At 42.2% G+C, this 43,089-nt stretch carries 34 protein-coding genes and 1 other RNA gene (1 of these 35 cut by a window edge); 23 read left to right on the top strand and 12 right to left on the bottom strand.

The window, feature by feature from the left end:
- Positions 1-235 precede the first annotated feature (235 nt).
- From rplM to CWC28_RS10375, 7 genes are all read left to right on the top strand, one after another.
- Complete coding sequence (gene rplM, locus CWC28_RS10405) at positions 236-664, top strand: 50S ribosomal protein L13 (protein WP_062568574.1); 429 nt, start codon at positions 236-238, stop codon at positions 662-664.
- 8 nt (positions 665-672) lie between these two features.
- Positions 673-1,065, top strand: coding sequence for a 30S ribosomal protein S9 (gene rpsI / locus CWC28_RS10400; protein ID WP_095209788.1), 393 nt, complete (start codon positions 673-675; stop codon positions 1,063-1,065).
- A 646-nt stretch (positions 1,066-1,711) separates the two neighbouring features.
- On the top strand, positions 1,712-2,302 hold the full coding sequence (gene petA / locus CWC28_RS10395; RefSeq protein WP_063702692.1) for a ubiquinol-cytochrome c reductase iron-sulfur subunit: 591 nt from the start codon (positions 1,712-1,714) through the stop codon (positions 2,300-2,302).
- A complete protein-coding gene (locus tag CWC28_RS10390) occupies positions 2,302-3,567 on the top strand; it encodes a cytochrome b (protein WP_063702690.1) in 1,266 nt (421 codons plus the stop codon). Before petA ends, CWC28_RS10390 begins: the two co-directional genes overlap by 1 nt.
- Positions 3,564-4,301 carry a cytochrome c1 gene (locus CWC28_RS10385; RefSeq protein WP_063702688.1) on the top strand — a complete coding sequence of 246 codons (738 nt, stop codon included), beginning with the start codon at positions 3,564-3,566 and terminating at the stop codon, positions 4,299-4,301. Before CWC28_RS10390 ends, CWC28_RS10385 begins: the two co-directional genes overlap by 4 nt.
- Positions 4,302-4,380: 79 nt before the next feature.
- Positions 4,381-5,007, top strand: coding sequence for a stringent starvation protein SspA (gene sspA, locus CWC28_RS10380; RefSeq protein WP_063702686.1), 627 nt, complete (start codon positions 4,381-4,383; stop codon positions 5,005-5,007).
- On the top strand, positions 5,007-5,447 hold the full coding sequence (locus CWC28_RS10375) for a ClpXP protease specificity-enhancing factor (protein WP_063702684.1): 441 nt from the start codon (positions 5,007-5,009) through the stop codon (positions 5,445-5,447). Before sspA ends, CWC28_RS10375 begins: the two co-directional genes overlap by 1 nt.
- Positions 5,448-5,512: 65 nt before the next feature.
- Here the strand turns inward: CWC28_RS10375 and dolP are convergent, their stop codons facing one another.
- Genes dolP through CWC28_RS10355 form a run of 4 tightly spaced genes read right to left on the bottom strand, consistent with a single transcriptional unit; the run spans position 5,513 to position 8,985 of the window.
- A complete protein-coding gene (gene dolP, locus CWC28_RS10370) occupies positions 5,513-6,079 on the bottom strand; it encodes a division/outer membrane stress-associated lipid-binding lipoprotein (protein ID WP_063702681.1) in 567 nt (188 codons plus the stop codon).
- Entirely contained in the window at positions 6,079-6,666 is a 588-nt protein-coding gene (locus CWC28_RS10365; protein WP_063702679.1) for an SIS domain-containing protein, read from the bottom strand. The genes dolP and CWC28_RS10365 overlap by 1 nt, the downstream gene beginning before the upstream one ends.
- Positions 6,667-6,698: 32 nt before the next feature.
- Positions 6,699-7,070: a YraN family protein gene (locus CWC28_RS10360; protein ID WP_063702677.1), complete on the bottom strand. Its 372-nt coding sequence runs from the start codon at positions 7,068-7,070 to the stop codon at positions 6,699-6,701.
- Between the two features lie 37 nt (positions 7,071-7,107).
- Positions 7,108-8,985 (bottom strand): penicillin-binding protein activator, encoded by a 1,878-nt coding sequence (locus tag CWC28_RS10355; protein WP_138625117.1) that lies wholly within the window; start codon positions 8,983-8,985, stop codon positions 7,108-7,110.
- A gap of 61 nt (positions 8,986-9,046) precedes the next feature.
- Between CWC28_RS10355 and rsmI the strand changes: the two genes are divergently transcribed.
- Both rsmI and rnpB read left to right on the top strand, forming a co-directional pair.
- Positions 9,047-9,904 carry a 16S rRNA (cytidine(1402)-2'-O)-methyltransferase gene (gene rsmI / locus CWC28_RS10350; RefSeq protein ID WP_138625116.1) on the top strand — a complete coding sequence of 286 codons (858 nt, stop codon included), beginning with the start codon at positions 9,047-9,049 and terminating at the stop codon, positions 9,902-9,904.
- A gap of 42 nt (positions 9,905-9,946) precedes the next feature.
- Positions 9,947-10,298: RNase P RNA component class A (gene rnpB, locus CWC28_RS10345), an RNA gene on the top strand.
- A 514-nt stretch (positions 10,299-10,812) separates the two neighbouring features.
- Here the strand turns inward: rnpB and CWC28_RS10340 are convergent.
- Positions 10,813-11,976 carry a helix-turn-helix domain-containing protein gene (locus tag CWC28_RS10340; protein ID WP_240494362.1) on the bottom strand — a complete coding sequence of 388 codons (1,164 nt, stop codon included), beginning with the start codon at positions 11,974-11,976 and terminating at the stop codon, positions 10,813-10,815.
- A gap of 267 nt (positions 11,977-12,243) precedes the next feature.
- Between CWC28_RS10340 and CWC28_RS10335 the strand changes: the two genes are divergently transcribed.
- Entirely contained in the window at positions 12,244-14,583 is a 2,340-nt protein-coding gene (locus CWC28_RS10335) for a M20/M25/M40 family metallo-hydrolase (protein ID WP_138625115.1), read from the top strand.
- Between the two features lie 34 nt (positions 14,584-14,617).
- On the top strand, positions 14,618-15,418 hold the full coding sequence (locus CWC28_RS10330) for a hypothetical protein (RefSeq protein WP_249324964.1): 801 nt from the start codon (positions 14,618-14,620) through the stop codon (positions 15,416-15,418).
- Positions 15,419-15,428: 10 nt separating this feature from the next.
- Here the strand turns inward: CWC28_RS10330 and CWC28_RS10325 are convergent, their stop codons facing one another.
- Positions 15,429-16,994, bottom strand: a complete 1,566-nt coding sequence (locus CWC28_RS10325; protein WP_063702668.1) for an MASE1 domain-containing protein — start codon at positions 16,992-16,994, stop codon at positions 15,429-15,431.
- Positions 16,981-17,610: a response regulator transcription factor gene (locus tag CWC28_RS10320; protein WP_063702666.1), complete on the bottom strand. Its 630-nt coding sequence runs from the start codon at positions 17,608-17,610 to the stop codon at positions 16,981-16,983. Before CWC28_RS10320 ends, CWC28_RS10325 begins: the two co-directional genes overlap by 14 nt.
- A 250-nt stretch (positions 17,611-17,860) precedes the next feature.
- On the opposite strand from CWC28_RS10320, the gene CWC28_RS10315 reads away from it, so the two are divergent.
- Positions 17,861-18,103: an HP1242/YdcH family protein gene (locus CWC28_RS10315; protein WP_063702664.1), complete on the top strand. Its 243-nt coding sequence runs from the start codon at positions 17,861-17,863 to the stop codon at positions 18,101-18,103.
- A 96-nt stretch (positions 18,104-18,199) separates the two neighbouring features.
- Here the strand turns inward: CWC28_RS10315 and CWC28_RS10310 are convergent, their stop codons facing one another.
- The 3 genes from CWC28_RS10310 to CWC28_RS10300 form a co-directional block, all read right to left on the bottom strand.
- Positions 18,200-19,591 (bottom strand): YfcC family protein, encoded by a 1,392-nt coding sequence (locus tag CWC28_RS10310; protein ID WP_138625114.1) that lies wholly within the window; start codon positions 19,589-19,591, stop codon positions 18,200-18,202.
- A gap of 2 nt (positions 19,592-19,593) precedes the next feature.
- Complete coding sequence (locus tag CWC28_RS10305; protein ID WP_105180128.1) at positions 19,594-20,442, bottom strand: N-formylglutamate amidohydrolase; 849 nt, start codon at positions 20,440-20,442, stop codon at positions 19,594-19,596.
- Between the two features lie 62 nt (positions 20,443-20,504).
- Entirely contained in the window at positions 20,505-23,216 is a 2,712-nt protein-coding gene (locus CWC28_RS10300) for a TonB-dependent receptor (RefSeq protein WP_138625113.1), read from the bottom strand.
- 114 nt (positions 23,217-23,330) lie between these two features.
- On the opposite strand from CWC28_RS10300, the gene CWC28_RS10295 reads away from it, so the two are divergent.
- The 3 genes from CWC28_RS10295 (at position 23,331) to CWC28_RS10285 (ending at position 29,432) form a co-directional block, all read left to right on the top strand.
- A complete protein-coding gene (locus CWC28_RS10295; RefSeq protein ID WP_138625112.1) occupies positions 23,331-24,257 on the top strand; it encodes a LysR family transcriptional regulator in 927 nt (308 codons plus the stop codon).
- Positions 24,258-24,367: 110 nt separating this feature from the next.
- Positions 24,368-26,614, top strand: coding sequence for a S46 family peptidase (locus tag CWC28_RS10290; protein WP_233999173.1), 2,247 nt, complete (start codon positions 24,368-24,370; stop codon positions 26,612-26,614).
- Positions 26,615-26,753: 139 nt separating this feature from the next.
- Complete coding sequence (locus CWC28_RS10285) at positions 26,754-29,432, top strand: M14 family metallopeptidase (RefSeq protein ID WP_063702652.1); 2,679 nt, start codon at positions 26,754-26,756, stop codon at positions 29,430-29,432.
- 145 nt (positions 29,433-29,577) lie between these two features.
- Here CWC28_RS10285 and CWC28_RS10280 read toward each other — a convergent pair whose 3' ends face one another.
- Positions 29,578-31,038: a Gfo/Idh/MocA family protein gene (locus tag CWC28_RS10280; protein WP_063702650.1), complete on the bottom strand. Its 1,461-nt coding sequence runs from the start codon at positions 31,036-31,038 to the stop codon at positions 29,578-29,580.
- A 274-nt stretch (positions 31,039-31,312) separates the two neighbouring features.
- Here CWC28_RS10280 and CWC28_RS10275 point away from each other — a divergent pair, with 274 nt between their 5' ends.
- The 6 genes from CWC28_RS10275 to CWC28_RS10250 are packed head-to-tail and all read left to right on the top strand — an operon-like array spanning position 31,313 to position 38,015.
- Positions 31,313-32,578 (top strand): D-tagatose-bisphosphate aldolase, class II, non-catalytic subunit, encoded by a 1,266-nt coding sequence (locus CWC28_RS10275; RefSeq protein WP_063702648.1) that lies wholly within the window; start codon positions 31,313-31,315, stop codon positions 32,576-32,578.
- A 23-nt stretch (positions 32,579-32,601) separates the two neighbouring features.
- The gene (locus CWC28_RS10270) at positions 32,602-33,720 is read left to right on the top strand and encodes an SIS domain-containing protein (protein WP_063702646.1); all 1,119 of its coding nucleotides are present in this window, start codon (positions 32,602-32,604) and stop codon (positions 33,718-33,720) included.
- Between the two features lie 17 nt (positions 33,721-33,737).
- Positions 33,738-34,661, top strand: coding sequence for an ROK family protein (locus CWC28_RS10265; RefSeq protein WP_105174498.1), 924 nt, complete (start codon positions 33,738-33,740; stop codon positions 34,659-34,661).
- Positions 34,639-35,802 (top strand): N-acetylglucosamine-6-phosphate deacetylase, encoded by a 1,164-nt coding sequence (nagA, locus tag CWC28_RS10260; RefSeq protein ID WP_105174499.1) that lies wholly within the window; start codon positions 34,639-34,641, stop codon positions 35,800-35,802. The genes CWC28_RS10265 and nagA overlap by 23 nt, the downstream gene beginning before the upstream one ends.
- A 13-nt stretch (positions 35,803-35,815) precedes the next feature.
- Positions 35,816-37,510 carry a GMC oxidoreductase gene (locus CWC28_RS10255; RefSeq protein ID WP_138625111.1) on the top strand — a complete coding sequence of 565 codons (1,695 nt, stop codon included), beginning with the start codon at positions 35,816-35,818 and terminating at the stop codon, positions 37,508-37,510.
- Positions 37,503-38,015, top strand: a complete 513-nt coding sequence (locus CWC28_RS10250) for a hypothetical protein (protein ID WP_138625110.1) — start codon at positions 37,503-37,505, stop codon at positions 38,013-38,015. The genes CWC28_RS10255 and CWC28_RS10250 overlap by 8 nt, the downstream gene beginning before the upstream one ends.
- A 30-nt stretch (positions 38,016-38,045) precedes the next feature.
- On the opposite strand, the gene CWC28_RS10245 is transcribed toward CWC28_RS10250, so the two are convergent.
- On the bottom strand, positions 38,046-39,377 hold the full coding sequence (locus CWC28_RS10245) for a sugar MFS transporter (RefSeq protein ID WP_199775132.1): 1,332 nt from the start codon (positions 39,375-39,377) through the stop codon (positions 38,046-38,048).
- A 160-nt stretch (positions 39,378-39,537) separates the two neighbouring features.
- On the opposite strand from CWC28_RS10245, the gene agaR reads away from it, so the two are divergent.
- The gene (gene agaR, locus CWC28_RS10240; RefSeq protein WP_054561067.1) at positions 39,538-40,302 is read left to right on the top strand and encodes a transcriptional repressor AgaR; all 765 of its coding nucleotides are present in this window, start codon (positions 39,538-39,540) and stop codon (positions 40,300-40,302) included.
- Between the two features lie 315 nt (positions 40,303-40,617).
- A protein-coding gene (locus CWC28_RS10235; protein ID WP_105180134.1) for a TonB-dependent receptor crosses the window boundary here: on the top strand, positions 40,618-43,089 show its 5' portion. The gene runs 345 nt beyond the window's last position; 2,472 of the gene's 2,817 nt are visible here — the first part of the coding sequence; its start codon is at positions 40,618-40,620; its stop codon lies off the right edge, out of view.

The raw sequence follows: 43,089 nt of genomic DNA, 5'->3' as shown, positions 1-43,089 counted from the left end.
GCTGATAGCTGATAGCTGATTTTCTCGAATAAAAAACAACCATCATATAGCAATGTGGTTTAAGTGCTGGTATACTCCCGCGTCTGCCACGTTGCGTTCTATTGCCAGATATTAGTTTAGCCTCTAATTGACGGCTCAAAGTCTTAAACTCGAAGGGGTTAAAGCATTCAACTTAGAGCGGTAATTAATAATAATTACCTGTGGTTTTAAATTAAAAAACATTGGATTTTAATAAATGAAAACGTTTGTTGCTAAGCCAGAAACAGTAAAACGTGACTGGTACGTAGTTGACGCTGAAGGTAAAACTTTAGGTCGCATCGCTACTGAAATCGCTCGTCGCCTACGCGGTAAGCATAAAGCTGAGTACACTCCTCACGTAGATACTGGTGATTACATCATCGTTATCAACGCAGAGAAAGTTACTGTTACTGGTAATAAAGCAAAAGACAAAATGTACCACGCACACACTGGTTTCCCAGGTGGTCTTAAGTCTACTACTTTCGACAAGCTTCAAGCTGCAAAGCCTGAAATGATCATCGAAAAAGCTGTTAAAGGCATGTTGCCACGTGGTCCTTTAGGCCGCGCTATGTACCGTAAACTTAAAGTTTACGCAGGTACTGAGCACAACCATGCTGCACAACAGCCTCAGGTTCTAGACATTTAAGGAGCACTATCATGGCAAATCAATACTACGGTACAGGTCGTCGTAAAAGTTCAAGTGCTCGCGTATTCTTACGCCCAGGCACTGGTAACATCGTAATCAACAAGCGCTCTCTAGAAGAGTACTTCGGTCGTGAAACTGCTCGCATGGTTGTTCGTCAAGCATTAGAGCACGTAGAAATGACTGAAAAGTTTGACCTACACATCACTGTTTCTGGTGGTGGTACTACTGGTCAAGCTGGTGCTATCCGTCACGGTATCACTCGTGCACTTATGGAGTTTGACGAGTCTCTACGTCCTACACTTCGTAAAGCAGGTTTCGTTACACGTGATGCACGTAAAGTTGAGCGTAAGAAAGTGGGTCTTAAGAAAGCACGTAAGCGTCCACAATTCTCAAAACGTTAATATTTACGTTTATCAGAATACCAAAAACCCAGCTCCGGCTGGGTTTTTTGTTTTTGGAGCTGTCAGCTTTCAGACGTCAGTTTCTAGCTGAATGAGAGGTGAGCTTACAGCTTGAATAAACAAGTTCTTGCCAAGGTTTAATATTCCCATATGCTTTCTCGCATCTCGCATCTCGCATCTCGCATCTCGCATCTCGCTGATGTACAAAAATCTACCTTTTTTCGTTCGATATTTAACCACTGATAATAATTAGTACGTATAACAGTAAAAAAACTTCAAGATTTAGCAAAATTAGCTTAAATCCATCAGTTAATTGATGAAATTTTTTGCTACAATTGGGGGGCAAGTAATGTGAGTGAGTTCAACAACAGCTAATGCAGAATTCTGTTTCCTCTTAGTGAGGTTGATCTTGGTCAGTATATTGTTTTTTTATATGCGTTATCATAACCAGCGGCTTCATACTCGAGCTAACCTAAATTAATAATTCATTAAATCGGGTTTATTCGAGCATGAGACTGTGAATAACCTTGTTTTAATCAAGGGTTTTAATTATGATCGCGTCTATTTTGAAATTTCTAAAAATTAACCTGCTGTAACTGATGTTCTCAATATGGCAAGTGTTGGGAATCATAGTGGAGATAAGTGGATGAGCAATGCGCCTGTAGACAATGGCCGACGTCGCTTTTTAACCATAGCTACCTCTGTTGTTGGTGGTGTTGGTGCGGCTGGGGCTGCTGTTCCTTTTATTGCGTCTTGGAATCCAAGTGAGCGAGCTAAATCTGCGGGTGCGCCTGTAGAAGTAGATATCAGCAAGCTTGAGCCAGGGCAATTAATACGTGTTGAGTGGCGAGGAAAACCTGTTTGGGTTATTAATCGTACACCAAAAATGCTTGAACAGATGAAAGAACATGAAGGTCAACTTCGTGATCCTGCATCTGAAGAGCCTCAACAACCTGAATCATCAACAAACGAATACCGTTCTCAACGTCCTGAGATCTTCGTTGCTGTTGGTATTTGTACGCACTTAGGTTGTTCACCTAGCTTCCTACAAGGTGGCTTTGGTGAAAAAGTAGAGGGCACAGACGACGGTTTCTTCTGTCCGTGTCACGGTTCTAAATTTGATATGGCTGGTCGTGTATTCCAATCTGTACCTGCACCATTAAATCTAGAAATCCCTCCGTATACCTTCCTTGATGACACGACTATTCTAGTCGGTGAAGAAAAAGGAGTGGCGTAATGTTTGGTAAAATTATTGGTTGGATCGACGATCGTATTCCAATGACACGTGTTTGGAACATGCACATTGCACAGTATCCAGCACCAAAAAACTTTAACTTCTGGTACTTCTTTGGCTCACTAGCCATGTTAGTACTTGTTAACCAAATCGTAACTGGTATCTGGTTAACAATGAACTTCGTACCGTCTGCTGAAGGTGCTTTCGCATCGGTAGAATACATCATGCGTGATGTTGAATACGGTTGGTTACTTCGTTACCTTCACTCAACAGGTGCATCAGCGTTCTTTATCGTTGTATATCTGCACATGTTCCGTGGCATGATCTACGGTTCTTACCAAAAACCACGTGAACTACTGTGGTTATTCGGTATGTTCATCTTCTTAGCGCTTATGGCTGAAGCTTTCATGGGTTACTTACTTCCTTGGGGACAAATGTCTTTCTGGGGTGCACAGGTAATCATTTCACTATTCGGTGCGATTCCGGTAATTGGTGATGACTTAACGCTTTGGATCCGTGGTGACTACGTAATTTCTGGTGCTACGCTTAACCGCTTCTTTGCACTACACGTAATTGCATTACCTTTAGTAATCGTTATCTTAGTATTCTTACACATTGTTGCACTACACGAAGTGGGTTCAAACAACCCAGATGGTGTTGAAATCAAGCGTAAGAAAGGCACTGTTGCTGAAGAAGATAAGCCTAAATTTAAATTCCACGAGTATTACACCAACAAGAAAGACATTGTTGATGCAATCCCGTTCCACCCTTACTACACAGTGAAAGATATTGTGGGTGTGGTTGGTTTCTTAATCTTATTCTGTTGGGTTGTGTTCTTTATGCCTGCGATGAATGGTTTCTTCTTAGAAGCGCCAAACTTCGAAGCTGCTAACCCACTGAAAACACCAGAGCACATTTTCCCTGTTTGGTACTTTACGCCATTCTATGCGATTCTGCGCGCTATCCCAGATAAACTAATCGGTGTTATCGCGATGGGTGCATCTATCGTAGTGCTTGCGTTACTACCTTGGATTGACCGTGGTTCGGTTCGCTCTATTCGTTATCGTTGTGGTTTCCATAAACTTAACATCGCACAATTCGTGGTAACGTTCGTTATCTTGGGTTGGGTTGGTGCTACACCACAAACTGATTTCAAAACGCTGTTATCACAAATCACGACTGTGACATACTTCATGTTCTTCGTATTGTTATTTGTTTACAGCAAGAATGAGAAAACTAAGCCATTACCAACGAGGTTGACGAAATGATGAAAAAGCTAATTATCGGTTTATTCGCATTGTTGCCATCGTTGACAATGGCAGCAGGTCCTTCGGTTCCTTTAATGGATGCGAACATTGACCTGAAAGACAACGCGTCTTTACAACGTGGTGCTAAATTGTTCATGAACTACTGTCTTGGTTGTCACCAAATGCAGTATCAACGTTATGAGCGTACGTTCCGCGATATCGGTATTCCTACTGAAATTGGTCAAGAGCAACTAATTTTTGATGGCTCTAAAGTAGGTAGCCACATCAAGAATGCGATTGATAAAGATGACGCAGCTAAATGGTTTGGCGCAGCGCCACCGGATCTTACGCTTGTAGCGCGAGTTCGTGGTACTGACTGGATCTACACTTACCTGAAGTCATTCTATAAAGATGAATCTCGTCCGTTTGGCGTAAACAACGTTGTTTTCCCATCGGTAGGTATGCCACACGTTCTTCAAGAACTACAAGGTTTACCAACACCAATCACTGAAGAAGTGGAAGAACACGGTCACACAGTGACTAAAGTTGTTGGCACTGAAACAGATGGTTCAGGTGAAATGAGTGACGACGAGTACGATCGCGCTGCTCGCGACCTAACTAACTTCTTAGCTTACGTTGGCGAGCCGTCACGTTTAGAGTCAGAAGCGATAGGTATTAAGGTAATTGGTTTCCTAGTGATTCTATTTATCTTGGCATTCATGCTGAAGAAAGAATACTGGAGAGATGTTCACTAATCCTGGGCATTTTGAAAGGTAATTTTGTAATAGGGGCTTAAGCCCCTATTGCTGTTTTTGTAATATAATGGAGGTAGGCATGGCCGTAGCTGCCAATAAGCGCCCTGTAATGACCCTGTTTTCTGGTGCTAACTGTATGTATAGCCACCAAGTACGTATCGTACTTGCTGAAAAAGGTGTAAGTGTTGACATTCACCTGGCTGAAAAGGATAACCTGCCAGAAGCACTTCATGAGATTAACCCTTACGGTACAGTACCAACACTGATCGATCGTGAGCTTGGTTTATATCAGGCAAACATCATCATGGAATACCTTGATGAACGTTTCCCTCATCCTCCACTAATGCCAGTTTATCCGGTTATGCGTGGCCGTAGTCGTCTGATGATGCATCGTATCGATACGGATTGGTATAGCCTAGCTAACAAAATCACTAGCGGTAGCAGCGAAGCTGCGCAAGCACGTAAAGAGCTTACAGAAGCGTTACTTGCAATCGCACCAATCTTCTCTGAAGCACCTTACTTCATGAGCGAAGAGTTCAGCTTAGTTGATTGTTATTTAGCACCGCTACTTTGGCGTTTACCTGAGCTTGGCATTGAGCTTACAGGCGCAGGCGCAAAAGAGCTTAAAGAATACATGTTGCGTTTATTTGAGCGTGAATCATTCCAAGCTTCACTAACTGAAGCTGAGCGTGAGATCCGTTTATAATGACGCCTAATCGTCCTTATTTACTACGCGCCTTCTTTGATTGGATTGTTGATAATCAGTGCACACCTCACTTAGTGGTGAACGCTGATTTTCCTGCTGTACAAGTACCAACACAGTTTGTGCAAGACGGTCAGATCGTTTTGAACATTAGCCCATCAGCGGTAACACAATTTGCAATGGACAACCAACAGCTTAGCTTCAATGCGCGCTTTGGTGGTCAACCAATGCAAGTGTATGTACCTATGGGAGCTGTGCTCGCAATTTATGCACGTGAGAATGGTGAAGGGACTGTATTTACTGCAGAAGAATTCATCGAGGACGAAGACGATTTTGCTCCGGTATTAGAAAGTGTTGAAACAGCTGACGATATTACGCCAGATGATGAACCACCAACTAAGCCAGAGAAGAAAAAAGGTGCCCACTTACGAGTGATTAAGTAACCTTATTCAAATAAAAGAAAACCCGCTATTAAGCGGGTTTTTTATTATTAATTAATGGGTTGGCGTTACAGATATTCAAACACTTTAATAACACGTTCAACGCCTGATACGTTACGTGCTACATCAACCGCTAAATTCGCTTCAGAATCGCTCACTAAGCCCATTAAAAAGACTTCGCCATTCTCTGTTACGACTTTGATGTTATTGCTGCTGATGCTCTCTGTGGTGAGTAATTGCGTTTTCACCTTAGAGGTTAACCAAGAGTCGTGCGTTTGCGTGCTCATGCCAATATTCGAACCAATGCGAATTTGGTTGTGAATTTTACGAATACCATCAACGCCTTCAATAGCACGTTGTGCTTCATCTTTCATTTCTTGGTTAGCTACTTGGCCGATCATTAGCACGATACCATTAACGCTGATAACGTTAACGTTGGCGTACTTATGAAGGCGCTCGTTTTCACTAATAGCGATAGAGCTTTTTATTTCGATGTTGTTATCGTCAATTTGCGAGCCAATTGTGCGGCGATCATTCGCGGCAGTTACAGCACCCGCTGTACCGGCGACAACAGCAGCTGCACAGCCTTGCAGCAATAAAACGGTACCAAATACTAGTAAAGACTGTTTAAACATTAATTTTCTTCCTGTGGGAATAAGGTTAAATCGATAAGCTCACTTAGGCAGTGTAAATTCACTAAATGCGACTCAACAATGCGGCTTGGGCGTTTTGATGGCACACGAATTTCAACGTCATTTGGGCCAAGTAAGCCAACTAATTCACCACCATCATCGCCAACAAGCACAATCACTTTCATATCACGGGTTAGCGCCGCTTCGACCGCTGAGATAATTTGCTTTTCATTACCATTCACGGCAATTGCTAGTAAAAGATCGCCTTGCTGTGCAAATGCACGAATTTGTCTTGCAAAAGTTTCGTGCTCATCATTGTTTGCGATTGCACCTAAGTTAACTTGCTCTTGTGCGAGCGCAACAGCGGGTAGGCAAGGGCGCTCGGTTTCATAAAAGTTAATTAATAGCCCTGCCATGTGCTGTGCCAACATATGACAGCTTGGGGTGCCACAACAGAGCAATTTATTGCCGTTAATAAGGCTTTGTGCAATGGTGAACGCTGCTGACTCAAGTGCACTTGGCAACACTTCACCCGCTGCTATTTGAACCTGAATATTTTCGGTAAAGATTTTTTTAATCGTTTCTTGCATAACCTACCAAATTAAGCCGACGCCAAACGGCGTTAGTAAACATTTTTAAACCAGTTTAGGGTGCTGTTAAGCTCTCCTGTAATAGCAACATAATCTATCCGCATTGCCTGGTTTGAGATCTTTTTCTCGGCAAGATAATGGCTAATAGTACGCCTTAATCGTTGCTGCTTTTGTTTGCTGAGCGCATAGTTTGCACCACCACGCAGGGCGTTTTTTCTAAATTTTACTTCTACAAAAACCAATGTTTGCCCGTCACGCATTATTAGGTCGAGCTCGCCGTACTTGCATAAGTAATTGCGCTCAATGGCTTTTAAGCCATGTTGTATTAAATACTGTTCTGCCTGATGTTCGTAATACAGGCCTTTTTCGCGGCTATTTTGCCACAATTGCTTAAACCACGACATAGCTTCATCCTTGAGCTAATACCACATTCTAAACGGTTTACTCGGCGGCATTGATGCCAATAGCAGATTGCATAAATAATGGGATTGGCTGCTCCGTTGCCAAATCAACCGCAATGATTTGCTTGTCTTTATACTGCGCCCAATCCAAAGAACGAGTAACGTAACCATTGCTGGCAATGCTTAACTGCCCACTAATACCGCTAAAGCGTTTGCCTTGTACCATGCTCAGTTGTTTTACATCACCGAGCATGCTGGCTGCATCGAATGCCATAGCGAATAAACGTTGACTTATATCGGCATTCTCAGGCCATAAACTTTCGTACTGCTGGCGTAAATTATGTTGTGAGATTTGACCGTCTAGCATCCAAGGTAGTTCCGTAAAATAAAGGCCATCTAAATCGCCTTTATCGGTTCTATCGATTTGTTTACTGTGGCTTTTTGAGCTGGCATAAAGCGGAATACGCTCAGCAAAAGTACTCACGTTAATGTCTAAATAAGGTTTGATTAAGCGCGTTTCGGTGGCATCACCTAAAATATAAATCACATCAATGTCGCTGCGAGAGCGAGTTTCGCTTTCAACTTCTTGCTTAAATAAAGACTTAACTACATTGATGCGCTCTTTACTTTGGTCTACTTCTAATAAGCCCGTAATGGTTTTTGGCATATCTTCTTTGCCAGCGTAAAAGCCAATTTGCGGTTTTACTTCGCTGTAACGTTGCCATTGTGTATTGAAGTATTCAACTAAGCGTTGCCCATTACTGTTATTTGGGGCCAATAGCATCGGCTTTTGATAGCCTGCCGTTAAAAATCGCTCTAATGCTTGCTGAACTTCATGTTCAGGACTTAAAGCGAAGAAAAAGTGCTGCTGTGAAATACGCTCACCATCAAAGGTGTTTAAATGCATTACCGGGTAATCAACCAGTGTTTGTGCGCTAGTCAGCTTTTCGATATTGCTTTTTAGTAGTGGGCCAATAACAAAATCAGCATTAAATTCACTGAGCTTAAGTGAAATTTCAGCGGCTGATAGCGACTCATCAATAAATAATGTTTGCTCTAATGACTGTCCATCTAGGGCCGCAAGCACACCGGCTTTTAAGGCATCACCTAAACGTTCATTAGCGCCAGATTGAGGAATAAGCACAGCTAAACGGTTTACATTTAATGGCTCAATCTGAACTAGCTCAGTTACTTTTTTTGGCAGTACTTCAGCAGCTGGGTGGCCTGGATAACGACGCAGCCAGTTATTCATTGCTTGATGAAGCTCAACAGGCGCACCTAAATACACTTGATGATAAAGCGCTAGGTTAACCCAACCTTGCTGCACAACAGAGCCACGATTAAAGCGCTCAAGTGCATACGAAGAAAGTTGAGTTAGGCTTTGCCATAAATCTTTGTTTAAATTCGCAACGGTAAAGTTATTTTCGCTGCTAAGTGTTGATGCTTTAAAGAAAAAAGGCATCGCTTGTTTTGGCATTCCTTGCGAGGCATAAACGCGCGCGGTTAAGTATTGGTGCCAAGCTTGATGCTCAGGTTGGCTCAATTGTGGCTCTAGTTGTTGTAACTGAGCTAAAGCTAAGTCGCTTTTGCCTTGATGCTCTTGCGCAAGGGCAATGTAAAGTTTGTTTTGAATTTGGTCGACACTTGGAGTCGCTTCGAGCTCAAGGCAAATTTTTTCGAGTAGCGGCCAACGTTCTTCACTAATTGCTGCATCACGTGCAGTGTATAAAAGCTGGATTTTATCGGCGCCTTGTCGATTTAGCGCCGCTTGGTACATAGATTGTGCGTCGGTTAGCTGTGATAGCGCAATACTCGATTGGCTCGATTGATTTTCTGCACTATTTCGAGGTTTTTCGGTTGTGCTACAAGCCGATAACCCTGACAATACAATTAATAGACTAACAAGTTTAAGTCGCACAATGATTTCCCGATACGTTAACGCGATTTGCTTATATTACTGACTGACGCAGGAGACCTCAATGTTAAATGAGGACAATTCAGATAAAATCGGCACTCTTTACATTGTTGCCACGCCTATTGGTAACTTTGATGACATCAGCCAGCGTGCCATCCAAACCCTATCTGAGGTTGACTTAATAGCCGCTGAAGATACTCGTCACACAGGAAAGTTGTTAAGCCATTTTAATATCAAAGCAAAAACCTTTGCTTTACATGACCATAACGAGAAACAAAAAGCGCAACAGATTGTTGATTGGTTAGAGCAAGGAATGAATATTGCGCTGGTCTCTGACGCCGGCACGCCACTGATTAGCGACCCAGGTTATGCGGTGGTTAATTTATGCCGTGAACAAGGCGCGCATGTTACTCCGGTGCCGGGAGCGTGTGCTGCGATTACCGCTGTGTGCTGTTCTGGTTTACCGACAGATCGTTTTCAGTTTATTGGTTTTACACCTGCAAAGAGTAAAGCAAGACAGAGCTTTTTTATCGAAGCGGTAAACTCAGGTATTACTAGCATCATGTATGAAAGTACCCACCGTATCATGGCGAGCCTTGATGATTTAGAAGAAGCACTCGGTGCAGAACAGCCAGTAGTGTTTGCCAAAGAACTGACTAAAACTTTCGAAACTTTTTTCAATGGCACGGTTGCCGAGTTAAAACAGTTTTTAACGGATGATCCAACGAAGCAACGCGGTGAAATCGTATTGATGCTACCGGGTAAAGCGAAGCAAAGTGACGATATTCCAGAAGATGCGCGCCGCATGCTCGGTTTACTCGAGGCCGAAATGCCACTGAAAAAAGCTTGTGGTGTTGTGGCTGAGTATTTTGGTTTGAAGAAAAACGCACTTTATAAAGCAATTATTGACGAAAAAGGCTAATTCTTTACTGCATAGACGTGCGCGCTCAGGTATACTACGCGCCGAGTCAGCCGAGATAATCGCTGCCTGCAACGAAAATGCGCAGGGGGAGGAAAGTCCGGGCTCCACAGGGCAGGGTGCCAGCTAACGGCTGGGGGGCGCGAGCCTACGACAAGTGCAGCAGAGAGGAGACCGCCAACTTCGGTTGGTAAGGGTGAAAGGGTGCGGTAAGAGCGCACCGGGCCACTGGTAACAGTTGGTTGCAAGGTAAACTCCACCCGGAGCAAGACCAAATAGGGTTCCTTATGGCGTGGCCCACGTTGGAACCGGGTAGGTTGCTTGAGCCATAGAGCGATTTATGGCCTAGACGAATGATTATCCACGACAGAACCCGGCTTATTGGCTGACTCACCAAATTACTCAAGAGCCTCGGTAAATACCGAGGCTTTTTGCTTTTTAGGCGGAGAAAATCCACTCCGCGCATATAAAACAGCGGCTTACTGGCTGACTCACCAAATTAGATTAAAGCCCGTAGTGAATGCTACGGGCTTTTTGCTTTTTGGGGCAAAGAAAATTCACTCCGCGCATATAAAACAGCGGCTTATTGGCTGACTCACCAAATTACATAAAAAGCCTCGCAGCAATGCGGGGCTTTTTGCTTATTGCATAGACACAAAATTAAGAAAATCCACTCCGCTCATACAAAACAGCGGCTTACTGGCTGACTCACCAAATTATATAAAAGCCTCGCAGCGATGCGGGGCTTTTTGCTATCTGCATGCTTTGCTATTTGAGACTGAGCTCGATTCTCCAGACATATTCAAAATGAGGAGTTATGAGAAGTCGTTGTTAATAAACTTACGGCTGATATCTATGAAATCATAGAAATTATTTCAAACCATTTACTACTCACAATATAGAAGGCTGATCTAGTTTTTGAGCTCAATAGTTTGATTAGCACTTTTTTTAATGGAGCCTTCGCCTGCTTTTTGGGAGCGAACTAATTTTTTATATTGCCCAGGTGTTTGGTCAGAATGTTTCTTAAATTCGGTATAAAATGAAGATTTACTATTAAAGCCTACCTCATATGCAATATCGATTATTGCCATGTCAGTTTCACTTAAAAGGCGCTTGGCTTCCGTTATTCTAAACATGTTTACTAACTCATAATAGTTCCCTTGAGTTTGCTGATTAATTATTTGTGATAAGTGGTGCGTAGTTAGGTTAAGCTTTGACGCAAGTAGCTTTAATGAAATGGTTGCATCTTTATAAATTCCGGTTTCCAGCAGGGCTGTTAAATCACAAATAACCTCAGATGCCTTTTTATTTGTTACTGAAGAACGGTATGGTTTATTTAGTTTCGAGCCTTGTTCCGTTGATTGAAAGTCATTGATGTTGTGATGTTCTTTATATGACTTGTTTGTAGAAGCTTGTGACCATGGGTGTCCCCAAATTGGTAGGTATTCATAGATAATAATTGCCAGAATAAGCATGGCAATGGTGACTATAGATAAAGCCCAAGTGAATTCACCTGGCAGCCTGATAAGGAAAAAAACAAATACGAGGGAAATGCACACACACATACTAATAAGTGCAGTTTTTAACTTGGTAATTTCCCTAAGCACATCCGTTTTCTTTTGATTTAGTTTGGTGTTTAGCTCCCGCCAGATTAATTGGAAATAGAAGACTCCAATAGTCGCGATAATCCCAAAACGAGTAAAGCGCATTGGCGTCATTGAAAGTAGCCAGGATCTGTTCGTATTATCTAAAAATTCTATTTTTTCTTGATAATCAAGTACGTTATAAGGCAGCATAAGTGCAAGGTAAATCAATGGTAACAATAAATGCTTTAAGTCATTCTTATTGAATTCACTGTTAAGCCTAACGGATGATTTAAAAAATAAATAAAAAAATATCGGAATAGAGGCTGACAAAGGCCCAGAGAAAGAGAGAACGTATACTTTCCACTCCCTTATATTTTCTTCGAATAAAGCAAGCTCCAGCAGCAGGCTAATAAAGCCTAGCATCATCATCGTAAACATGGCTTTGGCTTTACTATTTTGGTGCGTACTTACTATTGCTCTTGCAATCATAAAGCAGCCAACGGCAATAGCTAGACATAAAATTATGGTTATTAGCTTCATCGTAGTTCAGCACGCTTATGCATTCTAATGCCTGTTTGATTAATGCTCATTTTGTGTCGTTTATAAATAGTTACTAAGGTCTGAATTTATCGGGGTGGTTCAACACTTTGTTTTTAAAGTGAATTTACTTGGTGTTTGCCGATTGAAACGGTCGAGTATTTTACTTCACCTTTATAAGATAACTGAGCTGTATTTAAAATAAAAGTGTGATAATTAATGAATAGTAATCTGAATTCGTCTAAAAATTTTACTTGGTTGTTTTCTGTGCTAATGATAGTGCTGGCTATTTTTGTGGCGTTCTCTGCACAATTGCCTTCGGCGGACAATTACCAAAGTGGCAATGAAAAAGAGTTCTCCCAGCAAAATGCATTGAAGCATCTTAAAGTTATCAGTGCCGAGGCACATTATGTCGGGGCACCTGCTCATACTAAAGTGCGTAAATACTTAGTGGATGAATTAGAAGCACTTGGCTTAGAGGTTGAAACTTTCAAGCACCTATCGACCCACGGTCGCAGAACTGTTGCTGCATATACTAATAATATTATTACTAAAATTAAGGGTACTACTGAGGGGAAAGCTCTCGCACTTGTATCACATTATGACTCTGGTACTCACTCATCTTTAGGTGCCAGTGACGCAGGGAGTGGTGTGGTAACTATACTCGAAGCTGTTCGTACCTTTCTTGCCAATGGAAAACAACCAACTAACGATATAATCATCGTTTTGACAGATGCAGAAGAGCAAGGCTTATTGGGTGCTGGTGCCTTTGTTAATTTTCATCCTTGGGCGAAAGATATCGGCTTAGTGCTTAATTTTGAAGCCAGAGGGTCAGGTGGACCAAGCTATATGCTGATCGAAACCAATGGTGGTAATAAAAGGCTTATCCAAGCGTTTAGAGAAGCTGATATTAACATACCCGTCGCTAATTCTTTGATGTATGCCCTATATAAGTTGTTACCCAACTCGACTGATTTAACGGTATTTAGAAAACAAGCGGATATTGATGGTTTAAACTTTGCCTTTATCGATGATCACTTCGATTATCATACTGTCCAAGACTCCTGGGAAAGAATCGATAGGGAGAGCCTTAATCATCAAGCTGATTACTTGATGTCATCACTTAACTACTTTGCGTATGCAGATCTTAGCCAGTTGAAATCTGAACAAGACATGGTTTATTTCAACTTCCCTGGCTTAAACATGGTGATATACCCTAATTCATGGGTTACACCTATGTTGTTATTTGCAACACTGTTATTTGTATTACTCTGCTATTACGGATTTAAACAAAATTCGCTAACGATTAAGCAAGTGGCCCTTGGCTTTGCGCCTCTTTTCACATCATTGGTCCTCGCAGGTTCTATAGGATATTTTGGTTGGCAATTACTATTGTCGCTTTTTCCTCAGTATGCCGATATTCCACACGGCTTTACTTATAATGGCCATTGGATTTTAGCCTGTTTTGTCACTTTCACCTGCGCTACAACACTTTTCATTTATCAATTGTTTAATAAAAAACTGTCGAGTAGTAACCTGTTCGTTGCCCCTATAGTGCTTTGGCTATGCGTGAATGTAATGATTGCTCTTATGCTACCTGGCGCAGGATTTTTTATTCTGCCACTCTATTTAGCTCTAGCCTGCTTTGGATTAAATATTTTTAGTCAGATTGAACGACCTAAGCAGCTCATGTTGGGCACTTTATTAGTAATACCTTCAGTTATGCTTTTGACTCCTTTGATTCCTCTACTTGTTATTGGGTTGGGTCTAAAGATGAGTGTAATAGGCACCCTACTAACCTGCATGACGCTTATTTTACTGATACCGATTTATTGCAACTACCCAAAAGGGAATAGGCTAGCCATTGGTTTTAGTATGTTATCTCTACTCTTTTTGGTTATATCGATCGCTCAGTCTGATTATACTGAGGAGCGCAAAAAGCCTAATAGCGTGAATTATGTCTATGATCAAGATACCGATAGTGCCTTTATGACCAGCTACAATCGTACCCTAGATGCATTTACAAACCAGTTTTTTGATAAAGAGTCATCAGCAACAACTTGGGATGAATCGATCTATCCACAAAGCAGGCGAACAAAGGTGCGCTTTTACCAAGCAACGGACAAACTCGACGTTAAGGCAGCTAAAGTTGAAGTTATAAAGGATGAACTTACCGATAAATCACGAAAATTAGAGTTATTAATTAGCCCACAGCGAGAGGTTAATATTATTCAACTTGCCAGCAATAACGAAATGCCTATAAGTAAGTTGTCGGTTAATGGCCAAGCATTTAATAGCCAAGCTTTCAGTAGCGAACCAGGAGCAGTAAAAGAAATTAAAAAAGGCTTTTTCTTTAAGTATGTATTAACTCACTCTCATGAAAAAGTAAGTGTAGAGCTCGTTGTTCCTAAAAATACAGAGGTATCATTAAAGGTATTCGAAACATCATTCGATTTGCTTGAGAGACTAGATGATGTTCAAGCAAGGGATTCAATATATATGCCAGAGCCTTTTGTGATAAATGATGCCGTTATTATTGGCCAGTCTGTGAAAATTTAAACTTAAGATATTGAAAAATTTATTTTAAATTATTTTGATAGAAGCTGTTAATGGGTTGGTTTACTCACTAATTTTCAAAGAAGCCTCGGTATTTACCGAGGCTTTTTGCTTTCTAAAAGAACTATGCTTAGCGAAACCTTCAAACCAAGTCGAAATTTTTGCTCTTTATTTTGTGAGGGCACTCTTAAGTTGTTTGATTATTATTTGCAAACTAGGAATTTTTCTTAGCCACACTAAGAAAGTCACTCATTACCATAACGGCTTGTTCTTTATATCCTTTAAATCTAATTTACTTATACTTAAAGGATTAAAAATGAGTGTTATTGAGGGAAGTACTAAGGAATTTGGCAATACCACTATTCTACTTCATAGCTTGGGCTCTTCTTGTTACAGAATTGAATGGTATAGCCGAATGACGGGGGCATCGACGAGTTTAGCAAGGCTCAAGCAAGACAAATACGTTGTTATTCGAAAATGGGCGCAAGTTAAAAATATGGCTGATGTCTCGAGTGAATTTAGTAGTCGAAATAGCGCCTTGATACATTTTCTAAATAACGTTGATATTGTTAAATCCAATGATGACTGGATCAGTGCCGCTAAGCAGCATTGTCTTAACTTGTTTGTTGAAAATGAAGGACTAAAGCCAGTAACTAAAGCGAGCTTCCCTAAACCGAGGTTACAAGGGGCAATTGGTAAAGAAGTTGTAGTTAAATCAAAGTTGGGAGAAAGGGAGATAGCGCATGGCTTGTTGTTACAGCTTATAGGCAATCAAGCTGAAATACAGCTTGCGAACATTAAGAAAAAATATCTTACCAAGCAGGTTTATTTAAGGTAACTAGTTGTATTCAAATATCAAAATACACTTCAATTTTAAATCCATCTATTTCAGTAATTGTGTATGTACCGCCAAGAGCAATAACTCGCTCTTCAATAAATGATAACCCGTAACCACCAGACTCCTGCTGTGTGGTCTTGGTTTTTCCATTATCCATAATCGTAAGGCGAATATAACGTTCGTGAGCCGCCAATCTGAGCCTTAGCTCTGTGGCTGTACTGTGTTTGATGCAGTTTGTGACCGCTTCTTGGCAAATTCTGTAAACAGCTGTTTGATGTTCATCTGATATTGCTGAATTTAAGTTTATTTCAGCTATGTATTTGATCGATGCTTTACTTAGCAGAGACTTAAAGCGTCCTTCTTTAAGAGCTTGTTCTAGCCCAAGCTCATCAAGCTCTCTAGGTCTTAGGTGATGCATAATTTGATAGACAGAGTCATACATCGCTTTTGCATTTTCTTTTAGGCCTTCAACGAGGGCATTTTCATTATTTCGTTGCGCTATCGAAAGCACTGTCAGATCAGTTTTAAGTGCAGTTAGATTTTGGCCTAATTCGTCATGGAGTTCTTGAGATAAGTACTTTCGCTCATTTTCTTGAACAGTCACCATACGTTTAGCGAGCTGCTTATTTTTCTTAAGCAGCGCCGTTAGTTTTTCGTTGCTGGCTTGTAGCTGATTATTTTTGATCTTTAATTCGTTAGTGGCGGTGCCGATTAGCAAGCCAGTTACGGAATTAGCTAAGATAAATAATTGGCTAATGTAAGTATTGGTCGCATCTTGTGTGAGGCCTGCTTGTGCAACGATCAGCACATTACTTACCAAGGCACTTGCTATCGCCCCTTTAATGCCAAATTTATAAGAGAACCAAATTACCGGCAGAAGGGAGCATAGGCGTAGCAAGGGGTAAAGATCTGAGTGATTTAGGTAACTCACTATGTAAATAAGCGCCAGTGCGAATAAGCTTAATAAAATAACCGCATGATGCCGAGAAAACATACGGCTATAACTTTGGCTAAGTAACAATAATGCTGGAGCGACTAACAATGTACCCGTCAGGTCACCTAAAGTCATATTGAGTTGATATTGTAATACTTGCTTGCCTTTCAACCAGGTTGTGAATTCAAAAGCGCTCGAGAATAAAAACCATTTAAAAGAAGCTGAAATAACGGCAAGTAAAATTAGCGACAATGCACCTGAATTAGAGGTCACTTTTGGCGGCCAGCGGCTTTTCTTAAAGCTGTAGACAATAGCCATATAGGTTAATTCTTGGAAGAAGCCGTGAAATAAATCAAAGCTCCATCCGCCATTGTAATAGACACTTAAATACGACGCATAAAGTCGAGAAGCAATCCAAAGCATTGGCCATAATCGCACAGGCAAAATTACAAAGAATGCAAGCTTCACCCCCGCTGGCAGGTAAATAGCGCTACTTTGGGTGACGGTTTCTAAATGATTACTCACCCAAGAGGATAAATATAAAGCAAGAAAGTAAAGCGCAAACACCAATAACTGGTTAAATACTTCAGTTAAAAAACTACGTGAAGCGTACTCTTTTGAGACGAGCTTATGCCAGTTCATCAAGCGTGATCATCCCGGAATCTATGGCAATTTTTAATAATTCAAATGAATTACTGACTTCAAGTTTGTTGTATATATTCGTTTTATGTACGTGGGCTGTTTTTGGCATCATATCAAGTTGTTGGGCAACTTGTTTAGCATTTAACCCTTTAGCAAATAAGGGGAGTGCTTCTTTCTCTCTTGGCGTTAAGAAAGAAAGTTTGCTTGCTGGGGAAGTGGTATTAAATTTCACATCTTCACTGATATAGCGCCCTCCATTGATGACGGCATTAACCGCATCAATCAAAGCATCAGATGCTGAGCGTTTAGATACATAACCTTGAGCACCGAGTTTTAATGCGTTGCTAACATAAGGTTCGTAGTCATACATAGAGGCGACGATGGTTTTTATGTCGGGGAAATAGGTGTTTAAATAAGCAAGAAATGCGAGCCCATTTTCACCGTCATGCATTGATATATCAACAATAAATACATGGGGTTGCTCTAAGTTAACAGCAAGTTTTGCTTCAGTGACTGAGCAGGCTTCTATGACAACTTGCCATCCGGCTTGTAGCTCTAATAGTTTTTTAAAGCTATCTCTAACCAGTTGATGATCTTCAATGATTCCAATTCGCATAATCCCTCCATAGATTTTTATTATATCCTCAATTCAATGAGTTATGTCTAGGAATTATTCTTATATAAATGAAACACTGGTTCATATGCAGTGACTAAAACAGGACTACACAGTAGGAATAGTTCTAGTTTAAACGCTATATTTTCTGAATCGTTGTGATTATTGATCTCGGACAAGGTTGCTGCGTTGACTCTGTTTGTTGCAGTGGTACAGTGAAATTGAACTTAAATTCTAGCTAAAGGAGTTGCCCATGCTAGGCGAAAAACACTCGTTATTGAATGAATTCCCTGAGTTTAATGAATTAATCCATAGCCTCGCGAAACACGACGCTCATTTCAAGAAAACCATGCAGCGTTATGATGATATGGATAAAGAAATTCGTGAGCTTGAATTGCAAAATTCGCCGATTGAAGATGCGGATATGCATGAAAAGAAGCATCAACGCGCCGTGCTAAAAGATGAACTTTATGACTTTTTAAAAGCCAATGCTTAATTATTGAATCGAAGCTAATGCCCCTTGCTCTAATGACTCTCGCTGACAAGGGGCATTATATCAACTCGCAATAATAGTTAACCGTATTGATGTTATTTAAAAGCCGATAAGCACCGAAACCTGCAATAAAAGCACCGCTAAAACGATATATACCAACCACAATGGGAAAATAAATTTAGCCCATTCTCCCCATCCCACTCGCGCTGTCGCAAGATACGCAAGTAAAGTTCCTGACGTTGGGGTGAGAATATTCGTGATGCCATTACCAAATAAAAACGCCACTATCGTGGTTTGCTCAGAGACACCCGCTAAACTACCAACTGGGCCTAAAATTGGCATACTGACTGCTGCTTGGCCTGACGTTGAGGGGATCAAAAAGTCTAACAATAATTGCGATACAAACATACCTGTGGCAGCAACATAGGCATTGCCTTCGCCAATAAATGACATTAAAAAGTGCACAATGGAATCAAGTATCATGCCTTGCTTTAAAACAACAGCAACCGCAGTGGCTACGCCTATCAGTATGCTTGCAAGTAGTACTTTTTTCATGCCATCAACAAATGCTTGAGCCGCTTGGTTTGCCGTTAATCCAGACATGGCGGCAAGCACCATGCTAAGGGCAATATAATAAGCACTTAAGGCATGATGTTTCCAATGCCAATGGGTTGATGCATAAACTAATAATGCAATACCTCCAGCCAGTGTGAGTAGCATAGAAACATGGCGTGTTGATAATTTCTCGGCATGAAAATGCACTTGGGCATTGTTAAAACCATGACGCTTGATCATTAAGAGTACAAAGCTAATACCAACCGCTAAAAAAGCCAGGTAAAAGAAAAATCGCACACTTGCACCACTAAATATTTGTAAACCAAGCAGTGGTTGCGCAATTGTGAGTGGTAAAGGGTTCGTCACTGATGATAAATAACCGGCTTTCACGGCAACACAGACAATCGCAAAACCAATGATATTCGGCAGCCCTAAGCGATTGGCCATGCCAACCATTAAAGGAATAATCAAAAGGTACTCAGACGCTAAGCCCAAAAAGGTGCTACCTGCTGAAAAGGCGATCATGAGAATTATCACCAGCACATAAATATTGCCTTGAACTAGGCTTAATAGCCGCTCAAGGCCCGCATCTACCGTGCCTGCTTTGGTCAGGATACCAAACATACCGCCAATAATAAGCACCATAAATATCAAGCCAGCGCCTTGCTCTAGGCCTGTTGGAATTGCCATAAATGCGCCAATAATACTGACGGGTTCGGCTTTTATTTGATCTGCATTTTCATAATTAAATAAATTGCCGAGGGATTTATCTTTCTCGATAACTTTGTAGCTATTGGCTACAACAACATTGCCTTGCCTATCGTAAGAGCCTGAATCAACAACGTATGTTAGCAACATGGCTAAAAACAAAATACTGAGCAATATAATTATCGGGTTCATACCCTTTTTACTGGTGCTGGGATTTTGCGTGCTCATTATTATTGTCCTATTTGAGCCGACACATACGCCGCTAATTGTTTTGCGACAAACGCCGCATCTGATTTAAACGTTTGATAGTTTTCGCTCTTTTCAAACGCTTGTTCATTCATATATAACGCTCGGTTGATTTCAATCTGCACCGAATGACGATTTTGCGCTACATCAGCATAGTTACTGACTAGGTAGCCGCCCTTATAAGGGGTATTTTTTACCACTTTATAGCCTTTGCTGGTAAATGCCTTTGCAATCACATCAACAAATTCAGCGTTGGCTGAAGTGCCATCTTTATCGCCCAAAATAATATCAGGACGAGCCACACCTGCATCTATGTTCATCCCATTTCCAACGGATTTCATCGAATGGCAATCAACATGCCACACACCCTGATGTTGATTATATAAATCATCAAGCAATTGATTGAGTTGTTGATGATAGGGGCTGTAATAATGACTAATTCGGTGAGCAATCTCTTGTTTCGTCAATGCTTTTTCATACATAGGTTTGCCAGGTAAGGCATAGCGACGAATAAGTCCCATACCACGCTCGCTGTACTTTGTTGGTTTACAAAGCTCCCAAGGCGTATCTAATAGTTCGGGATCAATATCTGTCGGGGCACGGTTAGGATCAATATACATCCGCGAGAAGTGTGCATGTAATAAGTACCCACCTTGCTCTACAACGGGTTGCCAAATATCATCAATAAATGCATCCCAACCGGTTTTTATAAATTCAACAGGCACTTGGGTATTAAAGTCCGCAGGACAATGAATACCGCTGTGTGGTGAATCAAACACTAACGGTAAGGCTGCTGTTTGGCTTGGGGTTAATAAACTGAAAGCCGGCTCCATAGGTTATTCTCCTAACTACTTCATAAAGTTGCCTGCCACTTCGGCAGGCATCGCGACTTTCATTACAGTGAGTAAGTCAGCTGTAAATACATATAACGGCCCGTTGGGTTATAGGTATTTTGATCAAAGTTAATGTTTAAATTAGTCAATGAAGCGGGTGGCTGCTTATCAGCTAAATTATTAATCCCTAATTTCACCGCTAAGTTATTTTCAAACTGATATCCGCCCGAAATATTATGATACGTCACAGAGCCAATATCGCGTGGTTCGCCTGATACTTGCTCGGTTGTTGAACCGATATAACGGAAATTATAGTTGGCTGACCAGGCATCATGTTTCCAAGTGCTAGAGAAGGTGCCGCGCCACTCAGGATATGATTCCCTCGAAGCCGCTGTGCCTGCTAAATCTTCACGTTCAACAGAACCATCAGACAAGGTCGTGTATTCGGTTAATTCATTTAGTTTAGAAACATTGGCGTTAAACGACCAATCACCATGATCTGTTTGTAAGCTGTAGTAAGTGACAAAGTCGACCCCAGAAACGCGAGTTGCGTTTAAGTTGACTGGGCCATCTAAAATATCAAGGATTTCACCACTGCTATCACGGGTAATAGTGTCGCAGTTTTTGTTTTGATAGGCACATAAATCGAGGTTGTTTTGTGCGCCAAATTCACTGATGGTGTCATTTATTTTTATTTCGTACCAATCTAAGCTAAAGCTCAGGTTTTCGATTAAATTAGATTCGTAAACCAAGCCAACGGTCTTATTTTTAGAGGTTTCAGGCACTAACTGACGATTGCCGCCCGTGGTTACTTGAACATTCGTAAACGGTTGCGTGTAGCCACTAGGTACACCGCTACAACCGGGTAAGCTGGCATCTGTTGAGCACGGATCTGTGACAGCGCTGTAGGTCAAACGCTCACCTTCAAACAGCTCTAAAATTGACGGTGCTCTAAAGCCTTCAGCCCAGTTTGCACGCAGTGTCAGTTGCTCAAAGGGGGTGTAAAGTAAGCCCACTTTGCTGTTGGTTGTTGAGCCAAAGGTGCTGTAGTCTGAGTAACGTGTCGCTAAGCTCAGTTCTAGGTAGTCAACAAGTGGCAGATCAGCGAGCAACGGGATACTAAATTCAGCATAGGCTTCTTTTAAATCGTACTCACCAATCGTCCCTTCGCGTGGCGAAGAGGTGGTGGTTCTGTAGGTATTAATACGAGGATCAGCGTTAATTGTGCTGTCTGGTGTGTCTTTACCTTTTTCTTTTCGGTATTCAATACCAAAGGCTGCACCAATGTAACCGGCTGGTAGTTCGTAAAGGGTGCCTGTAATATTTGCCGTAAAGTCGACTTGGCTGGCTTCGTTTTTGTCGTGACCGGTAAAGTTAACGTACTCGACCATCTCGTCGGTCAAAGGGTTAAAAATATTAACAGGCACACAACCGACTGCAATATCAGACACATCGCCATCAATTCCACTGGTATCACAGGCACGTAAACCCAGCGCTAGTTTGTCTAAATCCATTTGATTATTAGAGGTAAACTCGCCTTTGTTTTTTGCCCAAGACACAAATGTATCCCAGCTCCAATCATCAAACACTTCCCCTTCAAGGCCTATTGCAAAGCGTGTCGTTTCAACTTTTTGGTCGTTCACACGATAGCCATTGTTCATAAAAAATGAGCTGTGTTTAAAGTCGCTACCCGAAAACTCAACCCCGAATGGGTTCACACTTTCGTCATCAACTATGACAAAGCCACGACTACCACGAATAGATGAAAGGGCAGGTGAAAACTGCTGATCAGACTCTCGTTTGTTATAAAGTGCTTCGGCTTTAAAGTTTACCGAGCCAATCGGTACGACGAGCTGTGTATATAAAGATGAGCGCTCACTCGGACCTGTAACATAGTTATTGTAATAGCGGTTAAAGGTGTCATCGCTGTTAACTGCACGCCAGCTATCGATACTACTGCCATCACTATTTGGATCGCGGGTGATCCCTGCTGATGGAATTGTAAAATCAACAACATCGGCTAAGTTATCTTCAACAAAATAACCTTCAGGTGTTGATGCTGTTATGCCATTTAGCGGCACCGCAGTTAATTTACGGTCTTGGGTGTAAATTGGCTTTTGATCCACATAGCTGGCTGCAAACATAAGGTTGGCTTCGCCAATATTTGTGCCTGATAACAAATCAAGACTAAAGGTTTCTTTATCACCTTCAGATGTTTCACCGTAGCTGGTTTTGACTTCTAGGCCTTCGTAATCGTCATAGGTATATAAGTTCACAACCCCAGCAATCGCATCCGCGCCATAAATCGCAGTTGCGCCGTCTTGTAATACTTCTACACGTTTAACAATATTTTGAGGAATGGTATTCATGTCAACAAAATCACGGAAACCACGGGTGCCGGCACCATTTACCCAGCGATGGCCATTCACCAATACTAATGAGCGATTAGCCCCTAAGTTTCTTAAATTTAAGCTTGATGCTCCGTGACTTGTTCCGGCTGAGCCATTGCCATTTAGGCTTGAACCTACTGAAGGAAGCTCCTGTAATGCCTCTCCGAGTGATAACGAACCATTTGCCTGCAGGGCTTCTAAGTCGATATTTTGCACTGGGCTTGCTGTTGCTTCTTGGCGCTTAATGCGCGAGCCGGTGACGGCAATAACTTCGACGTTTTTTTCTGCTGATGTTTCTTCTGCGAGTACGTGTTGTGATGTGCTCATACAAGCTGTAGCAACAGCAAGCGATATCACTGAATGCTTAAATCTTGAATATTCCATTTGTTACACTCCGAGAGGTTATAGTTATTTTGTTGTTGTCAGCTAAGCACTTTACTCACTCCTAAAAGCTATGCAATATTATGAAATATCATCATCAAGCTATAACAAATTGTTATGAATGGACCGACGCAAACCACCCAAAAAATAACCTTAAATAGTATGGAAGCCTTTGATGCAGTTATGAAAACTGGCTCAGCAACGGGGGCAGCAAAGCAACTTGGACTCACGCAACCAGGGATTAGCCGGTTGATTGCTCAGCTTGAAAATAACGTTGGCTTTTCATTGTTTTATAGAGAGAAAGCGCGATTATTTCCGACCGATGAAGCAATTGCATTACATAAACAAATCGAAATTTCGTTAGCCAGTGTGTACCGCGTAGAGCAACTTGCTAAGAACATTCATCAATCACATGTTGGTGAGCTTAATATCGTTGCCCCGAGCAGCTTTGTAGCAGGTCCGTTAGCAGAGGCGGTGGCGTCATTTGTTAAATTACACCCGAATGTAAAAATTAGTTTAGATAGTCATAGTCCAGCCAGAGCATGTGAGCTTGTCGCAAATAAAGCCTTCGATTGTGGCTTTATACAGTTTCCTGAAAATCACGAGGGATTGTGGTGTGAACCCATTGTCACCAGTCATTTAGTATGTGCGGTATCAAGCAGTCATCCATTTGCAGATGCAAAGCAGCTTACAGCGCAAGATTTGCGTGATGAAAGCTTAGTGTTATTAGGTCGAGGCCGTCATTCGCGTAAGCAAATAGAGCATGCTTTTTTACAAGATAATATCCGTGTTAATGTACGTGTTGAAACACATACCGTGACAACAGCCTGCACTTTGGTAAAGCACAATGTGGGTATATCGATAGTGAATGAGTTGCTGGCTATGCAGTACCAAGATGACGCGCTTAAATTAGTGCCATTTATACCAAAAATAGAATTAACCTATGGGTTTATTACGTCGGCATCAACGCCCATGAATCGATTAACCAATGCGTTTTACAATCATTGCAAAGCACATTTCGATGAATTTGCGGCAGCTAACTAAGCAAGCTGTCGTTAATCGCAATATGTCTTGAGTCAATCAAGGTTATGGTAGTCTTAGCGCGATTTTTTCAGGCAACAATGGAATAGTGCTTTGCACTGACTAGGATTAACATGACTAAAAAAAATATGATTACAACTTCATTAGCACTCATGGGTGTTGTCGCTGTCGGTAGCGCGCACGCTGATGAAGGGCAGTGGCAACCGCATCAATTAAAACAATTACAAAGCGAGTTTGACCGCGTTGGTATCGAATTACCGGCTTCGCAAGTGGCAGATCTTAACCAATATCCACTCAATGCAGTGGTTGGTTTAGGCTATTGCTCTGCGTCATTTGTGTCACCAAAAGGCTTAGCGGTAACTAATCATCACTGTGCTTATGGCGCGATTCAAAATAACAGCACACCAGAAAACAACTTAATTGAAAAAGGCTTTTTAGCAGCTGATTTATCAAAAGAGCTACCTGCAGGCCCACAAGAGCGTTTGTATGTCACTGAACAAGTGGATGATGTCACTGAGCGAGTACTGGGTAACCTACCTGCAGAACTACACGGCAAAGCGCGTTATGAAGCGATTCAAGCAAATCGCAAAGCCTTGATCAGCGAGTGTGAGTCAGATCCTAACTATCGTTGTACAGTGCGTGATTTCCACCATGGCTTAGAGTACTTCATGATCAAACAATTGATGATCAAAGATGTGCGCTTAGTGTATGCCCCGGCAGAAGCGCTGGGTAACTTTGGTGGTGACATCGATAACTTTGAATACCCACGTCACACAGCTGATTTTACCTTTGTACGTGGTTATGTTGGTAAAGATGGAAAACCTGCCTCATATAGTGAAGATAACGTCCCCTATGAGCCTGTTTCATTCTTAAAAGTGAACACCAGCGGCGTAAGCTTAGGTGATGGTGTGCTGGTGGCCGGTTATCCGGGTCGTACTAGCCGCTATAAGCTTGCAGACGAAGTAAATTATTCTGCGAGTTGGTATTACCCAACATTGCTTAATACTTACAACACGACTCTCGATGTGATTGCCAAGCAGAGCAAAGGTGATGAGCAAGCACAAGTAAAATATGCCTCTCGTGTAAAAAGCACTAACAACCGTTTAAAGAAACTGGAAGGCTTACAAGATGGCTTTAAAGTAACGGATATTCCGGGTATTAAAGCCGCACAAGAGCAAGAGTACCTAGCTTGGTTTGCACAAAGTGCTGAACGTAAAGCGTACGCAGATTCATATCACGCATTAAAGTCATTGTTAGTTGAAGCACACGCACAGCAACAAAGTCACTTTTACTTTGACTATGCAAAACAGGCGGATCTACTAAGCACCGCGATTCGTTTATATCGCTTAGCAAAAGAGAGCGAAAAACCTAATGCAGAGCGCGAAATGGGCTACCAAGAGCGTGACCTTCCTATGCTTAAAGCGCGTTTAGAGCGCTTACAAAAACAGTTTACGCCTGAGGTTGATAAAGCCTTATGGTTAAGTTACTTAGGTAACTATTTAGCGCAAGACAAAGCAGCGCAAGTTGCGGCATTAAACAACGGCTTAGGTATCACTGATACCACTACACAGGCTGAGCTTGATGCGATTATTGCTTCTTTTTACGCTAAAACAGAACTTACAGATACAGCAACGCGCGTTAGCTGGATAGGTAAATCTGTTGCAGAGTTTGAAGTATCAAACGACCCATTCATAAAGCTTGCTGTTGCTCTATACGAGACCAACATGGCACAAGAAGCTGACGAAAAAGAAATGGCGGGGCGTTTAGCTGAAATTCGTCCGCAATATATGCAAGCCGTGATCGCCTTTAATACAGCCAAAGGTAAGCCAGTTTACCCAGATGCAAATGGCACATTACGCGTAAGCTATGCACAAGTTGATGGTTACCCAGCAGCTGATGCTGTGTATAAAACGCCATTTACATCACTACGTGGTTTAGTAGCTAAACACACTGGCGAAAAGCCATTTGTTGTTACCGATAAAGTACTTGAAGCATACAAAAAGCAAGCGTTTGGCGCGTACTACCGCGGTGACTTAGGTTTGCCAGGTGTAAGCTGTAGCCTATTTAGTTTTGGTTGTGAGCCACAAGCGGCTAAACCTCTTGAAGTTAACTCAGTACCAGTCAACTTTTTGAGCAGTGCTGATACCACTGGGGGTAACTCAGGTTCGCCAGTCATGAATGGTAAAGGTGAATTAGTGGGTCTTAATTTTGACTCGACTTATGAATCAATCACCAAAGATTGGTACTTTAACGCCAAGATCACCCGTGCTATTCACGTTGATATTCGATACATGCTTTGGTTAATGGAAGAAGTTGATAACGCAGGTTACCTACTTGATGAAATGACCTTAGTTAAATAGCCCTGCTATTTTGAAAATAACCGCAGCAATTGCTGCGGTTATTTTATGTCTTTAATTTTTGCCAATCTAACGTTTTTAATTTGTTTATTTTCAATACTTTTGTAATGTACAAAGCAGATACTTTTACTTGGGAAAAATAATGAGCGCCAAACAAATAATAAAAGCCATTTCAGTGAGTGTTGTGGCAATAACGGCAAGCTTTAATGCCAGTGCAGCGAATACCGAAGCAATGTGGCCGGGCACGGCTTATAATCAGCAAATACCAACATTTAAACAAGTACTTGGATACGATGTAGGTGAGCGCATTACTAATTACAACGATATGCGTCGTTATTTAAGCGCCCTTGAACAAGCTGCGCCTGATCGTATTAAAGTGTTTAAGTACGCAAACAGCTGGGAAGGTCGTGAACTAGTTTATGCGGTGGTTGGCACCGCGGAGCATATTCGCTCATTAGAAACCCTCGCCAATAACACCCAAGCCTTAGCTGATCCGCGTATCACCTCTGAAAAAGAAGCTAAGTCGCTAATTAAAAATTTACCGACGTCTGTGTGGCTTCAGTATGCCGTGCATGGTAATGAAATTAGCTCAACCGATGCTGCACTATTCACTGCATACCACTTACTAGCAGCCCCGAATGATGCCATTAACAGCAAAATTTTAGACAACACCGTGGTGTTTATCGACCCATTGCAAAACCCTGATGGCCGTGAGCGCTTTGTTACTCGTTATTATGCGACCGTGGGTCTTGAGCACAGTGCAGATAGGTTAAGTGCAGAGCATAATGAGCCGTGGCCAAGAGGCCGAACTAATCATTATCTGTTTGATATGAACCGTGATTGGTTAGCGCTTACTCAGCCTGAAAGTAAAGGTAAAGTTGCGGCAATCAATAAATATAAACCACAAGTGGTGGTTGATATTCACGAAATGGGCGGCGACCAATCTTACTACTTTGCACCGGCTGCTCAGCCATTTAATCCGCATATGACGAAAACCCAAATCGCAAACATGGATGCAATTGGGCAAAATCATGCAAAGTATTTTGATGAATTTGGCTTTGATTACTTTACCCGTGAAATTTTTGATGCCTTTTACCCAGGCTACGGTGATAGCTGGCCTGTTTTTTATGGTGCATCAGCATCAACTTACGAAGTAGGCTCTGCGCGAGGCCATGTTTTTGAGAAAAATACCGGTGAACTACTGACGTATTTTAATACTGTAAAGCGTCAGTTTGTGGCCTCAATTTCGACTGCCGAAGGAGCTGCTAATCAACGTGAAAAACTACTAGGTGATTTTTATCAATATCAAATTGATGCGATTGACAGTGGTAAGAAAAGCAAAGAGCGTGTTTATATCTTACCTAAGCAAAGCAATCGTGAAGGCACGCACAAGCTTGCTACCCTAATGGCTGAACATGGTGTTGAAGTTAAACAAGCAACCGAAGACTTCAAAGCCTGTGGTGTTAAGTACAAAGCGGGTAGTTATTTTATTGATACCGCACAGCCGCGTGGTGTCTTTGTGCGTACCACGTTTACAGACCAAGTTGATATGGCTGAGGCATTTGTCAAAGAGCAAGAAAGACGTCGCGCTCGTAACCTAGGTGATGAAATTTACGATGTCACAGGTTGGTCACTGCCGATGATGTTTAATGTTGATAGCGACAGCTGTGGTAAGGCGGTGAGTGCCGACAGTAAAGCCGTTCAGGCCAACGACACATTGCTTGGCAAAGTGAATAACCCAGAAGCCTCTGTGGCTTATATCGTTGCGTGGGGCGACACGGCTGCAGCACGCTTTTTAACTGCAGCGCTTCAAGCAGGGGTTAAACTGAAAAGTGTTGACCAAGCATTTGTATTAGGTGATAAAACTAGCTACCCAGCGGGCAGCTTAGTCATTGAAAAGCGCCTAAACGATAAAGACTTACTGACTAAAATTAGTCAAATTGCCGAGCAAACAGGGGCAATTGTCGATGGTGTTGATTCAAGTTGGGTGATTGAAGGCCCAAGTTTTGGTAGCAACAAAACCGTGCCAATGGTAGCGCCAAAAGTGGCGATTGCATGGGATGCACCAACCAGTGAGCTAAGCGCCGGTAGCACCCGTTTTGTAATCGAAAGACAGCTTGGCTACCCAGTCACGGCGATTCGTACGCCAATGCTTGCATGGGCTGATTTAAGTGACTATCAAGTCGTAATTTTACCAGAAGGTAATTACGAGCAAGCATTAGGTAAATCGGGCGCAGCTAATTTAAAAAGCTGGGTTGAGGCAGGCGGCGTATTGATTGCCTTAGGTAATGCTAACCGCTTTACTACTAATGCTGATTACGGCTTATTAGATGTGAAGCGCGAGCAAGCTTATCGAGAAGATAAAGCCGACAGCAGCGATGATAAAAGCAGTAAAGTGGCAGGGCAGTTATTCGCTTCTCGCGATGATTTAAAAGCAGCGAGCATTGAGCCACATACATCGCCAGACTATGTAGCCGGTGTACTTGCTAATGTTGAAGTAGACCAAGAGCATTGGTTAACCGCAGGGGTTGATAAAGACCTTGTTGCAGTAGCTTACGGTAATGATATTTACACGCCTATAAAACTGAACTCAGGTAAAAACCTAGCGTGGTTTACAGGTAAGGATGATGTGCTAGCAAGTGGTTATTTATGGCAGCAAAATAAAGCACAGCTTGCATATAAGCCATTGCTTGTTCATCAACCGCAAGGCAAAGGCATGGTAATAGGCTTTACACAATCACCAACCTACCGTGCCTACCTTGAAGGCATGAATGTACTGTTAACTAACACGATTTTCCGCGCTGCAGCTCATGCTCAGTAAGGTTAAATTCTAAACGAATAGCCCGCCGATGTTGCGGGCTTTTTTGTGTTTAGATATTTATAAAACACAATTCCAAAAAGAGTGGGCAATAAAAAAGCCCGCAGGGCAAAGAGCGGGCTTTTTAGTGTTCCATGGAGAGAAAGTGTTAAGACACAATCCCTAGTGGCTTACCTGTTTGCCAAGCGCCACGGGTAAAGTCTGGAATTGTTTTGCTGTTACTTCTATCAGCAACTGATGCCATACTTTGCGGGAAGATTGATGACCATGCTGCGGCATCGTAAACATCTTGATCGAGTGGCTCATTGTTGCGTAAGCAGTAGATCATGCGCCAAAGCATAATGAAGTCCATACCGCCGTGGCCGCCGTTACGTACTGCTTCTTCACCCATGCGTTTCCACAGTGGGTGATCAAACTCAGCACGCCATTTTTCCATATCTTGATCCCAGCTATGGAAGTTTTGCATATGTGGCTTACGGCCCTGTGAACCAGCTTTTTCCCACGCAGCGAGCTCAGCTTCATATTGCTGTTGGTAAATTTTCGCGATGGCTGGTGGCACATCTTCAAGAGCAATACGATTAGGGAATCCAGCAAATGTGCCATTAGTACCTTGAATTAGGTTATGGCGGCTGTATGGGCGTGGGCTTGTGGTGTCATGCTGAACCATAATGCTACGACCTTTCACTGTTTTAATAATGCTGGTGTTCATGTCGCCAGCGGTAAATTTCAGCGAGCGGCGTTCGTGGCCTGCAGGGAATTCGCGCTCTGCATAGGCGGCGCGGCCAAGTGCTGGTGAGCTGACTGAGGTAACAAAGTCAAAGCGGTCACCACGGTTGATGTTCATATACTGAGAAACTGGGCCTAAACCATGGGTTGGGTATAAGTTACCGTTTACCTTGGTATGCCAGTAAGTACGCCATGAGCCTGTACTACGGTCAATTTCTTTCATTTGCCAACGCAGGTCATGAATATAAGCAGCTTCACCATGCAATAACTCACCAAATACGCCTTTACGAACCATGTTTAAAACCATTAACTCGTCACGGCCGTAGTTAACGTTTTCCATCATCATACAGTTCTTTTGCGTGCGTTCAGCAGTGTTTACTAGTTGCCAACACTCTTCCATCGTGGTTGCTGCAGGTACTTCAACAAAGGCATGTTTACCGCTTTCCATAGTCGCGACGCTCATTGGTGTATGCCAACGCCAAGGTGTTGAAATGATCACAATGTCGATGTCATCGCGAGCAAGCATGTCTAAATAGGCTTTATCAGAACCCGTATAAGCAGTTGGTTTAGGTAAGCCTTTTTCAACAACATAATTAACAGACTTATCTAGCATCAGCTGATCAGTGTCACAAATAGCTTTAATTTCAACCCCTTCAATATGGCAAAGGTGTTTTACATGACCGCTACCACGTTGACCAACCCCAATAAAACCAACACGTACCACATCCATTGCTGGCACAGCTAAGCCCATTACGCTTTTACCTTGTGCTGCAAGTGGTGTGCTTTGATTATCACCTTGTTGGCTTTTCGCACAGCCAGTCACGACTGTCGCGGCGGTAATGGCTGCGGCAGATTTTAAAAAACTACGTCTATCTATTGTCATAACGATACCTAAATCACTGAGATTGTTTTAATAGTGGGTTTCAGTTGTTTCTGTTATATCGCAACTCAAAGTCAATTACAATTAAATGCTTTCAAATTCTTTCGTAACTTTGGGTTTTATCATTTTTATCCTTATAAAATACCGTGGGAAGTGTGTTTTTAACTTATTTTGCGACTTTCGTTATCTTTCGTTTTGTTGCGCAGCGTTTCGCGCTGTGCTAATGTAATTTCAAATCACGTATCTAACCATTAGCGTAAGCTGCTTGGAGAAAACCATGAATGCATTAAAAACGATTATAAATAACAATCGAGTAGGGCAAGCGCAGGGTATTTATTCTGTGTGTTGTGCACACCCGCTCGTTATCGAAGCAGCAATGTTGCAAGCTCTAAATGATGACACCGAAATTTTAATTGAAGCGACAGCGAATCAAGTTAATCAGTTTGGTGGTTACACAGGAATGAAGCCCCATGACTTCGTTGAGTTTGTTCATGCAATAGCGGAAAAAATAGGGTTAGATACCCAGCGCATTATTTTAGGTGGTGATCATTTAGGCCCAGTGTGTTGGGTAAATGAGCCTGCAGACGTTGCGATGGTTAAAGCTGTTGAACTAGTAAAAGCCTATGCAAGTGCGGGTTTTAAGAAAATTCATTTAGATGCCAGTATGCCATGCGCTGACGATGGAAAACGTTTAGCTGATGCCGAAATTGCCAAACGTGCCGCATTGATGTGCCAAGCCGCTGAGTCGGTAGCAAAAGATAACGATATTCTGTATGTAGTGGGCACTGAGGTCCCTCCTCCAGGTGGCGCAACACAAGAGCATGAAATTATTGAGGTATCGCATGTTGAGGGAGTGCAGCAAACAATCGAATTACATCAGGCTGCATTTGCTAACTTAAACATAAGCGATGTCTGGTCACGCGTTATTGCTGTTGTTGTGCAGCCAGGAGTTGAATTTGATAACCATCAAGTTTTTGATTACCAACGTAATGAAGCGCAAAAACTGAAAGAGTTTATCACCACTGTCGATAATCTTGTTTATGAAGCTCACTCTACCGACTATCAGCCAGATCATTGCTATCACGAGTTGGTGCAAGATCACTTTGCCATATTAAAAGTGGGTCCTCAGCTTACCTATGCACTACGCGAAGGGTTGTTTGCGTTATCTTATATTGAAGATCAATTAGTCGAAGCGGCTAAGCGTTCAAATTTACGTGATGTATGTGAGCGCATCATGCTAGAAAAGCCACATTACTGGAATAAGTTTTATCCAACACAAGGTGCTGAAGCTAAGCTGTTTAGAGCTTATAGTTATAGCGACCGTATTCGTTACTACTGGCCTGAAGATGAAATAAAGCAAACAGTAGAAACTTTATTTGCCAACTTAGAAGGGCAAATTATTCCACAAACTTTACTTAGCCAATTTATGCCAGCGCAATATAAGGCATTGATCAATGGCCAAATTAACTCATCACCCCGTGAGTTAGTAATTAATAAAATAATGGAAGTCACGAATACCTATTCGCGTGCTTGTAATCAATAAGTGGTGTTGAGAGAGAATTAATTATGACGCAGTTTTTATCATTAAACGAAACAGAGCTTAAGCAACAAAACGCTTATTGGACAGCAAGAGAAATCTCCCAGCAGCCAGAGTCATGGTGCAATACGGCGGCTATTATTGAAACGCATCGAGCAGAAATAAATGCATTTCTAGCGCCAATTTTGGCATTAAAAGAATTACAAATCGTATTAACAGGAGCTGGCACATCAGCCTATGTTGGCGAGGCATTAGCACCTCACTTAACAGCTAAAACTGATTTAAATGTGCGCGCAGTTAGCACCACCGACATTGTGTCTAACCCCCATGGGTTTTTACAAAAGAGCACACCCACTTTACTTATTTCTTATGCGCGTTCAGGTAATAGCCCTGAAAGTGTCGCGGCGGTTGATATCGCAGAGCAAGTTGTTGAAAAGTGCTATCACTTAGTCATTACCTGTAATGAAAATGGTGAATTAGCGAAAAGGGCGGCAGCTAAAAAAAATAGTTTTAGTGTACTTATGCCAAAAGAAACCTTAGATGAAAGCTTTGCAATGACCAGCAGTTTCACCTCAATGCTGCTTTCAACCTTATGTATTTTTACCCCTGATGTTAACCAGCTTGCACAAGTGGCTACGCAGACAGAGCAGATGCTCGAAACGCAACTTGAAGAGATCAAAGGCTTTGCGCAAACTGATATTGAACGTTTGGTGTTTTTAGGGGCAGGCTCGTTACTTGGCTATGCGAAAGAAGCGGCCTTAAAGTGCTTAGAGCTGACCAATGGGGATTTAATTAGTTACTTTGAAACCCCTCTTGGCTTTCGTCATGGTCCTAAAACCATCATTAATGATAAAACCGCAGTGTTGTTAATGGCCTCAAGTGATTTTTATAGCAGTTTGTATGATACTGATTTATTTAATGAACTATTAAATGACCAACAATGTTTAGCGGTTAAAAAGCTGGCGTTAAATACTGAACTGGTCGAGCTAGATGATGTTTGGCAAGGTCTGTATTATATTGTCTATTGTCAGATTTTTGCATTTTATAAATCAATGTCACTCGGTTTAACACCTGATAATCCTTGTCCTACGGGCGAAGTTAACCGTGTTGTAAAAGGGGTAACTATTTACCCATTAACTTCTCGCTAAGTAGTGTTGGGTAAAATATGGCTGTTTACGGACTCGATATTGGTGGTACAAAAATAGAGACCGCCATTTTTAATGATAATTTAGAGCAACAGCAAAGTTGGCGTATTACTACGCCAACTGATGACTATCAGCAATTTTTGCACGCAATTTATCAGCAGGTAATTAAAGCCGATGAGCTGACAGGTTGCCAAGGTGCGGTGGGCATCGGTATGCCAGGTATCGTTAATGATGAAGGTAAAGTGCTGTCGGCTAATGTGCCGTGTGCCACAGGCAAAGTGATTGCCAACGATCTTCAAGCATTATTAAAACGCCCTGTTGCGATATTAAATGACACCCGATGTTTCGCCTTATCAGAAGCTAATGGCGGAGCTGGTGAAGGTTATAGCCGAGTATTCGGTGCCATTGTTGGCACTGGTGCGGCGGGAGGGATGTGCATTGATGGAACCTTGTTTAACCAAGGCTTGGGTATGTCGGGAGAGTACGGCCATTTACCACTGTCTGCATATTTGCAGCAAAAATACCAGCTACCGGTTTTAAAATGTGGCTGTGGTTTAAATGGCTGTGTCGAAAGTTATATTGCTGGGCCTGGTGTACAAACCTTGTATCAACATATTACGCAATCTCCTAAATCTGCGATTGAATGGGCAAACGATATTAAACTAGGTGATGAGCAAGCATTAAAGGTGCTCGCTTGTTACTTAGATATTCTTGGTGAAACCTTTGCTGCCATTAGTAAAAGTTTGCACCCAGAAGTTATCGTACTGGGGGGCGGGCTGTCGCTCATTGATGCAATTGTAGAAAAGCTCCCTGACGCAATTCAAACTCATTTATTTTCAGGTTTTGCCGTGCCTGACGTGAAGCGTGCAAAATTTGGTGATTCTAGCGGCGTAAGAGGCGCTGCAATAATAGGAAGTGTTCATGCTAATTCCAACGCATCTTAATCGCTATTACTTAAAAGCCGCAAAAGTGGTGACTGCTGATGCGGTTTTACTCGATCATGTGGTCTTGGTCGAGCAAGGTAAAATTACTGCCATTACTACGCAAATGGCGCCCGAGATCGAAGTAATAGATTTAGGTGAGCACAGTTTATTTCCAGGCTTTATTGATTTACATATTCATGGCCGTGAAGGCTGCGATATTATGGACGGCACCCCAGAATCACTAGAGATTATTTCTCGTTCTTTAGCAAAGCATGGCGTAACGGGGTTTGTTGGCACAACGGTGACTGCAGACTGGGACGTCTCAATTCAAGCTTATAAAAATATGGCGAGTGCCTATCAAAAAGGCTTGGCTGGGGCGCAGTTGCTAGGGGCTTATAACGAAGGTTTATTCTTTGCAGAAGCGCATAAAGGCGCGCATAACGAGTCATTTTTTTTAGAGCTTACTAAACAGCGATTTGATGAAATTTATGCCGCATGTGAAGGTTGCTTAAGCTCATTTGCGTTGGCGCCAGAACTACTTAAATCCCCCGACATGATCCGCTATATCACCGATAAAGGCGTGCGTGTGATGCTGGGTCATACAGATGCTAATTTTGAGCAAACAACACAAGCTCTTGCCCATGGTGCTTGCGGTGGTGTGCATATTTTTAATGGTATGCGCGGTATTCATCATCGTGATCCTGGTTGTACTGGCGCACTGTTGATGGACAAGGATGCCATGGTTGAGCTTATTCCTGATGGTATTCATTTGCACCCGAGCATCATGAACATGGTTTACCGTTTAAAAGGAGCAGATAAAATTGCTTTGATCACAGACTGTGTGAGCGCCGGAGGCTTACAAGATGGTCGCTACCGTTTAGGTGAGCTTCCTATTGTGGTTGAGCAAGGTGTTGCACGAACTGAGAGCGGTTCTTTAGCGGGCAGTACATTAACCATGGAAGTTGGCGTTGAGCGTTTTTATAACCTAACCGACGCAAGCCTAGTTGAAGCAACTAAAATGGCCAGTTTAGTACCCGCTGAGTTTTTAAATAAAGCGGAGCAAATAGGCAGTATTGCGGTTGGTAAACAGGCTAATTTTGCACTGCTCGATAAAGACTTTTCTGTTCAAGCAACGATCTGTGCGGGTAAGCAAATCTTTTAAAAGTTAAGTGAGAATGCAGGCAAAAGTATTCGATGCCATTGTTATTGGCAGTGGCATTACTGGCGGCTGGGCTGCTAAAGAACTGACCGAAAAAGGGCTCAATGTACTGCTACTGGAACGTGGTAGGCAGGTTGTGCACGGTACTGACTATATCACTGCCTTTAAAGATGATTGGCAACTGCCATTTCGCGACAGGCCCAGCTTACTAGAAAAACAGAATCAAGCTAAACAAGCACGCACTGGCTATGCCACCAAGCAATCAATAAAACACTGGTTTGTGAATGATTTGCAGCACCCTTATCAAGAATCACAGCGTTTTGATTGGATCAGAGGGTATCATCTTGGTGGACGCTCATTAACTTGGGGGCGGCAATGCTTGCGCCTCAGTGATATAGATTTTGCAGCCAACAAACAAGATGGTCACGGCGTTGATTGGCCTGTGCGCTATCAAGATATTGCGCCTTGGTACGATAAAGTCGAAGCCTACATCGGGGTTATTGGCGAAGCACTGAACTTACCTCAGCTACCAGATGGACCTTACTTACCTCCTTTTGCGCTTAATGCCGTAGAGCAGCAGCTTAAACAAAGTTTATTAACTCACTACACTAATCGGCACCTCACCATTGGGCGAGTTGCGCATTTAACTAAGGCAAAGCCTGAGCAAGGTCGTGCTCCATGCAGCAAGCGCAACCGCTGTATGCGAGGTTGTCCAACCGGTAGTTATTTTAGTAGTTTAGCCTCGACCTTACCTGCAGCGATGCGTACTGGACGACTCACTATTCAGACTCACTCCATTGCTAAAGAGATTATTTACAATCCAGAAAGCGGGCAGGCCACAGGTGTGAAAGTAATTGATGCTGAATCTAAAAAAGAGCGTATCGCGCAAGCGAAGATTATTTTTTGCTGCGCATCAACGGTGGCTACAACAGCCTTGTTATTAAATTCAACCTCTGCACGCTTCCCTAATGGCTTAGGGAACGATAGTGGAGAGCTTGGTCATAACCTCATGGATCACCATTTTAGGGTTGGCGCAACGGGTGAACCAAAAGGTTTTGCTGATGACTTTAATGATGGCGACAGACCCGTTGGCTTTCATATTCCGCGTTTTCGAAATCTTAATGATAGTGAGCAGCATAGCTTTATTCGCGGCTATGGCTATCAAGGATACGCAACACGCAAAGATTGGCGACGGGGCTTTAAAGAACTTAGCTTTGGTAAGGCTTTTCGAGAAGAGCTTGCCAAACCTGGGCCTTGGCAAGTTGCATTAATAGGCTTTGGTGAATGCCTGCCTTATCATCGTAATAAAATGAGCTTAGATCCGGTATTAAAAGATCAATGGGGATTACCTTTAGTTAATTTTGATTGCCAATTTGCTGAAAACGAGCAGCGCATGCGCGAGGATATGAAAGCGCAAGCCGTCGAGATGCTCAGCAAAGCTGGTTATCAAAATGTGCAAGCGTACGATAAAGGCTCAGCGCCGGGGCAAGCCATCCACGAAATGGGAACTGCGCGCATGGGACATGATGCTACAACCTCAGTGCTTAATCGTTACAACCAAATTCATAGTGTGCGTAACGTCTATGTCACTGACGGCTCGTTTATGTGCTCGTCGGGTTATCAGAACCCTTCGTTAACCTATATGGCATTTACTGCAAGAGCCGCCGATCATGCTGCACGACATTATCAAAATGGGGTGTTCAATGGCTGATCTACAAAGGCGAAATGCGATTAAATGTTTAGCAGCATTATTCGGTGCGGCTATTACGCCAGTGGCTGCGACTCAGCTATTTGATAAAGTGGATGACAATCATTTTGAGGTGCTTAAAACAGCGGCTCACCGGGATGTGGTCACGCAAATGCAGGCGGTTATTTTGGAACTGGAGCCAAATGAACAGCTGTATTTTAATTTAGTCGCTTTCACAGATTTAATGCTAGCAAATACACTAACTACGACTGAGCGTACGGCATGCTTAAAAGGCGCAGAGCTGATTGCAGAAGGTGCTCTTTCATCGTCGCAATTAGCAGATAAACTCACAAGTTTATTTACTATTTCTTCACTGCAGCAACAGCGCATAATAGCGCAGCAAGCCTTACCTCTTTCAGAAGTGAGCCTTGATAAGCGTGACGAGTATTTAATTTATAAGTGTATTTTTACCGTGCGTGAATTTTTGCTACTGGGCTATTTCACATCAGAAAAATTGCAGGCCAGTTAAATAGTAAAACAACTAAGCCTGCCCATGTCGTTACTTACGCCAACTTGTTAGTTTGTGACCAATCAGTGCGTAATAAAGAATAAACGCATAGCAAGGGATCAACAGATAATAAGCTTGTTGTGCATTGCCTGTATATTCTGCAAATACACCGTATACCAAAGGCAATAGCGCGCCACCAGAAATCCCCATAATCAGTAATGCCGCGCCGGTTTGAGTTTTATCGCCAAGATTTGCAAGGGCCATAGGCCAAATGGTCGGCCATACCAGCGCATTCGATAAGCCAAGTAATGCAACAAATAACACGGTATCAGGAAAACTGTTATCAGCAAGCCAAAAGAGCACTAAATTCGAAATCGCAGTTTGTTGCGGATCAATCAAAATGATACCAAGTGAAAACACACAACCACTTAACGCAGAAAATATCAGCGCCTGTTGCTGACTAAAAAAGCGAGGAATTAATACGATACCTAAAACATAACCTAGCACCATAAAGCCCATGGTGTAAGAGGTGAGTTCTGCGAACTGCAATACCCCTTGTTCTTTGCCGTAAAGGCCAATAGTGTCGCCGGCAATGACTTCTGCACCTATGTAAAAGAATAGGGCTATCACGCCTAAAACTAAGTGTGGAAATTGCAGTACTGATTTGCTCTCGCTATTGTTGCTGGTTTTTGGTTGCTCAATATCAGGTAGCGGGGCCAGCATGATTAACGCCGCTAATATTGCTAATGCGATTGCCATTACAAAGTAAGGAGTAATTAAACGATTAGCCAGTTCTTGTAACTGTAATTGCTTTTGAATGCTGTTTAATTGGGCCAAAGCCTCTGGGCTAAAGCTGGCAATGTCGCTAAATACAATCGCTGAGAAGAGCAATGGAGCAACCACACCAGCACTCTTATTGAGAATACCCATAATGCTAATGCGCACGGCTGCTGTGTCTTTAGAGCCTATTAGCACGATGTAAGGATTCGCAGCAGTTTGTAATAAGGTGAGGCCGCTACCTAACGTAAATAAGGCAACCAAAAATAACCAATACGCTTGAATTTGTGCCGCAGGAATAAACAACAGTGCACCCAATGCCATGGTACCTAAACCAAACGACATACCGTGCTTATAGCTGAATATTTGCAAAATCTTAGCGCTTGGCAGTGCCATCACGGTATAGGCGATATAAAACACCAATGTCACCATATAAGCTTCAATATGGTTGAGATCGCAGACCATTTGTAAAAATGGGATCAAGGAGCCGTTAAGCCAAGTTATAAAACCAAATAAGAAAAACAACCCACCTATGATCATCATAGGCAGTAATTGCGTGCGATTGGTGTGTTCTGTTTGCTCTAACAGTGAGCTTTGTGTTGTCATTTTTGTCACCAAAGAAGATTGTTGTGAAATAATCATAAAACAAAATTCGTAAGTTTTGAAAGTTTTATTTTATTTCGAAACTAAATTTGGCTTTGAAACTGTAAATTGTGTAATATTGAACTACAAATTTGAAAGCAGCTATTAAAACAACAGGCCAGCTATGCTAACCACAATAGAAAGAAGACAAAAAATCGTCCTGATGACCGAGGAAAATGGCAAAGTAAATGTTAAAGATCTTGCTAAAACCTTTGATATTTCGGAGGTTAGCATTCGCCATGATCTTAACGAGCTCGGTAAACGAGGCTTAGTTGTCCGTTCACGTGGTGGGGCAATTGCCTGCGATAAATTGGCTAAAGAGCTTTCGGTAAAAGATAAGCATAACGAAAACTACGCAGTGAAAGTGTTATTAGCGAAAGCTGTGGCAAGTTTGGTTGATGATGGCGATTCATTGATAATTGATTCTGGCACCACCACAGAAGAAGTTGCCAAAGCATTAACCAATAAGCAGGGCCTTACTGTGATGACAAACGGCCTTAATATTGCCCATGTACTGGCTGATATTGAAGATGCAAATGTGTTTATGCTGGGTGGGCAATTACGAAAGAAATCAATGTCTTTTTACTCAAATGAAGTCGAGCAAGCACTTAGTAAATATAACTTTAAAAAGGTTATTTTAGGGGTTGATGGTATCGACTCAGAAGCAGGGATCACCACCCATTATGAGCCCGAGGCAATGCTGAATCGCACCATGTGCACCCGCGCAGATAAAGTCATTGCAGTCACAGATTCAAGTAAATTTGGTAAGCGTGCTTTGTATAATGTATTGCCGCTTAAATCAATCGATGTACTGGTCACCGACAAAAATATGCCAGCAGAGTTTGTTGAATCATTAACGAGCTTAGGTATTGAGGTGATTACTGTTTAACTCCCTAGTTAAATAGGATTAATAAAAGGTGGCTTTTGCCGCCTTTTTATTATCCAAAATAAATCGTACCAGCCCACCGAAAGAAAATCTTTTAAAAAAAATCATTATCGTAACTTTCGAAATTAAAGTCCCATATTTAAAGGCATTCGAAGCCATTTTTTTCATATATAAAACAAATTTCGTAACTATCGAAAGTTTCACAAGGTAATTTATTGTTGCTAGATTGTTTCATTTTGTTATAGATTAAATATAAGGCCTTACTCATTACCATTTTTATGGTGAAAAAATCTGAACATTTAAAAACAGGAAATCATCATGGCAACAACAACTAGAAAAACATATTTGAGCGTGCTGATAAGCTCGATTCTGGCCTCATCAGTCAGTTTCGCTGCAACGGCCCAACAACAAGAAAACGATAGTAAGGCCGAAGAGGATGTTGAGGTTATTGAAGTTACAGGGATCCGTAGCAGTATTAAAGAATCAAACTTTCGAAAGAAAGAAGCAACGACGGTTGTTGATGTCGTTGTCGCTGATGACATCGGTAAGTTCCCCGATGAAAACTTAGCGGAAGCATTGCAGCGTATTCCGGGTATCACCATTACTCGTAATGGCGGTGAGGGGCAAAATATTTTAGTCCGTGGTTTAGGTGGCGGCTACAACATTACCACGTTGAATGGTCGTAAACTGGCTTCTGAAAACTCAGGCCGCGACTTTAACTTTGATACGATTGCTTCAGAGTTAGTGGGTGCACTACAAGTGTATAAGTCACCAGAAGCACGCTTAATTGAAGGGGGCATTGGTGCGGTTGTTGATATCGAAACGCGTAAACCACTAGATCAAGATGGCTTTACCTTGAGCGCTTCAGCAAAAGGGATTTATGAATCTCGAACAGGCGATGTACACCCGCATGCTTCATTCATCATCGGTGACAACTTTAATGATGATACTTTTGGTGTGCTTTTCTCGGGTGCGTATTCTAAGAAAACCTTACGTGCAGACACATACTCGGCAAGCGGCTTTTTTGACGAAGAAGAAGGTTGGGGGGCAGACAGCGCAGGTGTGCCAGTCGACATGAACGGTAACGGAGAAATTGATGGGCAAAGTGAAATATTTGCCTCAAAAATCCCGAGTTACATGTATTTTGCGAACGCGCAGGATGTGCGTGAACGCGTCGGTGCGACGTTAGCAATGCAATGGCGTCCAACAGATACCCTAGATATTAACTTTGATGCTCTTTATTCTCGTTACAATACTGACGGCCATCGCTATCAAATTGGTTTTGTTAACTATGATGAAAGCTGGACGCCAGGCACGCCAGTGTTTACTGATGCAGAATTTGATGACACAGGCCGTGTAGTATCAATGACGCAAACCGGTAACACCATGGTGGAGCTACTCAACCTAACCAACCCACGTAAAACCGATACTTATCAGTTTGCCCTTAATGCTAAATGGTATCCAATGGATGGCCTAACACTGGCTGTGGATGTTGCCCATTCAAAAGCGAAAAACGAAAACGGGGGTGATAACCGCTTTATTGTTGCGCGTGGTTTTATAGATTCAATTGGGATTGATTACACCACGGGTAATATGCTGCCAGATGTTACTTTATCGCCGGGCTTAACTGCGGATCAATCATACGGTGCTCACTATAGCCGTAATACAGGTACTGGGGTTGAAGACACGGTTAATGACTTTAAGTTTACCGGTACGTTTGTGCCTGAAAGTGATTTAGTGACCCGTGTTGATTTTGGTTTAACTTACCTTGAACAAACTAAAAGTCAGCTTGAATATGCATCAAAAAATGCCAGCCAATTCAGTAATGGTGGTCAATATTTAGAGCGCGATGGCTATGAATTTGATGACAGCACCGTAGTGAATGTGGGTGACTTTAACCTCTTTGAAATCCCAAGCGATGTGTTTGTTGAAGCGAATTTCGATAACTTCTTAGAAGGCGAAAGTAGCATTACACCAGAGCCATGGCCAAGTTTCGACTACGATAAGTTACTTGCTTATTATCGCTCAATTAATGCTGAAGCAACCGATAAGAGTATTGTTGCATCGCTCAATTCATCGGGCACTTATGAGGTAACCGAAGAAGTTCTAACCGCGTATGCGCAAGTGACGCTCGAGAGCACTCTTGCAAATATGCCGTATATGTTAAACGTAGGTATCCGTGGTTCGCAAACAGAAGTGAGCTCTAAAGGATCAGTGTATGATCTATCGTTAATTGACCTACAAGAAGATGGTAAACCACTTGAAAATGGTTGGCGTGAAACTGTTGAACAATCATTTAAAGGGGACTACAGCAACATTTTACCAAGCATGAACTTCAAGCTTAGTATTACTGATGATTTGATTTACCGTTTTTCTGCGGCACAAGTGATTAGCCGCCCATCGTTAGGCTATTTACGCCCATGGCTTGCGCCAAACTTTGATACGTATCGTGAAGGGTTACCACAACTTTCGATGGGCGATTCATCGTTAACACCAGAAGAAGCTAATCAAGCCGATATGACCTTAGAGTGGTACTTTGAAGACAGCAGCTCGTTAAGTGGTGGGGTGTTTGTCAAAGACCTGAAATCATTTATCGATTACGTAGAAAGCCCAGTTGAAATTGAAGGTGTGCGTTACTTTGCATCTTACCCTGGTAAGAGTAAGTACGGTGCAACGATCAAAGGTGCTGAGTTTGCTTATCAGCAGTCGCTTGAAAACTTATTACCAGAACCTTTCAATGGCCTAGGCTTTCAGCTTAACTACACTTATGTTGACAGTAGCTACGATGAG

The sequence above is a fragment of the Pseudoalteromonas sp. S4492 genome, from assembly GCF_005886115.1.
GTDB lineage: Bacteria > Pseudomonadota > Gammaproteobacteria > Enterobacterales > Alteromonadaceae > Pseudoalteromonas > Pseudoalteromonas gelatinilytica.
The sequence above is the reverse complement of the archived record's forward strand: the minus strand, read 5'-3'. Positions and strand labels throughout refer to the sequence as shown.

Excerpts from the sequence above, each read along its gene's own strand:
- rplM (WP_062568574.1), top strand. The coding sequence starts at position 236 with ATGAAAACGTTTGTTGCTAAGCCAGAAACAGTAAAACGTGACTGGTAC.
- petA (WP_063702692.1), top strand. The coding sequence starts at position 1,712 with ATGAGCAATGCGCCTGTAGACAATGGCCGACGTCGCTTTTTAACCATA.
- CWC28_RS10390 (WP_063702690.1), top strand. The coding sequence starts at position 2,302 with ATGTTTGGTAAAATTATTGGTTGGATCGACGATCGTATTCCAATGACA.
- CWC28_RS10385 (WP_063702688.1), top strand. The coding sequence starts at position 3,564 with ATGATGAAAAAGCTAATTATCGGTTTATTCGCATTGTTGCCATCGTTG.
- sspA (WP_063702686.1), top strand. The coding sequence starts at position 4,381 with ATGGCCGTAGCTGCCAATAAGCGCCCTGTAATGACCCTGTTTTCTGGT.
- CWC28_RS10375 (WP_063702684.1), top strand. The coding sequence starts at position 5,007 with ATGACGCCTAATCGTCCTTATTTACTACGCGCCTTCTTTGATTGGATT.
- dolP (WP_063702681.1), bottom strand. The coding sequence starts at position 6,079 with ATGTTTAAACAGTCTTTACTAGTATTTGGTACCGTTTTATTGCTGCAA.
- CWC28_RS10365 (WP_063702679.1), bottom strand. The coding sequence starts at position 6,666 with ATGCAAGAAACGATTAAAAAAATCTTTACCGAAAATATTCAGGTTCAA.
- CWC28_RS10360 (WP_063702677.1), bottom strand. The coding sequence starts at position 7,070 with ATGTCGTGGTTTAAGCAATTGTGGCAAAATAGCCGCGAAAAAGGCCTG.
- rsmI (WP_138625116.1), top strand. The coding sequence starts at position 9,047 with ATGTTAAATGAGGACAATTCAGATAAAATCGGCACTCTTTACATTGTT.
- CWC28_RS10340 (WP_240494362.1), bottom strand. The coding sequence starts at position 11,976 with ATGATTGCAAGAGCAATAGTAAGTACGCACCAAAATAGTAAAGCCAAA.
- CWC28_RS10335 (WP_138625115.1), top strand. The coding sequence starts at position 12,244 with ATGAATAGTAATCTGAATTCGTCTAAAAATTTTACTTGGTTGTTTTCT.
- CWC28_RS10325 (WP_063702668.1), bottom strand. The coding sequence starts at position 16,994 with ATGAACTGGCATAAGCTCGTCTCAAAAGAGTACGCTTCACGTAGTTTT.
- CWC28_RS10320 (WP_063702666.1), bottom strand. The coding sequence starts at position 17,610 with ATGCGAATTGGAATCATTGAAGATCATCAACTGGTTAGAGATAGCTTT.
- CWC28_RS10315 (WP_063702664.1), top strand. The coding sequence starts at position 17,861 with ATGCTAGGCGAAAAACACTCGTTATTGAATGAATTCCCTGAGTTTAAT.
- CWC28_RS10310 (WP_138625114.1), bottom strand. The coding sequence starts at position 19,591 with ATGAGCACGCAAAATCCCAGCACCAGTAAAAAGGGTATGAACCCGATA.
- CWC28_RS10305 (WP_105180128.1), bottom strand. The coding sequence starts at position 20,442 with ATGGAGCCGGCTTTCAGTTTATTAACCCCAAGCCAAACAGCAGCCTTA.
- CWC28_RS10300 (WP_138625113.1), bottom strand. The coding sequence starts at position 23,216 with ATGGAATATTCAAGATTTAAGCATTCAGTGATATCGCTTGCTGTTGCT.
- CWC28_RS10295 (WP_138625112.1), top strand. The coding sequence starts at position 23,331 with ATGAATGGACCGACGCAAACCACCCAAAAAATAACCTTAAATAGTATG.
- CWC28_RS10290 (WP_233999173.1), top strand. The coding sequence starts at position 24,368 with ATGACTAAAAAAAATATGATTACAACTTCATTAGCACTCATGGGTGTT.
- CWC28_RS10285 (WP_063702652.1), top strand. The coding sequence starts at position 26,754 with ATGAGCGCCAAACAAATAATAAAAGCCATTTCAGTGAGTGTTGTGGCA.
- CWC28_RS10280 (WP_063702650.1), bottom strand. The coding sequence starts at position 31,038 with ATGACAATAGATAGACGTAGTTTTTTAAAATCTGCCGCAGCCATTACC.
- CWC28_RS10275 (WP_063702648.1), top strand. The coding sequence starts at position 31,313 with ATGAATGCATTAAAAACGATTATAAATAACAATCGAGTAGGGCAAGCG.
- CWC28_RS10270 (WP_063702646.1), top strand. The coding sequence starts at position 32,602 with ATGACGCAGTTTTTATCATTAAACGAAACAGAGCTTAAGCAACAAAAC.
- CWC28_RS10265 (WP_105174498.1), top strand. The coding sequence starts at position 33,738 with ATGGCTGTTTACGGACTCGATATTGGTGGTACAAAAATAGAGACCGCC.
- nagA (WP_105174499.1), top strand. The coding sequence starts at position 34,639 with ATGCTAATTCCAACGCATCTTAATCGCTATTACTTAAAAGCCGCAAAA.
- CWC28_RS10255 (WP_138625111.1), top strand. The coding sequence starts at position 35,816 with ATGCAGGCAAAAGTATTCGATGCCATTGTTATTGGCAGTGGCATTACT.
- CWC28_RS10250 (WP_138625110.1), top strand. The coding sequence starts at position 37,503 with ATGGCTGATCTACAAAGGCGAAATGCGATTAAATGTTTAGCAGCATTA.
- CWC28_RS10245 (WP_199775132.1), bottom strand. The coding sequence starts at position 39,377 with ATGACAACACAAAGCTCACTGTTAGAGCAAACAGAACACACCAATCGC.
- agaR (WP_054561067.1), top strand. The coding sequence starts at position 39,538 with ATGCTAACCACAATAGAAAGAAGACAAAAAATCGTCCTGATGACCGAG.